Origin of the sequence: Streptomyces sp. NPDC102441 (assembly GCF_044765585.1) — a bacterium.
In the GTDB taxonomy this organism is placed as follows: domain Bacteria; phylum Actinomycetota; class Actinomycetes; order Streptomycetales; family Streptomycetaceae; genus Streptomyces.
Map to the genome: position 1 here is coordinate 1 of NZ_JBIWKH010000004.1, position 57,671 is coordinate 57,671.

2 protein-coding genes are annotated in these 57,671 nt (G+C 67.7%); both read left to right on the plus strand.

The genetic code is table 11. From position 1 onward, the window contains the following. Positions 1–11 precede the first annotated feature (11 nt). A complete protein-coding gene (locus tag ACIREO_RS08935; RefSeq protein ID WP_404106791.1) occupies positions 12–55,202 on the plus strand; it encodes a lonely Cys domain-containing protein in 55,191 nt (18,396 codons plus the stop codon). Next, on the plus strand, positions 55,144–56,358 hold the full coding sequence (locus ACIREO_RS08940) for a hypothetical protein (protein ID WP_404106792.1): 1,215 nt from the start codon (positions 55,144–55,146) through the stop codon (positions 56,356–56,358). Before ACIREO_RS08935 ends, ACIREO_RS08940 begins: the two co-directional genes overlap by 59 nt. Positions 56,359–57,671 lie beyond the last annotated feature (1,313 nt).

The following is a 57,671-nucleotide window of genomic DNA, read 5'->3' on the forward strand; positions in this document are numbered from 1 at the left end:
CCGACCGGGCTTTGGACCGAGAACTGCTGAGCAACACCGTTGTGGACGGCGAAAACCTATCGACGGGTAGGTCCTTCTTCGGTCCTGGTGAGGAGATGTTGGCGGAGCAGGACCGGCATGCGAGGACGGCGAGGGAAACCTGGCACCGGAATCCGGTCACGGGCATCCTGACCGAGGACCCTGACGGTGTTCCGTTCGGTGAATTTGTTTACAGTGTCGGCGCGCACGGCCAAGAGGACGGTATAGCCGTGCCGACAGAGAAGAACCCGAAGCATGTGCTCCGGGACGGTGCGTTTGGTGGTGTGCTCCGGCGGCGCCCGAGCTTGCAAAACCTGGACAAGAAGTACGGGGTGGCGGTTCAGGCCTGCTCTCCGGCTGGCCAGAAAGGGACGACCCGCCGGGCCGGACTTTATGGTCCTGCCCCATTCGTCCCTGACCCTCTGGCGGTCACCAGCGACCTCCAGCACGTGGCCAACGAGACCGGGCGCGTCTCCTTCGGAGTCACCGCCCCGTACCAGCCCATGTATAACGTGGCCGAAGAAAAGTGGGCACATGTCCTGGACAGTGATGTGCGGGGGCGGCGTGGTCGGTGGGTGGAGGTCCGGCCGGAGCCCTCGGGCGACGCCCTCGACGAGCGTGCCCGCATCGGCGGTCTGCACACCGGTGACGGGCCGGTCTCGGTAGAGGACCGTGCGAGGGCGTTGCGTCTGCTCCGCGCGCTGCGACTGGCCTTCGGCGTGGCCGTCGAGGACCGCAGTGAGTATGACGAGCTGTGGCGTGGCATCTGCGCGCTGGAGATCATGCGTGCGGCCCCCGATTCGGCGCTCAGTGGCTTCGGGCCGTTCACGATGGACCTGTTCGATCGTGCCGCCCACAAGCACGTTGCGCTGGACGACGGCCAGATCATTGTGGACGGCGATCCGGGCCCTGACGCCTATCGCAAGCTGCTCAGGGCGGCCGTGCTCACCCGGCCCGGCACCACGCTGACCGAATTCGTCCAACTGCCGCAGATCTTCGGGCTGGCACAGTGGCTGGGGGGCACCGCGGACCTGGATGGCAGGGCTCGCCGCATCCTGCGCCTGGACGCCGACGCGGTGGTCGGGGAACCCGAGCTGTCACGGCTGTTCTGGGCGTGGGTGAAGGCCTGGGAATTGTTGAACCGGGTCTCAGACATGGCCGCGCTCGAAACCAAGGTCCTTCATCTGAAGCCGCAGCAACCGGCCCGGCCTGGCGAACTGCTCGAACTGGCCGCCCAGGCGGCGGCCGCGGGACGCGACCTGGACAACCCGACCGCGCTGGGCGCGTTTCACCTGGTGACGCTGGGAGCCTACGACCCGGAATCCGAGATGGTCGATTCCCAAGGCACGGCGTCGGGCCGCAACTGGGCCTGGGCCAAGGTGAACCCCAAGGTGGTCGACACAACCAAGGCGGCCTGGTCGCAGCAAAGGGGCCAGTATCTCACTAAGGTCCCTCTGACACCGACACCATGGCCTAGTGGTATGTACCTGGTGCGAGGTCTGATACCAGAGAGGCCTCAACTCAGACCCCCACACCTGCTTATGGCCCTGCGTTGGGGCCTCAGGTTTGAGGTGCCTTGGGACGAGGTCGCTGAGCTGTTGTTGCACGACCCGAAGATGAACGGGCTCGGCCTGGAGGTCGATGTCGCTCTTACTGCCGCGATGGAAGCGCCGCCGGCGGGCGGCGAGGCCCGGAAGAAGGACCCGCGAAGTGTCATCAGTGCGGCGATCGGCCGCATCGTGCACGCTGCACGTAACGGCATACTGCTGGAAAGGGCGGATCTTCCGGGACACTTCCGCCCCTTCTTGAAGGGGGCCGGCAGACAGTCAGCCCTGCTGGAGGACTTGGTATCGGCCATCGGACCGCGCGATGACCTTTCACCGGCGGATGCCGCACTGGTGGACGCTGCTGCCTTCTGGTCGGACAGCGCGCCGCGCGGCCCGGTCCCCCCGGACCTCTCCAGGCCTGACCAAGAGGCCGAGGCCCCTGCCGCGCTGTCCGCTCAGCGGCCGGGCCCCGCGACGAAGGCGGCCGTGACGACGGCGGCCACTGAAGGAACCACCTCGGACTCGGTGGCCGAGGCGATTCCGGACTCCGCTGGCCCCGTACAGGATTCCGACGCCACGGTCCCGGCTCCCGGCGTCGCGAAATCGGGGCCGGACGGGGTTCCGGACATTGTGGTGACGTCTCCTGAAGGGGAGTCGTCCGCCCCGGATATCGACCCCGCCCCGGACGTCGCCCCGTGGTATTTCGCTCATGGCGCGATGGGGCAGGCCGTCGTCCCCGAGTCGGTCGAGCAGGTGCAATTCGACAAGGGTGAGGCGGAAGCCTGGGCGGAGCGGATCAGTTCGCGTCTTGACCTGCGGGGGCCTGGTTCGCAAGAGGCTCTGCGTCAAGGAATCCGACGTGAGATATGCGATCTGCTGCTCACCCGCACGGCGCGGACGTGGGACGACATCCTCGCGGTCGGCCGCACTCTGGTCGTAGGCGGCCGACTGGTTTGGCTGCGACCGGTGATGCGCGACCTTACGCTCATTGGTCCGGTCCCGGACGGCGAATACGCCGTGGGCTTCGGGTCCACGGTGACCGGGGGGGAAAGCGGACGGGAGATCACTCGGGGGCTGGAAGCAGCTCCCTTCACCCTCCTGAATGTGGGGACCGGCGCGCTGAGCTCCGTGGTCGGAATCCCGGGCCCCCAACTCCAGGTGAGTTCATCCATAGACAGGTCCATTGACTGGACGCGTAGGGTCCTGTCAGGCCGCAAGCCGTTCATCACCAAGCTGAGCCGTTTCAGCGCCGGCCTTCAGATGGGCGTGTTCGTCGATGGTGTGGATGCCACTCACGCCCCCGTCCACCAGGTCACCGTCCCTGACCGGGTCCACGTCGACATTCCTTCCGTCTACAGCGGCGAGGACGGGCATCGCCCGAATTACATGGCCCCCGAGGCGGGGCCCATGCCCGCGCACGGCGATTCCTCCCCTTCCCAGGCCCGCGATCTGCTTCTGGCGCTCAACGTCACTCCCCTTATCGCCGGGTTGCACCGGAACATGCTCGCCGCTGGGCTGACCGCCCCGGCTGTGCGGAACATTCTGAACCGGGCCAAGATGAACTCGGCGAAGGGTTTCCTGAGCGAGCAGACCGCCCGCAACCGTTTTCTCTGGTGGCGCAGTGGGGATTCGTCCAACGGAATCGAGACAAGCGGGCCGTTCAACAAGTTCCGAGGTCACCTGCGTGTCGTCGGCTACACGATCGAGAGTCTCCAGTATCTCGGGGACAGCAAGGTCGGCACTCGCGACGACATCGGTGCAGGAGGTAACAGTGCCGCCGAAACCGAGGGGGCCTCGGATGTCGCGCTGGGCGTGGGTTACAACAGCGCCGGGCTCGGCGGTGGGGACTCGGGGGCCGGCGGGGGTCACCAATCCGGCGAGGACTCCGCGGTCGAGGTGAAGTCCCTGGTTCCGGCGGGCAGTTTCTCGCTCGAACTGGGCCGGAACGCAGGCCACTCCAGAGGGACTGGGCATCTGAGCCACACGGTGCTCAACGACGATGGCTTGCAGTCCGACTACTGGGCCAAGTTCAAATTCGTAGTGGTCTTCGAATCCACTCACAGGATCGCTCCGGTAGTAGTCATCACCGACGGAGTAACCAGTGTTCCGCGGGGGGATGCGGCGGACTTCGTGAAGAAGACCGTCGGCGAGGAATGGTCCTTTGACCTAAACGGCTACCGGGTGTTCGCCCCTCCGCCCAAGCCCCGCATCCCCCCAGGGCTGTCGATCCCCGCGCCGATGTTCCGGTTCCCTGAGGAGATCAACGAGCTGTCGGCACCTCACCCGCGGGAGCCGCTGGCGTTGGCCTCCCGACGAGGTCTCGGTTTCGCTGTGCCGATCGCTCTGGCAGGTGTCGAGACCCTTCAGCGGGACATTCGTGATGCCATCAGTCAGCTCCACGCCCAGAGCGGCCCCCGGAAGCTCCAGAAGCGTCAGACGCGGAGGATCCAGCAGGTCCGGGAGCTCCAGAGCACCCAGGAGGCTCCGGTACTCCAGGAGTCGCAGGAGCCTCAGGAGGCTCCCGGGGTCCAGGAGCCCCGGAAGCTCAGGAAGACCCGCAGGCCCAGGACGACCCGGAACGTCGTGCGGCCCCGGAAGCTCCAGAAGGCCGAGAAGAACGACTGGGCCTTCGCAGACCGGGACCTGGCAGTCGCCTACGGCCGGCCGGCCTGGGAAGCGGACCTGAACCAGGCGCTTCTAGGGGTCGAGCGCACCATCGAGATCGGTGGACGTCTCTACGATGTGAGCGCGAAGGCGGTGTGGGGCGACCGCATCGACGGGCCCAGTCCACTGGCCGACTCCGTCAGCGAGGACGGCACCACAGCCACGGGCGAGAACTTCCGCATGAAGGTCAACACCAGGACCGTGTCCTCGTCCATCACATCCGGCCAGCGCGGTACGGGATGGAACCTCAGGACGGCCCTCGGCGGTGGCGCCCGCTTGACCTTGCCCGAATTCTGGGTCTTCCCTTACCTGCGTCTCCAGTTCGGGGCGCTTCGCGGGACGTTCAGCGTGGACCGGGACAACAGGAACACGCTGAGCGGTGCTGTCGCGACCTACCGCCGGACGGAGACCGATGGGATTGTTCACGAACATCGCTACCCGATGTCGGTGGAATGGCGGGTCACCTCGGTCAGGGACAGGACCCAATTCCTCACCGGCCGGCTTCCCATCGTGTCCCGTCTGGTCGTACCGGAGGACCACGCCGCTGAAGAACCCGTCACGGTGGAGGAAGCGAGGAAGGCACAGGTAAGCCGCCCCAAGCGTTTCACGCAGGCGGACGCGCAGACGTTGGTGCGGGCGGCTGCCCGTCCTGTTGAGGAAGGGCCTGCCACGCGGGCGCAGGCAGTGGTGGAGGCGCTGTCGGAGGCGTCGGCGCTGGCGGCGACGGTGCGGGCAGCCCGTCCCGTGGAGCCGGGACAGCCCGGCACGCAGGCGCGGGCGCTGGCGGACGAGGTGACGCGAGCACAGGCACTGGCGGAGGCAGAAGTGCGGGCGGCCCGTCCCGCGGAGCCGGAGCGGCCCGTCGCGCAGGCGCTGGCGGTGGCGCGGATGCTGGCGCAGGCGCTGGCGCGGGCGGCGCAGCCCGCGGTGGAGACGGAGCGGCCCCTCACGCGGGCACAGGCGGTGGTGGAGTCGGTGGCGCAGGTGTCGGCGCTGGCTGCGGCGGTGCGGGCAGCCGGCCCCGTGGAGGGGGAGCGGCCCGCCACGGATGCACTGGCGCTGGCAGACGCCGTGACGCGCGCTCAGTCCTGGGTACGGGAAGTGCTTCCGGCGGAGTTGGAACAGCCTGCCTCGCAGACGGCGCGGGGCACCCGCCTCCAGCGCACCACACCGGCGGAGAGGACCCTGGCCGCGCAGGAGAAGGCGGAGCGGAAGGAGCGGAAGCGGGTGCGGGCCGCCGCGCGGAAGTCGGTCTGGGCGCAGGCGCGCGTGCTGGCGAAGGAGTGGCAGGTACTGGCGCGGAAGCAGGCGGTGAGGGGCACCCGCCTCCAGCGCCCCCCGCAGGCAGAGGTGAAGGCACGGGAGAAGGCGGAGCGGCGTGCGCTGACACGGGCGGAGCAGGGAACTCCCGCCGAGCACATCGTGCAGCTGGGAGCGCGGGCGCGGGCGGATCGGCGGGAGAGGGCACAGGCGCGGGTGCAGGCGGAAGCTCTGGCAAAGGCTCGGGCGAAGGCGCTGGAGGAGGTGCGGGCGGTGCACGCGTCTCTCCCTCAGGGACCGGATTCGTCCTCGTCCCCCGGCCAGTGGCTGGATCTCTCCGACGGTGCCCAGGGCGTCTATCCTGCTTTCTATCTCATGCCCGAGCTGGCTCAGCTCGGCGCCCGGATGTACGCCGACCAGAAGTACGCCGGGGAGCGCAACCCGGTGGAGCGGCAGCGCCTGATCGATGCCTGGGTCGCCGACCCCTCGGGCTGGCCCCAGGGGATCAAGGACCTGGCTCATCCCTCGATCCTCAGCTCCCACTTCGGCCCGGCCGTCCTTCCGGGAGGCTACGAGGAGGGACTGCCCAAGGAGGGCGGGTACAACCACGCGCTGCGCCTGAGGATCCACGTGTACAAGCGGGCCGGCATCAGGAGCAGTACGGCTATCGAGGTCGAGCAGTACTCCAAGGCCGCCGCGACCCACAGGTACGCGCGGGCGAAGAGTTACGGCCTGGGCCTGATCGGCTCCGTAGGCCCCCAGGCCCGGTTCGGCTCCGATGCGGCGAACGGTGACCACGCCTCCGGTGCCGGCGCCCGGGTCAACGCGGTGGTCCATGCGAAGGCCATCAAGAACTGGGGACACTCGGAGGGCGACGACACCGGCTCGATCGACATCTCACGGCTCAGCCACTTCGGCCGTCGCGATGGGGTCCGGATCTTGCGCAACGACGTGCTGTTCGAGCTGACCTGCACCCGCTGGCGCGGCGGCAAACTCACTGAGGTAACCGAGTACCTGCTCGCTCCCCATGCCCTCGATGCGCTCGTCTCCAAGCGTCGACTCGAAGACATCCTCACCCTCCCCACTCCAGCCGCTGCCACCGACCAGAACCCGAACGGTCCGATCGAGCCCGACAGTGCGGCTTCGGGCGTGGACCGGACACAGTCATCGGAGAAGACCCGGACCTACCTCGACCCCGGCCTGATACCGGGCATTTCGCATCCCGAGATCATTCGCGGGGATGTCCTTGACACGATCAATGACCGACTGCGGGCACGGGGGGTCGTACGCGTCGAGAACGGGAACAAGGAGCCGCGCTTCGACGATCTCCAGCAGTCCCTGAAACCGGCCTACTCCGCCGACGGGTTGCAGACCCATTGGTATGCCCTGACCAACCAGGGCTACTTTCGCTGGTTCCCGGTCATCAATTCGCTGGGTGTCACCGAATACCTGTGGGTGAACGTCACGGTGGCGGAACTCGGCCGTCCCCAGGGGCAGCGGCCGCGCGACGAGACGAAACTCACGCTGCGCAGCGAGTCGGTGGACACGACGTCCCGCAGCGAGGAATTCGGCTGGATGTTCTCCGGCGGCGTCGATGTTCGTGTGCGGGGTGGAGACGGCGAGGGACACGGCGGGGTCGAGGCCGTGGCCGAGTACTTCAAGTCCTCGAGTACGAGCGACGGTGACACCGAGAAGACGGTCGGAATCCATCGCGCCAACATCAAGGGCGGCTCGGAGGAGTTCGGACACGACGTCAAGTTCCGCATCGAGATGGGGATGACCACCGAACTGCCGGAACTGCTGAGGGTGTTCTCACGTACGGCGAACAGGATCTCGCGCCTGACCCTGGATGCCGGCGTCCCCGCGCATGGCATGCCCACCGCCATCTGGCACGACCCGGGGAACGAGGCCGACCGGCTGGTGAAGGGGAAGGTGCGATTGCTCGTACCCCGCCACCTCACCGACATGGTCGAGCAGTCGCAGCAACAGTGGCCCCTCGACCTCACTGCGGTGCGCGAGACCGAGGTCGCCTGGCAGCCGCCCCTTCCGAAGAAGGGGCCGGGGTCCGGCTCCCCGCGTACCTCGCCGCCCGACGTGTTCCTGCGGAACCTTCATCCGCTGACCTTCCCGGCCGCCGCGTCCATCGGACGCTGGGCCGGCCTGACCGTCATACCTCACCGCACGGCGCCCATCACCGAGGTCGGCCGCCCCCCGAAGATCGTCGGCCTGGAATTCGCCACCGTGGCGGGTCTGGTCTACAAGCACCACACCGGCAGCAGCATGCTGCGGCCCCGTATCGAGGACTTGTTCAAAAGCCTGGCCGAGATTCCGCTCGCCGACGGATCCGCCATCGTGGGCCTGGAACTGGACAGCGCCGACATTCTGGGCGCCCCGGAAGGCTTCGTTCTCAAACAGCGGCGATACAAGCAGTTCGACGATGCACCGGTGCACGAGGAGGCGAAGAGCAGCGGCATGCTGTTCGCGGCCGGCCCTGAAGGCGGCGGCCCGGTGGACGAGCACGCGATGTACGGGAGTGTGCCGGTCGACATCGTGTACCAGGAGGACAGCACAAGCCGGAGCGCCGAGCTGGGCGAGACCGACGAACGGAACAAGGAGAGCACGCGGCCCTACCGGTTCTACCGCTTCGGTGTCACCGTGGACGTCGAAGGGCCGCAGGGCACGGTGCGGATGAAGGTTCCCGGTGGCCTCTTCGGCATGCTGCCGATGAACGCGAAGAGCGGCAAGCTGGAAGACGGCCTGGAAGACGACCCCACCGTGGGCGCTCTTCTTCGCCCGAAACCGGCTCAGCTCGAGACGCCGCCCACGGACACCGAGCCGGGCGCCCAGCCGGAGGCCGTACCCGAGACCGCCCCGCCGCCCGTTCCTGAGGACCAGCCCGCTCCCGAACCGGTGGTCGCTCTGGTGGACGCGGCGGCGGCTCGGCCGGGAATGCTGGAATACGAACTGGGCAAGCACCCGCAGGGGCTGGACTTCCCCGGGCTCGATCACGTGGCGCGGTACGCACCCGCGACGATGCTTGGCGAGACGGCGGCCGAGAAATACCTCGATGGGCGTGGAGGACCGCGCCCCCCGCAGTTGTCTGCGTTCGGGCCGACCGCGGATCACGGTCTGGTCATGAACACGACCCTCCAGACGCAGAACGTACGGAACAACGTCCAACGCCTCTTCGAGCAGAGTCTCGCTCTGACCACACTGGGCGACAAGGGGCCGGTCCTGGGTGCGCGGGCGGGGGTGCTCCGGCGTCAGGGCGGTCCGGCGGTCATGGAGCGGCCGGACGGCGACCACGTGGAGCGCGACCGCCAGGACTCCGACCAACTGACGTACCCCTACGGCGGAAACTTCACGTACGTCGTCGCCGGCCCGCACGGACACGTGATCGAGGTGGACCCGGGTCTGCCCTTCACGGGGCTGCTGTCCGCGGCCCGGGCCGAGGAACTGGCGACGCGGTTCCCTTCCCAGGCTGTCCACCCGGAGGCGGTGGAGCTGGCGGACGACCCGACGGCGAGGGATGCCCGGACGAGGGAACTGACAGACCGGCTCGGAGCCCTGCCCGCGGACGAGCGCTTCACGGCCGACCGGCCACTGCACCTGGTCGCCGACCTGAACGGCTCCTCGCGGCGCGACGACTACATCCGTTCGGCCCGCTCTCTCGCAATGGCCACTCGTCAGCCGGTGGACCTGGCAGTCGTCCATTACAAGGACGGTGTGGCCGACCACCTGGAACACCACATCATCGACCCCGAACGCAGCGAGCACTCGGGGGCTGAGACCGCACACAGTGACAGTCGGGACTTCCTGGCGCAGCGCGCCGCCCGGTTGGCGGTCGCTCGGGAACTGGTCAGGGAGAGCGCCAAGGAAACAGAGTCCGCCAATGACACCCGGAGCGCCGCGGAAGAGGCGCTGAGAGCGGCGCAGATCATCGACCCGCGGTCCTTGGAAGAGATGAAGGAAGTCCGGGAGCAGGCCGAGGAGACGGCTGCGAGGCTTCAGGGAATCAACGACTGGGTGAACCGGAGGGACGGCCAGGCTGCCACGGCGGCTCAGGTCGCCGCGGCGGACCAGGCAGCCGAGGCGGCCAAGAACGCGAACCAAGACGTGATCGACCGCACGGCGCGGATCAACGTCCGGGACAGGGCACGCGAGGACGCGCGGTACGCGACGGAGCTGCAGGGCCGGTACGAGCAGGAGTTGCGGGAGGCTTCGCGCGTCGCCCGCGTCGACGCGGAATCCCGCCGGCTCGCCCGGCGCGAGGGCGAAGCTCGTGCCGCTGTCGCCGAGAACCGGTCGGACCTCTCCGGCAGCACACCGGCCGACGCGGTCCGCATCGCGTGGAAGACCACCCCGGGCGGCTACGCGCTGCCCGGCAACAACGACGAATGGGCCGCGGCCTACAGGGCTCACGGACTCCTCGGGTTCGACTCGGAGACCCGTGTGCTCGCACTGCCCGACCCGGGACCCGACGGCACCTACACGATTCGCGGCAGAGATGTGTCCCAGGACGAGCTGGCCGACGGGATCGCAGCCGTGCTCACCGCCGAGGAGGCGCAGCCACCACACCGCCTGGCCCTTCTCGGCCCGCACACCGCCGGACTCGCGGCGGCCCTGAGCACGCGTCTCGCGCGTCACACCGTGGACGTCATCGGCGCTCAAGCCGGGCTCGATCCTGTGCGGCCGACCACGAAGAAGCTCCACAAGGTCTCCGTTCCCGTCGCGGCTCCGCAGCCGACGGGATGGACGGCCTATCGCTCCGGCGAGGCCGTGCCGATGGGACGGCCCGGCCCTCGCGCCTCCCTCACCGACCTGGTGAAGGAACTGACCGAGCTCAAGCCCCCGGCCGTGCCGGAGTCCCCGGCCGACATGGTGGCCGCAGCCCTGGCCGGACCCACGTCTCCGGCCGCACCCCCGGCCGCACCGGCACCTGCACCAGCGGCCGAGACGGAGGCGGCTGAGGCCCTGCCGACTGAAACGGCCCCGGTGACCGAGCCGGCTGTCCAGCAGCAGGCCGTTCCCGAGACTGACGCGAAGGCCGGGAACACATCGGCAGGACCCGAGGTCACGGCGGACCTCCCGCCGACCGAGCCCGCCTCCACGCCGGTGGACAAGAACGTGCGTGTGGGTCCGTTGCCCCCCGGCGGCCCGTCCTCGTCCAAGGCCGTTCGCGACCGTCTCCGCCGTCTCCGCCGTCGTGTCCTGGCCGCGGTGCGCCCCTCCGTGACCCCTCGTGTGCCCATCGAAGAACTCCTGACCAGTGTCAGGGTGGGACGCGCGCAGGACGAGACAGCGGTGGCAGTGTGGTTGCCGGAGTCCGCGCAGCAGATGTCCCCCGACGATTCCGCGGCCGTCGACGTGCTGGGGGAGCTCGCCCTGAGGGACGAGCTCGTGTTCGTGAACGGTGAGGTCCGCGACAAGGGCTTCGTCTTCGGTGACCGCTGGGTCTCCCCGGCGGCCCTGGCCTCCGTCCTCGCCCTGAGTGCGCCGGGACGTATGCCGGTCCTGATGATGCCGGGCGCTGACCGGGTCGCCCCGCTGCTCGCCGCGGAACTGGGCCGGCCCGTCGAGGGGGGCAGGTACGGCCTCGTCCTCGACCCGATGACCCGCAGCGTGCGGCCGGGCCGGCCGCAGCGCCTGCCGGACGCTTCTGTTGACGCGAGCCCGGACACCGAGAGCTACCGCATGTTCGCTCCCGGGGACCGAAAAGGTAAGGGTGTTCCCACGCCGGGCATCAGAACCGTCTCGGACGACGGACCCCCCGCGCACCTGCCCTCGCCGTTCGTCCTGGCGACGGGTGACCCGGTGGACGCCGATCCGGCGATCCGGAGCATTCTCGTCCCCTTCCGCGGCCTGCCGTACATAGCCGAGCTCATGGCCCTGGTACGCCAGGAGTTGGGGGCGAACGCCGACAAGGTCCCGGCCGTCGTCTGGGACCGGCTGCCGTACCGTCTGCTCGCCCAGTACGCCTACCAGGTGTCCGGTTCGGAGGAAGGCCAGATCACCGGGCTGCCGCTCCAAGTCGGCCCGTTCGAAGTGCTGTTCTCCATGAACCCGGACCAGCCGCACACCGTCGTCAACGCGGCTTCGCCTGCCGTGCGCCCCGCCCTGGAGACGATTCCCGAGCTGCCCGAGACCGAGGAGAGCGAGCCCGCGGCGGCCGGTACCGTCACCTCGGAGCCCGAGGAGCCTCACCACGGCACCGAGACCATTGACGGTACGTTCGCCACGGGCGGCTACACCCGGGCTCAGTCCGGGGCCACGGGCGCCACCCGGCTCGGGATCGCCGCGAAGTGGGGCATCGGCGTGCCGACCGTGCCTGCGCTGCAGGCGGCGCGCGTAGGCGTGAGCGCCGGCTTCACGGCCAACGTCTCCCGGCGGAGCGCGAGCACGACGGAGTACGTCGAGACGGGCATCGTCGAGACCACCCGCAACGACAAGCCCAAACTGACGTCCTGGCGCCCGAACATTTCGATACGAGTCCGCACCGACAACAACACGAAGTGGTCGGACGTCGCTTCGAAGAGCCTGCCGGACCCGGGTACGGAGCGACTCCTCCTGTGGGCGCCGACCCACTATCTGCAGAAGGCGCCCGCCCAGGTGGCAGCGACCGCCACGGGCGGCTTGGAGACGCAGCTCCCGGAGACCTACTACGTCTCCGGGCTGACCAACCTGCCGAACGTGGTCGACGACATGACCGAGGTCATGAATGACGAGGGTCTGTCGCTGCCTCTCGTCGGCACTTCACTCGCTGAACTGAAGCAGAAGCTGTGGGCCGTCCGCCCTCACCTCAACGAGGCCGTCAACGACGTGGCGGAAGGCTACCCGTTCGCGATCCACGATCGGCGCGGCAGGACCATTGCCACGGTCGTGTTGCGCGCCCGCAGGCTCAAGAGGCCGCCCAGGCGTGTGGGCGCGACCAGTAACCAGGCCCACCTCGAGGCCGTGCGCACCGCTGTCGACTCCGTCGGCGGAGGGCACACCCTCAACCAGTCCGAGAAGATCGCGGTGACGGGAGAGGCCGGCTGGATCGAAGGGGTGGGGCTGGGCGGCAGCGTCGGGCTGGAATTCGTCCCGTCGACGGCCAGCACCGTCTCTGCGGGACGTACCGACATCGCGGTGACCGTCCCGAGGAAGCAGTCCAATACCAACGCCTACGAAACGTACTTCGAGATCAGCGCAGAGATCTCGGTGGTCGGCAAGGACCCTGTCTCCACGCCCTGGAGGCCGAGCAGCGGGCTCCTGCGGATGGGGGAGGCCGACGCGTTCAAGCACGGCTTCCCCGTCGACCACAGCGCCGTCCCGAAGGTCTTCCCGCTCGTGCACGTCGACGGATTCGACCGGGTCGAATACCGCCCGGACATCATCAGCAGCAGTTTCAAGCCCGCCGACGAGATCAGGACGCCGCCGCTCTCCCTGATGAATGGCGAGGGCGTCGGCATGGGCTACGTGAGAATCGACCCGCAGACCGTACAGGAAATGCGGAACTACCTCACACAGGTGGCGGCCGAGTACGGCTTCGCGGTGCTTCCCGGCCAAGCGTCGATGCGTAACCGCTCCTGGTACAGCCACGGCAGTGGGCAGGAGATGCGGATTGAGAACAAGGAAAAGCTGAGGAACGCCGTATCGCAGCGCGGGTTGGAGACGCACTTCGACGTAGCGCACCAGGACGGCCTGTCGTTCACCCTGAGCCTGCCGAAGGGCACGCTCGGAATGGACTTCGGTGACTCCAAGATGGAGGTCACCATCAGCGCCGCCAAGGGCAGCCAGGACCCGAAGCATCTGGGCAGCACCGAAGAGGACCAGCTGGCCTACCTCTCGATGGCCGGGGACAGTGCGAACTACGCGGTGTCCGGAGCCCGCAAGCTCAGTCTCTCCGTGCGCTTCAGCGCATTCGTCAACAAGCTCCGCGCAGGCGCCATGGGGTTGGACCTCAGCGTGCAGACCGGCGCCGCCCAGCAGGTCTCACGGTTCATCAACCGGCCTGGCCTGGCGGAGACGAAGTTCTTCGAAGAGTGGGAACAGCACACCAACTGGGTCGTCAAGGTGCGGATCCAGTCCTCCGGCGTGCCGGGCTGGGCGCGTCCCGGCATCCGCGCACTGCCTGAGAAGGTGCTCAACGACCAGGTGAGCCGCGCGCTCGTGCCACCTGTCAGCGACGACGTGTACCGGGACGACACCACGCTCCCGAACACTCCGGCGAGTGCGCTGCTCAACGCACATATCGCCCACGTGAACGCGAAGGGCTTGCTGCCCGCTGCCGCAGGCCCCCTGAAGGACCTGACGGGCAGCCCGCAGAGCCCGTCCGGCCAGCAGGTGGGCAAGTTCACGCGCCTCATCCGGTCGCACTTCAAGGAGAGCCTCAACGACGCGTACACCACCGACGGGCCTTTCGACTCCGGGCTGGTGCGAGACACCCACGGCATGGTGGACGTCAAGACGCTCCTGGGGAAGTCCACCTTCATGGGTCTCAGCGACCGAGCAGTCGTCACGGGCATGATCACGCTTTTCCAGTCCACGGTGACCACCACCGACACCAGAAGTTACGGCTTGAGGTGGGTGCAGTTCGACCTCACCACCGGCGGCGTGGTCCCCGCGGACGAGTCCGCCGTCTATCTGCAGGGAAGTGCGTCCAGCGCCCGCCAGTGGCAGCTCAACACCGCGACCAGCACAGGCCGCGGCGCTGCCCACGAGAGTCTTCCGCTCAACTTCGAACGCGTCGCCGCCTTCCGAGTGCCCGCTGATTTCATCGTCACAAGCCGTCAGGAAAAGCGCGGCAAGTTCTGGTGGTCCGCTTACAGCAGTGGCGAGGAGAGGGTGTCCGGCCGCGCTGCGGAGTTCTGGCTGCCGATTTCCGACGCGCTCAAGGAGTACGCGACAGGAGTGCTTCCTCTTGGGGACGCCTCTCTCCTGTCCATCCTGGAGGGTTGGGAGAACGGCGAGGTCAAACTGTCGGGGAACACCCTGGCCGGTGCGCTTCTCCACCGACTGAACCACCCCCGTAAGGCCAAGGCCGTCACCGTCCGCCTGCTGGAGGTCGCAGAGAAACTGGCCCAGCTCCACCGCGACGGCGGCTCGCCCATCCTGAGCGAACAGGTGCGGGAGGACTTCAACGAGGCGTTCCACGAGAATCTGGCCGACCCCGAGCTCGGAGTCTCGCTGCCGGACTACCTGCAGTTGGGCAACCCCGACGGCAACCTTCTGGGCCACGCCGGCGTTCGCAGCCTGACGTACGACGACGGCCAGACGACACTCAAGATCGTCAGTGACCTGCTGGAGAAGGTCGCACCCGGTCTGCTGACCTCGCATGCAGCGCTGTGGACCGGCAAGGGCCGCCGCCTCGGCCGCACACAGCTCGTCGTCGACTCCCTCCAGGCGATGTTCGCCGTAGGCCGCGACCACGCCATGTGGGACAACCTCCTCGCCCCCGGTGGATACCAGGTCATCTTCACCAATCCGGTCGGCTGGCTGCTCGCGGACTATGTCGTACTCGACCTGCGGGCCTTCTTCACCACTGAGCCGGTCCTGGTCGACTTCAAGGACGACACAGGCCAGGAGTCCTACGAGCATCAGACGCTGAACAACTCGCTCACCAAGTCGATGAGCACCGGCCAGTCCGCCACCGTCGCGAGATTCGGTGGCGGTGCGTCGCCCGGCAGCGGATCGGGTGGCCTCAGCCTCGCCACCGGAAGCGCCCGGAATGTCAATCACCACGAGGTGAAGACATCGGAGAACACCATTGGCAGCTTCGCCGGAAGCGCGATCCTCGAAGCCCGCCAGAAGACGGTGGTCACGGCGCGCCGCGTGAACCTGGCGGGGCGTCCGCTGCACGACGTGATCATCAACTGGTACCGCGGGCGGGACCAGACGAGGTCCGTCACCCAGGACTCCACCCACGAGGGCAGCCTGGTGCTCTCGGTTCCCAGGGGTGTGGGGGACTACAAGCGCGTCAACGGTCCATTGGCGCCGCGTGACCTTCGGCGGCTGCCCCAGCTTGTGGGCGACCTGCACGTGGTGGGCTTTCTGACGGACCAGGCGCTGCCAGCGGTGACGAAGCTGCTCACCAAGGCGTTCGGTCCGTACGCCGACGGTGAGAGGAAGCTCTCCGCGTTCGCGCTGCGGGAGCTGATGACCGTCAGACACCTGGCCCATCACCTGCTGGCGGCCACGGGCGAGGAACAGGAGCTGCTGCCCGACATCTTCATGCCCGGCCACTCCTCGAAGCGCATGAGGGTACTGGCCTACGTCGAGACGTTCGATCTCCAGGTGCTCGGGAAGGTCGACGAAAGCGGCAGCGGCCGCTACAACAAGCACCAGAGCGGCACGACGGTCACCACGAGCAGCGACCCCTGGCGGCCGACGGTCTCCGCGGGCGGCAGCGGAAACGGCGGCATCCACCAGGCCAACCCGCCGGTCTCCATGGACGGCTCACCGGCCGACACCTTCACCCGCACCTCCAGCGCCAACTTCGCCGGCGCCGCCAACCTGAACTCCAGGGACGAGCAGCACGGCAAGGAGAAGGGCCCGATGTATGAGGTCCGGGTCCGCACCAAGGGCTGGGTGAGGGGCGAGCTGTCCTCGCGGCACCTGCTGTTGGGGCCCTTGCGGGACTTGCTGCGCCTGCTGGGGTGGCAGACCCCAGGCGGCGATGTGCCCGGGGAGCAGTTCTCCGGGGACTTCTTCCTACAGATGCACCAGAACCAGATCGACAAGCTGCGGGCGGACCTCGCCGCGCAGAGGGACAAGGCCGTCGCCTCCCGGCGCGAGGACTGGCAGGCACTGCGCCACGCCCCGGAGGAAAACCTGTCCTCCCTGGTCGCCAAGGCGGGGCGTCGCTGGGCCCGCCTCAACCCGGCACGGCTCTACGCGGAGGTCGCCAGGGACATCCGCGCCGCGCACGCGGACACCGGGCTGCGCGGTCTGGTCCTCCGCTATGACCCGCGGGATCTGGCCGCCGAGGCCTTCCGCGACACGGTCGCCTGGGCGGTCACCAGCATCAGCGGCGATCTCGACGCCCTGGCCCAGCAGGATGACGCGCAGGCGTCCGAGGCCGAGTCCCCGGCCCGGCAGAGGGCGCGCGCGTCCCTGGCCCAGTACGAGGGCTGGTCCGGGGCGTTGCCGGACCTGCCCGACCTCACCGTCGGCCTCAACGACATCATCCGCACCGTTCAGCAGACACGGACCGAACTCTTCCCGCCCGTCGAGGTCTCCCCGGAGGCTGCTCTCCCGAAGCCGGCCCGCCCGGAGCTGGAACTGCCGCTGCTGACCCGGTACATCGGCCTGTCGGCCCCCCTCCTCGCCCGCGACCTCGCACACGATCTCCACGTGCCGGTCCTGCTGACGACACGTACGTCCGACGGCAGCACCAGCAAGCACTGGGCGCACCCGTCCGGCCGCGTCCACCCCTTTGACCCGCGCTCCTTCGACGAGGAGACCCTGACCGCCGGCCTTGCCGAGGACGCCGGGATACTCACACCCGGGACACGCGCCGCAGCCGACGCCCATGGGCTGGACGACAGCGACATGGTGTACGTCTACCGGACCTCCTGGAACAGAGGACTCGACTTCGAGCAGGGCGTGTCCGCCGAGGTCGAGCTGCGGGTACAAGCGCTGGCCGCCCTGGGAGCGCCCGCGGGGACGGAGCGGGCGGAGGAGGAGAGCGCGGCCGAGGGCGTTCCGGGCAGTAACGCGGATCCCGACCTCATTTCCTTCGCCCCCGCCCCTGCCTCCGCTTCTCCGGTCGAGGTCGAGGACGGGAGTGGGGTGGACTGGGACGCTCTGCGTGATGAGGTGCTGCTGGCCCTGAGGGCGGAACTGGGGCGTTCCGATGTGGTGCCTGATATATCGGAGGTGAAGCGGGGCTATGCCGCGCTGCTGCCTGTCTGGGAGCAGCGGGAGACACTCCCCGATGAGGATGCCGTGCGGGAGGAGCGTGGTGGGCTGATCGCGCGCAGCATCCTTTTCGACGCCACTGAACATGCCTTCGCTCTTGCGGTCGAGAACGAGGACCGGAGCGGGCCGGACTGGGATCCTGCCGTGTACAGCGATGTATTCCGGGCGTTGGCGAAGGATCTGAAGCGGCCTGATGTTGTGCCCGAGAGCGAGATGCCGGCGGTGGTGGCGCGGTGGCATTCTGTGCTGCGTCCTACCTGGCACGTAAACACCAGCACCAAGGAGCGTGCTGCGCAGATCGCGCGCTGCATCGTGGGGCTCCCCACCAAGGTGCGGGGCCGGGGCGGGGCACCTGGCGCCGGGGCATCTCGGAGGAATGCTGCCAGGCGCGGTGGCTTGCCCAGCCGCGCCCGGCAGGCCGTCGACGAGGCACTCGTCGCGCTGGGCTTGGCGGAGGAGGAGGCCCGGAGCCGCGCTCGCGAGCATGCGGAGGTGGTGCTCAGTCTCAAGGGCGGCGATGTGCCCTGGGGCGAAAACCTGCGTGTCGAGAACTTTGTTTATTTGATGGTCGAAACACGCACGGCGGTAACACCCGACGGGCGGGCACTGCTGCGCCGGTTGTTGGACTTCCCGAAGGTTCTCCAGGCGGCGACCAGATACCGGCCTTTCTTCGAAGCGCTCGAGAAGAGCCCGGTGCTGGTGGAGCTCTTGGCCGAGGCGCCGATGCTGCTCGACTCGATCACCAACCGTGGCCTGCCCATGGCAGGGACAGATCAGGCCATGCTCGCCGTCCTGGCCCGGTCCGAGGTCATCCAGGCGCTGGAGGAGGAGGTGGTGCTGCGGCAAGGGTTCTTCGGGGCCCCGAACGTACTGAAGAACTTGGACGGTGACCTCGATGTGGTGCGGGCCGTGTACGAGGAGGACGGAGGCGACCTGTACCACCTGGTGTCCCGTGTCCCCGCAGTGGGTGCCGCGCTACGGTCCTTCGGGGACGGCAGCGTGGCGGTGGCCAGGCGGTTCGCCTCGGAGGCCGGAGTCATCGGCGCGCTGTTGACCATGTCGTCCCGCCACCCGGAAATTTCGGTGGACTACGAACTGCTGCTGCGGGACGAGGAACTGCTGCGGGTGCTGCGTCCCCATTCGGATCTGCTGGTGGCGCTGCTGGCCGCGCCCGTGCTCTGGGATGCGGCGCGCGATGAGGACATCGGCAGCCGTGTGATCGAGGTGCTCAACGGCGCGCCGGAGCTTGTTGACGCGTTGGAGGACGCGCCGTGGTTGAGCGAGCGGCTGGCCCGCGACATCCGGCTGACCGGCAACGTCGATTTGCTGTCCGCGGCCGCAGGAAACCCGGCCGTGGCCACCGTCGTAGGACTCAATCCACATGCCTTCGACAAGTTCAAGATGATGGACGACAAGGATGTCCTGGCCGAGCTCCGCCAGACCAAGGACCCCTTGGCTTCTGGCAGCGCGTCGCAGACCGAGCCGGTCCAGCCGCTGACCGATGCGGAAATGGACCCGTTCAAGTCTCCCGTGTCCATGGTGGTCCACCTTCGCACGGTCAGTCCGGTATGGAAGGCCTTGATCAAAAATGACCCAGAAGTGCAAAGGACGCTGCTGAAGGAGCCCGACCTGCTGCGTATCCTCACGCAGCACGCCCACCATCCGGGCAACCCGATCACCCTGCGCCGGCTCCTCGCACCACAGAACGGGGACCTGCGGAAGGTCTTCATAGAGGGCGTTGTGTCGAGCACGGTGCTTCCCATCGCACTCCGCCACTACTCGGTCTGGTCAAGCTTCCAGCAGGTGGATGACACCCGATGGAACATGCGCGAACGGAACAGCATCGGTGCCTTTGTCATGCCTCCGGAGAAGGATGGCGCGAGGGAGCCGGCGGTGTACCAGTTCCCGGAGATTGCGGGTCTGTCGGAGAACGGTCGGCGGGCGTGGCGCTTTCCGCACATCGCACGCCTGTCGAGCCTGGTTCCCGAAGCGTTGGAGATGGTGAGCGAGGTACGGGGATTCCACGAGGTCGTACGCGACGACTCCCGGTTTGTCTGCTCGCTGACGAAGTCCCTGAGCCCCTTGGCCGCACTGATCAGAATGCAGCATGATGCGCTGCCGGTGCTGGCTGCCCATGACGGCGCCCTGAGGAAGCTGATCACCAAGCGCTCCCGGTTTGGCAATGAGCTCGTCCGGAACCCGGAGCTGTTCTCGCAGGTCATCAAGAATGTGAAGGACACCGGGGACATGCTGCAGCAGCTGCTGGAGACCGACGCCGGGGCGGATCTGAGGGAGGGGCACTGGCTGAGCCTGCTGGGCGGTGACGGCGCTCTCCTTGGTGCACTGCACGAGCACACCGGCTCTCCGACCGCCCGCGCTCTGCTCCAGTCTTCGCCCCTGCTGGGGGAGGCCCTGAGACGGCAGGGATTCGCTCAGCGGTGGAAGGGCGACCCGGTGTCGTTCGACGCCAAAGCCACCTCCGCCCCAGCAATACCTTCTGCGGCGGAACCGAGCGCGGCGGCCGATGAGCTGCACCCGCAGACCAAGACGGCTCTGCTGGAAATGATCCAGGCGACCGGCGAGGAGCGGCTCAACCTGAACGGGCTACAGCTGGACATGGCGCTGGCCCCGACCGTCCGCGCCCTCCTTTCGAACCCGCCCCGCCCCGAATTGGTGGAGGAGGAGCTGGAGAAGATAGGGCGGGAGAGCCTGGCTCCGGAACTGCACCTTCTGCGTGATGCGCTGGGAGACAGGAACAACTCCGAACTGAAGCGCGTGGTGAGCGAGGACGCGTTCTTCGCGCAGGCTTACTTCTTCACGTCTGATATGGCCGAGGCGCTGAGGGAACGTCCTTCCCTGATCGGGTTCTTCGAGCAGCATCCTTGGGAGCTGCGCCAGGTCGTCGAAGACAAGCACCTGGCCGGGGTGCTGAGAACAAGCCAAGAGACGTTTCTGGCATACACCCGGAACTACGAACAATTGCGGGATTTGTTCGTACCCGACGGTGCAATCAGTAGGGCGCTGCACCACAACCGCGCATTCATCGACGTCTATAAACATTCGCTGTACATCGACCTGTTTACGCCGCCGCCGCTGAAGGACCTGCTGGAACTCAGCCCGGAGGCGGCAGAGGCGTTGGCTGTCCGCCCCGGTCTCAGGCGGTCGTTGCTTGGCGTTGGGGGCAAGGAACTCGTGGACAGGCTGCACGCGCTGCACGAGGGTGGTCGGCCGGATGTGGTGGCCGCACTGTTGGCCACGCCGGGCCGGGTGGAGGCAGCCGTTGGGGATCTTCGTCTGGTCCAGCCTCTGGAGGGGACCATGGGGCTGGCTGAGGAACTGGCGGCGCACCCGGAGACCGCCGCGGACTCCGAGACCTTCCGCGCTCTGCTCTCCCGGTCCGAGCTGCTGCGCGAATTCTCCCGCCCTGAGCACCGGCAGGCCCTCGGCGTGGTGATCGGTTCTCCCCGAGTTCTGAAGGTCGCGCTCGACGCGTCGGAACTGGTGCCGGCCATCGCCGCGGCGCCTGAGGCACTGCTGGGCAGGCTGCTCGACGACACCGTTCTGGGACTGATCGCAGACGATGAGAAGGTGGCGACTCATCTGGCGGACGTCCCCGTTCTGAGGGATGCGTTGCTGATGGTGCCCGGGCTGCCGGAGGCACTGCTCAAGGACAGTGCCCTCATTGGTCCGTTGCTGGACGAACCGATGCTGGCGAGAGGCCTGCTCTCGCAGCGAGCGCTGGTCCACGAGATGGCCGGTGGCACTCCGGTATGGCGGGTGCTGTTGCGCAACCCTGCACTCGCACCGCAGGCCACTGGCTCCGTGAAGAGGCTGCTGAGGAAAAGCCCGAACATTGCCGGAGATCTGGCCGCCCATGATCTTGAGCTAGACGACGTCTCGGCCGCCCTGTTGCGGAGAGCTCTCCTGAGCCCGGGACTCGCGCCGTTCCTGGAAGCCCGCCAAGGCTTGCGCACGCTGTTTTTCACTAGGCCCGCACTGCAGGAACTAGCCGTCAAGACACGGAACTTCGGGCATCTGATCGACAGCCTGACCAAGGACCCGAACCGCTTCGTCGCAACCCTGTCGCCGAAACAGGCCGACGCACTCATCGATGAGCTGGAGCTGGCGGCAGCACCGGCCGGGGCGAGATCTGGTCGGCAGCAGTCGGTCGGAACCACGCCGGGCACCGCGGGCGGGGCGTCGGACCCAGGGCACCTGGACGGTGAGGGCAGTGGCCGTGCCGAATCGGGTGAGGTGGCTGCCGTCGACGACCGCGCCGATGTGGTGCGGACCGGCGGCGCGGGGATCTCACCGGAGGTGACGTATCTGCTGGCGGGCCCGCATGGTGACACGGTGGGCGCCGCTCTGCTGGACAGTCCTGAACTGCTCCCTCTGCTGGAAGCGCTGCCGTCCATCGCCGACGAACTGGCCGAACACCCTGAAAGGCTCAGCGCCTACCGCTTCCGGGAATTCCTGGACAAGATGGAACCGCCGTTCCAGACCGAAGCTGATTTCGGCCGGGCGTTCAACAATTTCCTGGTGACTCTCGGGTCGGCCCATGAGTCCCTCGCCGACGACAGCTACGCGAAACTGAAGGCGGCCGCATCGCACAGCTGGCGGGAACTCCAGAAGGCGTGGGCCACCAAGACAGCCGACGAGGAAAAGGATCGCATCCGGCGGTTCAAAGAATTCGATCCGCTGGCCGACGGTACCTGGGAGCAGAGTGGCCGCATAAAGTTCGCCGGCGGCCTGAAGCCCCGTGATTTCAGCGACGCGCATGACGTAACCCTGAAGCAGCTCTCCGTCTCCGTTGTCGGCGTGCGGCACAAAAAGCCCAAGGTCAACGTGCCACTGCATGCCCACCTGGGCGACGGCGAAGGCGGAGTTGCTTTCTTCTATGCTCTGGCGGAAGACGGCAAGGTCGATGTGGTGTTCTACGCGGTCGCGTACGGCCGCAGTGACGACAACCGTTACAACTGGGGTAACGGGACCTACACCGCACCGCCCAACCTGGATGACGTGGTTGGTAATGAGCACCTCGTGGAATCCGAGCGGCTCGTCGAAGCCCGGCCCCGTGTGGTCAGGCCGGTCCCCGCCCCCGTACCCCCTGCCCTCGACGGATATCTCCCGGCTCTCAACCGGGCGCGGAGTCTCTCCGAAGCGGTCACCGCCCTGCATGCCGCGCTGAAAGCACCTGTCGGTGCCGCTGGTCTGTCCGAGGAGCGGGCGGCGGGACAGGCCCGGAACATCCTGGCGGCAGACGAGAAACTGCGTGACCTGGGCGTGGACATTTTCGTCCAGGCGTCCGAGATCCTGGACACCCCTGCCGGCGGTCAGGCGGGGTCCCTGCTTTCCGGGGTCCTTGCCGATACTGGTAGTTCACTGGAGCGGCACTGGTCTGATCCGGACGACCGACTGCGTGCGCTGGGCGCGGTCGCCCATGTCCTGAACACCGCGGACGTGCAGGCAGTCGCCGCGAAGTCCGCCGCGGAGGCTGCTGCCGCGCAGGTGGCCGCGGAAGCCGCCACTAGGCGGGTGGCGGTGCAGACCGCCGCCGGGCGGTCTGCGGCGCAGGCTGCCGCAAGGCGTGCCGCGCAGGCTGCCGGACGGGTGGCCGCGCAGGTCGAGGCCGCCCGGGTCGCTTCCGCGCAAGCCGTCGCACGGGTTGCCCACCAGGTCGCCGTACAAGCGGCCGGGGCCGTCGTCTCCGGCGGGAACACGCGGGGGCCGGCTGTGGCGCCTGCGGTGGAGGACGGGAGCGGGGAGGACTGGGACGCTCTGCGTGAGGAGGTACTGCTGGTCTTGAGGGCGGAACTGAAGTCCACTGTGGTGCCTGATATGTCGGAGGTGCAGGAGCGGTACAGAACGCTGCTGCCTGTTTGGGAGCAGCGGCAGACACTCCTCGGGGAGCATGGTGAGCAGATCGCGCGACGCATCCTTGGGGAGCAGATCGCGCGCAGCATACTTTTCGACGCCACTGCAGATGCCTTCGCTTTTGCGGTCGAGAACGAGGACGGGAGTGGGCAGGACTGGGATCGTGCTGTGTACAGCGACGTAGTCCTGGCGTTGGCGAACGACCTGAAGCGGCCTGGTGTGAAGCCCGAGAGGTCGGTGGTGGCGCGGTGGCATTCTGTGCTGCGGCCTACCTGGGAGGAAAACACCAGTACCAAGGAGCGTGCTGCGCAGATCGCGCACTGCATCGTGGGGCTTCCCACCAAGGTGCGGGGCCTGGGCGGGGCACCAGGCGCCGGGGCATCCCGGAGGAATCCTGCCCAGCGCGGTGGCCTGGACAGCCGCGCCCGGGAGGCCGTCGACGCTGCCATCGTCGCGCTGGCGCCGAACATATCGGAGGAGGAACGCAGCGTCATTCGAGAGGTTTCGAAGGAGGTGTTCAGTCTCCCGGGCGGCGATGTGCCCTGGGGCGAGGACACGCGTGTCGAGGACCTCCTCTATGTGATGGGCTCCACGGAGACGGACACACCCGAAGCGATGGCACTGCTGCGCCGGTTGTTGGACTTCCCGAAGGTCCTGAACGCGGCGGCCGTGTACCGGCTTTTCTTTGAAGCGCTCGAGAAGAGCCCGGGGATGGTGGAGGTCCTGGACGAGGCGCACCCGAAGGTCTTTGAAGCGCTCGTGAAGAGCCCGGGGATGGTGGAGGTCCTGGACGAGGCGCACCCGGAGGTTCGGGACGCGGCGGTCCAGGACCGGCTTCTCTTCGAAGCGCTCGTGAAGAGCCCGGGGCTGGTGGGGGCCCTGGCCGGGGCGCCGATGCTGCTCGACGCGATCACCGACCAGGGTCTGCCGAAGGACGCGACAGATGAGGCCACGCTCGCCGTCCTGACCCGGCCCGAGGTCATCGACGCTCTGGAGGAGGAGGAGGAGGGGGTGCTGCGGGAACATTTCCTCGCTACCCCGAATGTACTGAAGCATTTGGACGGCAACCTCGATGTGATGCGGGCCGTGTTCGAGGAGGACGGGGGAGATCTGCGCCTCCTGGTGTCCCGTGTCCCCGCAGTGGGTGCCGCGCTGCTGTCCTTCGGGGACAGCAGCGTGGCAGTGGCCAGGCGATTTGCCTCGGAGGCCGGAGTCATCGGCGCGCTGCTGACCATGTCGTTCCGCCACCCGGAAACCCCGGTGGACTACGAACGGCTGATGGGGGACGCGAATCTGCTGCGAACGCTGCGTCCCCACCCGGATCTGCTGGTGGCGCTGCTGGCCGCGCCCGCACTCTTGGAAGCGGCATGCGACAAAGCCACCGGCAGCGATGTGCTCAAGGCGCTCAATCTCGCGCCGGGGCTTGTTGACGCGTTGGAGGACGCGCCGTGGTTGAGCGAGCGGCTGGCCCGCAAAGTCGATCTGCTGTGGGTGGCCGCAGGAAACCCGGCCGTGGCCACCGTCGTAGGACTCAATCCGCATGCATTCGACGCGTTCGACACGATGAACAACAAGGGCGTCCTGAACGCACTCCTCCAGACCAGGGACCCCTTGGATCCTGGCAGCGCGTCGCGGACCGAGTCGGTCCGGACGCTGACCGAAAAGGAAGAAGAGGAAATAGCCGAGGCCATGCCCTTTGCTCTGGTGATGCGCCTGCGTGACGGGGCCAGTCCGGTGTGGCGGGAATTGCTCAAAGACAAAGAAGTGGTAAGGACGCTGCTGGGGGAGCCCGACCTGCTGCGTCTTCTCGCCCGGCACGCCGACAACCCGGGCAACCCGATCACCCTGCGCCGGCTCCTCGCACCGCAGAACGGGAACCTACGGAAGTTCTTTGTAGAGGGTGTGCCTGCGGACCAGCTCGGTGATCCGGCCGTCCCTGTGCCGAACACGGTGCTTCCCATCGCGCTCCGCCACTACTTGGTCTGGTCATCCTTCCAGCAGGTGGAAGAGGACGACGACGACGAGCGGAACAGGAACCAGCGAGACGTCCTCGGCGCCTTTGTCATGAATCCGAAGAAGGACGACGGGGGGGAGCCGCCGGCGTACCCGTTTCCGGAGATTGCGGGTCTGTCGGAGAACGCTCAGCGGGCGTACCGTTTTTCACACATCGCACGCCTGACGAGCCTGGTTTCCGTGACGGCGACGATGATGCGCGAGATACCGGAATTTTACGAAGTTGTACGCGACGACTCCCGGTTTGTCGCCTCGCTGACGAAGTCCCGAACGGACTTGGCCCAGTTGATCAAGGTGCGGCCGGAGGTGGTGCCGTTGCTGGCGGCCTACGACGGCGCCCTGAGGAAGCTGCTTACCCAGCACTCTCGGATTGCGATCGAGCTGGCCCTGTACCCGGAGTTGCTCTCGCAGGTCATTGAGAACGTGGAGGACACCGAGGGCACGCTGCAGCGGCTACTGGACAGCGGGGCGGATCTGCGGGAGGGGCACTGGCTGAGCCTGCTGCGCGGTGACGGTGCTCTCCTTCGCACACTGCACGAGTACACACGGCACGCGCACATCAAATCTCCGACCGCCGACGCTCTGCTGCAGTCTCCGTCGCTGCTGCGGGAGGCCCTGGGGCGGGAGGGATTCGCTGAGCGGTGGGAGGGCGACCCGGAGTCGTTCGACGCCATAGCCACCTCCGCCTCAGCGGCAACTCCCGCGACGGAGCCGAGCGCGGCGGTCGAGGAGCTGTCCGCGCAGACCGAGGCGGCTCTGCTGGCAGAGATCCGGGCCACCGGCAAGGAGCGGCTCAACCCGAATGGGCTGGAGCTGGACATGACGGCGGCCTCGGTTATCCGCGCTCTTCTGGCGAACCCGCCCGGCTCTGCCTCGACGGAGGATAAGGAGGAGCTGGAGTTTCTAAGGGACATAAGGGAGGACGATTTTGGCTCGGAACTGCTTGAGGCGCTGGAAGGCAACTCCGAACTGAATCGTGTGGTGCGCGAGGACGCGCTCTTCGCGCAGGCTTACTTCTTCAAGCCCCATATGGCCGGGGCGATCGAGGCCCATCCTTCCCTGATCGGGTTCTTCGAGCAGCATCCGTGGGCATTGCGCCACGTCGTGGAAGACGAACACCTCGCCGAGGTACTGGAGACAAGCCAAGAGACGTTCCTGGCGTACACCCGGAACACCGAGGGCTTGCGGGACATGTTCATGCCCGGCAGCAAGATCAGTCGGGCGCTGCACGACAACCCCGCGTTCATCGGCGCCTATCAAGAAGCGCTGTACATCCCGGAATTTACGCCGCCGTCGCTGAGGGTCCTGCTGGAACGCAGCCCGGAGGCGGCTCGGGCGGTTACTGTCAGCCCCGCTATCTTGCGATCGTTGAGCTCCGGTCCCGGGTTGAAACTCGTGAAAAGGCTGCGCGCGCTGCACGATGCCAATAACGATGATGACCGGCCGGATGATGACCGGCCGGATGATGACCGGCCGGATGATGGCCGGCCGGATGATGGCCGGCCGGATGATGGCCGGCCGGATGTGGTGGCCGCGCTGATGGCTACAAAGGGCCGGGTGGAGGCAGCCGTCGAGGATCTTGGTCTGATTGAGCCTCTGGTGAGGAACCGGGGGCTGGCTGAGGAACTGGCCGCGCACCCCGAGACCGCCGCGGACCCCGAGACTTTCCGTGATCTGCTCAGCCACACCCTGCTGCTGGACGAACTCTTCCCCTCTGAGCGCCGGCAGGCCCTCGGCATGGTGATCGGTTCTCCCCGGGTCCTGAAGGCCGCCCTCGTCACGCCGGAACTGGTGCCGACCATCGCCGCGGTGCCTGAGGCACTGCTGGGCAGACTGCTCGGCGACACCGTCCTGGGACTGATCGGGGCCGAGGAGAGACTGGGGGCTCAGCTGGCGGTCGTCCCTGCCCTGAGGGATGCGGTGCTGACGGTGCCCGGGCTGGCGGAGGCACTGCTCGAGAACCGGGCCCTCATTGGTCCGCTGCTGGACGAACCGATGCTGGTGGAAGGTCTGCTCGAACATCGAGCGTTGTTCGACGCGATGACGGCCGATGACTCTCTGGTATGGCGCGCGCTGCTGCGTAATCCGGTCCTCGCACCGCTCGCCAACGGGGCCCTGAGGAGGCTGCTTGGTGACTACCCCGGCATTGCCGTTGAGCTGGCCTCCCGTGATCTCGGGCTCGACGGTGACTCGGCCACCCTGTTGCGGGGAGCTCTCCTGAGCCGGGGACTCGCCCGGTGGCTGGAAGCCCGCCAGGGCTTGCGCACCCTGTTTTTCGATAGCCCCGAACTGCAGGAACTGGCCGTCAATACACGGAACTTCGGTCTCCTGATCGAGGGCCTGGCCACGGATAAAAACCGTTTCGTCGCTCCTCTCTCGCCGAAGCAGGCCGCCGATCTCATTGAAGAACTGGAGTCGCTGCTGGCAGCACCGGCCGGGACGCGAGCGGGTCGGCAGCAGCCGGTCGAAACCGCGCCCGGCACGGCCGGCGGGGCCGCGGACCCGGGACACCCGGACGGTAAGGACAGCGGCCGTACCGGAACGGGCGAGGTGGCCGCCGTCGAAGCCCGCGCCGATGCGGTGTGGACCGGCGCGTGGTTCTCGCCGGAGGTGACGGACCTGCTGGCAGGCCCGAACGGCCGCACCGTGGGCGCCGCTCTGCTCGACAATCCCGAACTGCTCCCCCTGCTGGAAGCGATGCCGTCCATCGCCGACGAGCTGGCCGAACACCCTGAAAGGCTCGACGCCTACCTCTTCCGGGAATTCCTGGAGAGGACGAAGCCGTCGGTCCAGACCGAAGCTGATTTCGGCCGGGAATTCCAGAACTTCCTGGACGTGACTCACGTGTCCTTCGCCGGCGGCGGCTACGCCACAATGAAGGCGGCAGCATCGCACAGCTGGCGGGAACACCAGACAAAATGGGCCGTCGAGGTAGCCGAGGACGAAAAAGCACGCACCGACCGTTTCGCACATTTTAATCCGATCAAGTGGGAATTTTGGGAATACAGCGGCCGGATGTGGTTCGCCGGAGGTGTGACACGCGAAGCCTTCACCGCCAAGGATCAGAAGACCCTGGACACGCTCGCCGGGTCCGCCGCCGGCGTGGCGGAGACGACGCGCACGGTCAACGTGCCACTGCACGCCCATCTGGACGGCGGTACCGGGGGAGTCGCTCTCTTCTACGCCCTGGCAGAAGACGGCCAGGTCGACCTTGTGGTGTACGAGGTAGCCCGCGCACGAAGCAGAGACCGCTACCGCTGGGGTACCAGCGGGTTCTACTCCTCCGCCGCGCCCCCTCTGGTGGGAGTGCTCGCAGACAACGAGCGCCTCAAGGAATCCCAGGCTCTCGTCAAAAACCCCCCCCTTGACGTCAGGCCGACCCCGGCCCCCACAGCCCCTGCCCTCGACGGGTATCGCCCGGCCCTCAACCGTGCGCAAACCCTCTCCGCAGCGGTCACCGCCCTGCATGGCGCACTGGAAGCACCCGCCGGCACCACCGGCCAGTCCGAAGACCAGTCGGCAGAGCGACAGGCCCGAAACCTTCTGGCGGCAGGCGAGAGACTGCGTGACCTGGGCGTGGACGTGTTCGCCCGGGCCTCCGGGACCCTGGACACCACTGCCCGCCAGGCGCAGTCCCTGCTCTCCAAAATCCTCGGCACCGGCAGGTCACTCGACCAGCACTGGCCCGACCCGGACGACCAACTCCGCGCACTGGGAGCGGTCGCCCACGTCCTGAACACCGCCACCGCACAACCCGCCACCGCGGACACCACCGCGCAACCCGCCACCGCGAAGGTGGCCGCGCAACCCGCCACCGCGCGACCCGCCACCGCGCAGCCCGCCGCCGCAGGGGTCACCACGCAACCCGCCCCCGGACGGTCTGCCAAACGGGCTGCCGCAAAACGTGCCGCGACGGCTGCCGGAAAGGTCGCCGCGCAGGTTGAGGCCGCGCAAGCCGCCGCCGCACGGGCCGCTGCCGCGCAAGCCGCCGCCGAACGGGTCGCCGAGCAGGTTGCCGTACAGCTCGCCGCACAAGTCGCCGGCACCGTTGTCTCCGGCGGGAACACGCGGGGGCCGGCTGTGGCGCCTGCGGTTGAGGACGGGAGCGGGAGCCGGGAGGACTGGGACGCCGCTGCTTCTGCGGCCCTGCGGGTCGCGGATGCCCTCCACCTTGACGACGTGCGTCGTGAACACGCCGACGCACTGCGCGCTGCCGCCGACGCGCACCAGGCCGTCAAGATCCTCAGCGAGCGTCCGGAGGATGAGGGGATCGGCTCCGCCGCAATTCAGCGGGCCACAGACCGGGCAGAGGAGGCGTCCACGCAACTGGCGGAGGCCGAGGCGAGGCTGATCGGCCTTGGCGTCAACCCGTACGATCTGGGCCCGCGGCGTGGTTTCGGCAATGCGGGGGAAGTGCCCGTGGTGCAGCGTGGTGATGCCGAGCGGCAGTGGGTCGCACGACATGTGACGGAGGTGGACCTGCCTGACAACCTTCCGAAGCTTGGCGACGGCGTTGCCGCCAACGAGGAGGAGTTGACGTTCATAGGTGCTGAGCTGACGCTCGACCAGCGCGTCGAGGCCCAGTTGAGCGGCCTTCCTGTGAGCGACCTGAAGCAGCCGCTGGACCAGGTACGGCTGCTGATGCAGAAGCTCGATTCCTGGCCCCATGAGCTCGACACCATCGCGGCTGCGGCGTCGCGGCGGCTCTGGCGGTTGGCCTCCGATGAATTCGAGGCCGCGTTCGCGGACAACGACACCGAAATGGCCACGTACGTGGCCTGGGCGTGGGACACGGCCGTCGGCCTGGTGCTGCCGCTGGAGCTGCCCCCCGTGCTCGCGGACTCCCGGTACGCCGGCGAGGAGTACCGCAACGCCGTGAGGCAGGTCGCCGAACGCCTGGCGACGGACGGGGCAGATCCCCGCAGGGTCACAGGCCTCGCTCATCGGCTCCGGCTGGGCCTCGGACTACCGCCCCGAGGGCTGCGCGGCGGCATGGGCGGGGTCCCCGGCGACCCCCGCGCTACCCACCCACAACCCACCACACCAACCCCCAACCCTCAGCCAGTGCACCACCAGCTGATGGTGGACGTATTCGGCAAGGACGTCACGAGCAAGCCCGAGTACGCCAACTGGCACAGGGGCCTGGCCCGCCTTGACCGGCTACGGCAGACCGACCCCGCCCTGCGGGACGGCCCACTCGATCTGGCCGCCCTGGACGCTCTGGCCCGCCGCGTATTCAACCTCGACGCCACCTTCGTTGTGCCCGGTAGACAGCGCGTCGAAATGGTCGTGACCGCCCAGAGCAGCAAGGTGGACTCCAAGAGCCTGGCCGCCTTCGCCGCGTACCATCTCGCCCACCACCATGGGGTGCTGTCCGACGCCTTTGGCTTCCCCGACGGTCGTCCGGGCCGCGGCCGCAACTGGTCGGGGGCTCCGGTCCCGAACCTGGACCTGACGGTCGCCGGGCTGGCACCCCGCGACAGGAACCGCAAGCTGACGTTCGGCCCGGTGAGCAAGGCCTCCTGGCACCAGCCCGGGGATCCGGAGCCTTATGTGGTGGTAGCGGAGGGCGCTCACGACCATGTCATGGTGCTCGGCCGCCGGATTCCCATTGATGTATTCGCCGAGCTGATGGCCCTCGATCCGGCGCTGAACGCGCTCCCCCCGGAAGTAAAATTGCTGCTGGTCATTTCCGGTGCGGGCGCCGGGGACCCGAAGCTGCCGCGCAATGTGGCGGACCGGATCAACCGGGAGACCTGGTCGGCCATCGGGCCCCTACACCTGCACCAGCAGGGGGACCCGTCCCTGCCGCACGCCATCTACCTGGCAACCCGTGCGTCCATACGCCAGGGCTGGCTCCGTTCTCGCCCCGGCCAGACAGTGCCCCCCGCGGCGCACGAGAACGCCCCGGCCGAGTTGCTGAGCAGCACCCTCCTCGACGACGAAAACAACTCGAGCGGTAGAGAGTATCTCCCCCTCATGCAGGACAGGTTGATGGCCAAAAACCTTCGGAACGCGGCAAAGTCGAGGACACTCTGGCATGTCAACCCCGTCACCGGAGAACATTTCAGGGACCCCACGCCCGTTTCGTGGCCCGAGCTGATGCTGTACGTCTTCGGCGCCCATGGCCGGCCGATGAGGACGCTTCTGCCGACGAAGGACAACCCGGAGAATTTCGTCGTCGGGGAAGAAATACGCCCAATACTCCGGCAGCGCCCGAGCCTTGAGAACCTCCACGAGAGCGGCGAGGAGCTGCTTGCGTCGTGCTACAGCGGCGCCCGTGAGGGCATCACTCTCATTCTTGGTCCAAACCACGTCCCCTCAGCTTTCGTCCCGGACCCGCTGGCGACGAGGAGTCAATTGCAGCATGCGGCCAACGCGACCGGCCGCCGGGCTCATGGGTTCACCAGATCTATCGGGGTCTTCTGGTCGCCGGACGGCGAATGGGCATTCCGGATGTTTACCGATGCGCGCGGGCAGCGTGGCAGGACAGTGGTGAACCGGCCTGAGCCCATCGGTGACACGCTCGACCAGCGCGCCAGAGAAGCCGGCCTGCACACAGGCCCCGGTAAAGCCTCGGCCGCAACCCACGTCCGTGTGTTGCGGCTGATCGAAGCCCTAGGCCTCACCTTCGGGCCGGACATTGAGGACGACAGTCAGTACAAAAAAACGCTGTTGCCCGGTATCGGTGCGCTCGAAATGATGCGGGCCGTTGATCCACTGCTGAACCGCTTCGGGCCTTTCACTCTGGACCTGTTCGAGCGCGCGGCCCGCGCACACCACAAGTTGCAGGACGGGGAGCTGAGCCCCGACGCCTACCGTGGCCTGCTGGTCAGCGCAGCCGCAGCCGCCAAGAACCAGCCAGATATCGCCCTGACGGACTTCCTCTCCCTGCCTCAGATCGTCAAAGCGGCCAAGTCACTGCCTAACACCGCCTCCGGCCTGAAGGCCGAAACTGCCCAGATTCTGCGCCTTACCAAGACGGCAGTGATCGGGGAGCCCGAACATTCGCGGATGTTCTGGGCGACGGTGAAGGCATGTGAATGGGAGGACAGGGTCCCTGACCGGCACACCCGCATCGGCAAGGTCCTCCACTTGGACCAGTCACTCCTGAGCGAATATGACAAGAATGAGCGTTACGACGACCTGCTCGAACTTGTTACCCAGGCCGCCGCAGCCGGACGCGACGTGTACAACCCGACAGCACTGGGCGCTTTCCACCTGGAGACGCGGGGAGCCTTCTCTCCGGAAACCGAGCTGATTCATTTCGGCGATCAGCCGACGGGCCGCAACTGGGCTTGGGAAAATGCCGTGGGGAGCCCAAATCTGATCATTTACGAAAGGGTGGCCACCTCGGTACCCGGCGCCGCCTTCATGACCACGGAGACCCCGCCGTGGAGCCTGCTCCAGCAGTACCTCGTGCAATTCGGCGACGAGGATGGAACTGGCCGCCGCCTCATCACCCTGCCCGGAGGCTTCCAGGCTTGGGTGCCGACCGACGAGATCGCTGAGCTGTTGTGGCACGACCCAGTGCGGCAGCTATTTGGCCTGCGCGCCGATATCATCCTGACCGCCAGGAATACGGCGCCGCTGCCACCGGTGGCAGCGCCGAGCGGTGGCACCGTGCACACCGACCCGCGAGCTGACATCAGCGCGGGGACCGGTCACACGGTGTGGGGCTCACAAGACGGCGCATCCCTGCAGTACTACGCGCCGATGGGAGGGCACATTCTGCACCTGCCCCCCACCGCCGGTGGAGGGCCTGCGATCGCTGGCTGGGCGGCCGTAAGCCCGCCTAATGCAGGCCCAGTCGTCATTGACCTGGGGCCCGACCCTGACTCCACCCTTGCCCCCCAGACCAACTCCACCTCGAATACGGCTCCGGTTCTGAGCTTGGACGCCACGAGCGTCACGCGGGACGGAGTTGCCGAGCCCCTGACCGTGCGGGAGTCGGAGGAGGGGGAGAGCGCGGCCGACCTCGGCCAGGACCTGGGTGGCGCTGCCGCCATCCAGGCCGCATCGGCATTCACGACCGGCACGGTGGCCGGGCCGGAGTCCGCGCCCGGGGGCCGGGCCGCAGCCGCTTCGACATCGGAGCCGGACCCGGACCTTATTTCCTTCGTCTCGGCTCCTGACTCCGTTTCTGAGCCCGCTTCTGAGGTTGAGGTGGATGAGGACCGGAGTGGGGAGGGCTGGGATCCCGCTCTGCGTGACGAGGTACGCCGGGCCTTGAAGTGGGAACTGGGGCAGCTCGACAAGTGGCCGGAGCCGTCCGAGGTGGCGAAGTTCCATGCTGAGCTGCGCCCCTCGTGGGGCCAGCACGTCATTCTTCGGGAGCGTGGCGCACAGATCGCGCGCCGCATCATGGGCCTTCCTGCCAAGGTGCGGGGCCGGGGCGGGGCACCAGGCGCCGGGGCACCCCGGAGGGATGCTGCCGGGGGCGGTGGCCTGGACAGTCGCGCCGGGCAGGCCCTCGAGGATGCGGTCGCGATCGTCGCTCAGCACCGGTCGGAGGAGCAGCGCGAGGCCATTCGATGGCATTTGCAGGCGGTGCTCAGTCTCCCGGGCGGCAAGGTGCCCTGGGGCGAGGACCAGCGTGTCGTTGACCTCTTCAATCTCATGCGCGTCATACCCGCGAGAACAGCCGAGGGGCGGGCACTGCTGCGCCGGATGTTGGACTTCCCGCGGGTTTTGCAGGTGGCGGCCATGCACCTGCCTTTCTTTGCAGCGCTCGAGAAGAGCCCGGGGCTGGTGGAGCTCATGGCCGAGGCGCCGATGCTGCTTGACTCGATCACGGCAAGGGGTCTGCCCAGGGAAGCGACAGATGAGGCCACGCTCGCCGTCCTGGCCCGGCCCGAGGTCATCAAGGCGCTGGAGAACAAGGAGGAGGTGCTGCGGAACGGGTTCCTCCGTACCCCGAACGTGCTGCGGAATTTGGACGGCCACCCCGATGTGATGCGGGCCGTGTTCGAGGAGAACGGGGGGGATCTGCACTACCTGGTGTCCCGTGTCCCCGCAGTGGGCGCCGCGCTGCTGTCCTTCAAGGACCAGGGCCCGGAGGCGGCGGCGGTCAGGCGAATCGCCTCGGAAGCCGGACTCATCGGCGCGCTGCTGACCATGTCGTTCCGCCACCCGGAAATTTCGGTGGACTACGAACCGCTGCTGCGGGACGAGGAACTGCTGCGGGTGCTGCGTCCCCATTCGGATCTGCTGGTGGCGCTGCTGGCCGCGCCCGTGCTCTGGGATGCGGCGCGCGATGAGGTCATCGGCAGCCGTGTGATCGAGGTGCTCAATGAGGCGCCGGAGCTTGTTGACGCGTTGGAGGACGCGCCGTGGTTGAGCGAGCGGCTGGCCCGCGACATCCGGCTGACCGGGAACGTCGACTTGCTGTCCGCGGCCGCAGGAAACCGGGCCGTGGCCACCGTCGTCGGACTCAATCCGCATGCCTTTGACAAGTTCAACGCGATGGTCGACGACACGGAGTTCCTGGCGGAGCTCCGCCGGACCGAGGATCCCTTGGCCTCCGAGAGAGCGCCGCGGCCTGAGACGGTCCTGCCGCTTACCGAAGAGAGAATGCGCGAATTTTACGTCAAGCCGGATAGGGCCGCACCCTCACGCATGGTGAAGTACCTTCGCGAGGCCAGTCCGGTGTGGCAGATCTTGACCCAAGACCGAGAATTGGTCACGACGCTGATGAGCGAGCCCGACCTGCTGCGTCTCCTCACCCAGCACGCCCACCATCCGGGCAACCCGATCACCCTGCGCCGGCTCCTCGCACCGCAGAACGGGAACCTACGGAAGGTCTTTGTAGAGGGGGTGCCTGCGGACCAGCCCGGTGATGCGGCCGTCCCTGTGCCGAGCACGGTGCTTCCCATCGCGCTCCGCCACTACTTGATCTGGTCGAGCTTCCAGCAGGTGGACGACGCCGGGAACCTGGGCGAGCGAAAAAGCCTCGGCGCCTTTGTCATGACTCCGAAGAAGGACGATGCGAGAGAGCCGGAGGCGTACCAGTTTCCGGCGATTGCGGGCCTGTCGGAGAACGCTCGGCGGGCGTACCGCTTTTCGCACATCGCACGCCTGTCGACCCTGGTTTCCCAGACGTCGGCGATGATGCGCGAGGCGCCGGAGATCTACGAGTTCGTACGCGACGACCCCCGGTTTGTCTGCTCGATGACGAAGTCCGGCAGCACCCTCCTCAAACTGGTCCGAACGCAGCGTGCTGTGATGCCGGTGCTGGCGGGCTACGACGGCGCCCTGAGGAAGCTGCTCACCAAGCACCCTCGGCTTGAAAAAGAGCTCATCCTCCATCGGGAGCTGCGCTCGCAGGTCATCAAGAACGTGAAGGACACCAAGGACACGCTGCAGCGGCTACTGGACAGCGGGGCGGATCTGCGGGAGGGACACTGGCTGAGCCTGCTGCGCGGTGACGGCACTCTCCTTCGCACACTGCACGAGCACACACGGCACGCGCACATCAAATCTCCGACCGCCGACGCTCTGCTGCAGTCTCCGTCGCTGCTGCGGGAGGCCCTGGGGCGGCAGGGATTCGCTGAGCGGTGGGAGGGCGACCCGGAGTCGTTCGACGCCATAGCCACCTCCGCCTCAGCGGCAACTCCCGCGACGGAACCGAGCGCGGCGGTCGAGGAGCTGTCCGCGCAGACCGAGGCGGCTCTGCTGGCAGAGATCCGGGCCACCGGCAAGGAGCGGCTCAACCCGAATGGGCTGGAGCTGGACATGACGGCGGCCTCGGTTGTCCGCGCTCTTCTGGCGAACCCGCCCGGCTCTGCCTCGACGGAGGATAAGGAGGAGCTGAAGTTTCTAAGGGACATAAGGGAGGACGATTTTGGCTCGGAACTGCTTGAGGCGCTGAAAGGCAACTCCGAACTGAATCGTGTGGTGCGCGAGGACGCGCTCTTCGCGCAGGCTTACTTCTTCACGCGCAATATGGCCGGGGCGCTCAAGGAACATCCCTCCCTGATCGGGTTCTTCGAGCAGCATCCGTGGGCGCTGCGCCAGGTCGTCGACGACAAGTACCTCGCCGGGGTACTGATGACAAGCCAACAGACATTGCTGGCGTACACGCAGAACACCGAAAACTTGCGGGGCATGTTCATTCCCAACGGCGAGCTCAGTCGGGCGCTGCACGACAACCCCGCGTTTATCGGCGCCTATCGGCAGGAGCTGTTCGACGAGGCACGAGTACCGAAGCTGCTGAGACTTCTACTGCTGCACGGCTCGGAGGCGGCTCGGGCGGTTACTGTCAGCCCCGCCATCGCGTCGTTGTTGATCTCCGATCCGGGTCGGGCACTCGTGAGCAGGCTGCACGAGCTGTACAGGGCTCGCCGGCCGGAAGTGGTGGCCGCGCTGATGGCCACGCCGGGCCGGGTGGAGGCAGCCATCGCGGAACTTGGTCTGATTGAGCCTCTGGTGAGGAACCGGGGGCTGGCGGAGGAACTGGCCGCGCACCCCGAGACCGCCGCGGACCCCGTGACCTTCCGTGCTCTGCTCACCAACACCAAGCTGCTGGGCGAACTCTCCCCCCCTGAGCGCCGACAGGCCCTCGGCGTGGTGATCGGTTCTCCCCGGGTCCTGAAGGCCGCCCTCGCCACGCCGGAACTGGTGCCGGTCATCGCCGCGGTGTCTGAGGCACTGCTGGGCAGACTGCTCGACGACACCGTCCTTGGACTGATCGGAGCCAATGAGAAACTGGCGGCCAAGCTGGCGGGCGACCCCGCTCTGAGGGATGCGGTGCTGACGGTGCCCGGGCTGGCGGAGGCACTGCTCAAGGACTTGAGCCGCATTGGTCCGCTGTTGGCCGAACCGTTGCTGGTGCAGGGCCTGCTCGCACAGCGAGTGCTGGTCGACGAGATGGCCGGTGGCACTCTGGTATGGCAGGCGCTGCTGCGCAATCCTGCACTCGCACCGCACGCCACCGGCTTCCTGCAGAGGCTGCTGGGCAATAGCGAAAACATTGCCGGAGAACTGGCGAACCGTGATCTCAAGCTCAACGATGTCTCGGCTGCCCGGCTGCGGGGAGCTCTCCTGAGCCCGGGACTCTCCCAGTTCCTGGAAACCCGCCAAGGCTTGCGCACGCTCTTCCTGTACGACTCAGCACTGCAGGAACTGGCCACCGAGACACGGAACTTCAGTCGTCTGATCGACGACCTGACCAAGGACGAGAACCGTTTCGTCGCTCCCCTCTCGCCGGAACAGGCCGCCGTACCCGCCGCCGCACTCATCAAGGAACTGGAGTCGCTGCTGGCAGCACCGGCCGGGACGCGATCCGGTCGGCGGCAGCCGGTCGAAACCACGCCCGCCGCCGTCGGTGGGGCCGCGGATCCGGGACATCCGGACGGTAAGGGCAGTGGCCGTACCGAAACGGGCGAGGTGGCCGCCGTCGAAGCCCGCGCCGATGCGGTGTGGGCCAGCGGCGCGTGGTTCTCGCCGGAGGTGACGTACCTGCTGGCGGGCCCGAACGGTGACACGGTGGGCGCCGCTATGTTCGACAATCCCGAGCTGCTTCCCCTGCTGGAAGCGATGCCGTCCATCGCCGACGAGCTGGCCGAACACCCCGGAAGGCTTCGCGACTACCTCTTCCGGGAATTCCTGGAGAAGACGAAGCCGTCGGTCCTCACCGAAGCTGATTTCAGCCGGGAATTCCAGAACTTCCTGGACGTGACTCACGTGGCCTTCGCCGGCGACGGCTACGCCACAATGAAGGCGGCAGCATCGCACAGTTGGCGGGAACACCAGACGGAATGGGCCGTCAAGAAAGCCGACGCGGAAAAGGCACGCGCCGAGCGTTTCAGACTCTTCAAGCTGAACGAGCCGGAATATTGGAAACACAGCGGCCGGATGTGGTTCGCCGGAGGCGTGACGCGCGAGAGTTTCACCGCCAAGGATCAGGAGACCCTGGACACGCTCGCCTGGTCCGTCGTTGGCGTGCGCGAGAAGCCGGCCACGGCCAACTGGCCACTGCACGCCCATCTGGGCGGCGGCACCGGGGGAGTCGCTCTCTTCTACACCCTGGCGGAAGACGGCCAGGTCGACGCTGTGGTGTACGAGGTATCCCGCGCACGAAACAGTAAGAACGAATACCGCTGGGGTACCAGCGGGTCCTACACCGCCGGCGCGCCCCCGCTGGTGGGAGTGGTTGCAGACAGCAAGCACCTCAAGGAATCCCTGCTGCTCGTCAAGAACCCCCCCCTTCACGTGAGGCCGACTCCCGCCCCCACACCCCCTGCCCTGAGCGGATACCACCCGGCCCTCAACCGCGCGCAAAGCCTTTCCACAGCGGTCACCGCCCTGCATGGCGCACTGGAAGCACCCGCCGGTACCACCGACCAGTCAGAAGACCAGTCGGCACAACTACAGGCCACAAACCTCCTGGCGGCAGGCGAGAAACTGCGTGACCTGGGCGTGGACGTGTTCGCCCGGGCCTCCGAGATCCTGGACACCACTGCCCGCCGGGCACAGTCCCTGCTCTCCAAGGCCCTTACCGATACCGGCAGCTCACTCGACCAGCACTGGCCCGACCCGGACGACCAACTCCGCGCACTGGGAGCGGTCGCCCACGTCCTGAACACCGCCGAAGCACAAGCCGCCACCGCAAAGGCCACCGCGCAGGCCGCCGCCGCACAGGTTGCCGCGGAAGCCGCCACCAAGCAGGTGGACGTACGAGCCGCCGCCGGACGGCCTGCCCAACTGGCTGCCGCAAAACGTGCCGTGACGGCTGCCAAAACGGTCGCCGAGGAGGTTGCGGCCGCACGGGTCGCTGCCGCGCTAGCCGCCGAGCAGGTCGCCGAGCAGGTTGCCGTTCAGCTTGCCTCACAAGTCGCCGGCACTGTTGTCTCCGGCGGGCACACGCGGGGGCCGGCTGTGGCGCCTGCGGTTGAGGACGGGAGCGGGAGCGGGCAGGACTGGGACGCTCTGCGTGAAGAGGTGCTGCGGGTTTTGAGTGCGGAACTGAAGCGGCCCGATGTGGAGCCTGACATGTCGGAGGTACGGGGGTGCCATGATGCGCTGCGTCTTGTCTGGGAGCTGCGGGATACACCCCTCTCGGAGCGGGGTGAGCAGATCGCGCGCCGCATCCTTTTCGACGCCACTGCAACTGCCTTCGACGAGGACAGGGACTGGAGTAAGAAGGAACGCGGTGTGTACAGCGGGGTACACCGGGTCTTGAAGAAGCTGAGCCCGTCCGAAGCGGAGCCCGAGAGGTCGGTGGTGGCGCGGTGGCATGCCGTGCTGCTACCTGCCTGGCAGGCAAGCAGAAGCCCCGTTATCAGCAAGACGCGTCATGAACAGATCGCGCACTGCATCCTGGGGCTTCCCACCAAGGTGCGAGGCCGGGGCGGGGCACCAGGTACGGGGACAGCTCCGCGGGACACCTTGACCAGAGCGTTCGACGCGCTGGATGTGCCGGAGGAGGAGCGCAGCACGCTCCGAAGCACGGCGGAGATAGTGCTCAGCGTGGTGCCCCCCCACAAGGAGGTGTCCGTACGGGACCTCGTCGGATTCATGCAGCGCGTGAACCTGAGTGATGGTCCGACCTGGCTGCACCTGCTGGTCAAGTTGCTGGACTTCCCGGGGGTGCTGCACGCGATCGGCTCAGGGTCCACGGGTGTTCAGAGCTTTGTCGTGGCCCTTGACGAGAGTGATGGGCTGATGGAGCTCATGGCCGATGCGCCGAGGCTGCTCGACGTGATCTCGGACGAGGACCTGCCGTGGTCCGCGGTGGCGCTCGCGGGAGCGCCGGAGGACGACGAGCTGGACCTGGCCCCGCTCCAGGATTTCGCCCGGCCCGAGGTCATCAAGGCGCTGGAGAACGAGGACGGGCTGCGAGCGGGGTTCTTCGACGCGCCGCGCGTACTGCACAATCTGGGCGGCGACCTCGAGGTCATGCGGGCCGTATTCGAGGCCGAGGGGACGGCACTGGACAATTTGGTGGACCGGATCCCCGCGGTGGGCGCAGCGATGATGTCCTTCAAGGCCCCGGACCGGGTCTCGGTGGTCAGGCGTTTCGCCCAGGAAGCCGGAGTCATCAGTGCGCTGCTGACCATGTCGTTCCGTTCCCCGGACAGTGTGGTGGACTACGAACTGCTGCTGAGGGACACGAAACTGCTGCGTACGCTGCGTCCGTACGCGCACTTGCTGGTGGCGCTGCTGTCCGCACCCGCGCTCTTGGCTGCGGCGTTGAAAGCAGACAGCGGTGTGTTCGAGACGCTTGACTCCGCGCCGGATCTCGTTGACGCGCTGGAGGACGCGCCGAGGTTGAGCGAACGACTGGCCGGCAACATCGCGTTGCTGTCCGCGGCAGCGGAGAACCCACACGTGGCCACCGTCGTCTCGATCAATCCGCATGCCTTCGACGCGTTCGTCACGTTGGACGGCGACGAGGATCTCCTGTTCGAGCTCCGCGGGACGAAGGACCCTCTGGCCTCCGAGAGCGCGTCGCGGGTCAAGAGGGTCCAGCCGGCCGAGGAGGACGCCGAGGAGAATCTGGCCTACCTCATCGATGCCAGTCCGGTGTGGAAGGCAATGATCGACACAGAAGAAGCGCGCGAAACGCTGTTGCGAGAGCCGGATCTGCTGCGCGCCTTCGTCCGGCACGCGCACGACCCGGGCAACCCGATCACCCTGCGCCGCCTCCTCGCACCGCACAACGCGCAGCTGCGGGGGGCCTTCCTGTCCGGTGCCCTGTCGAGCACGGTGCTTCCCGTCGCGCTGCGCCATTTCGCTGTGGGGGCGCACTTCTTGGATGACGAGATCCAGGGTGTGCAAGCGGAATTCCGTGAAGCCATAGAAACCTTTCTCTCGGCGACAGCGGAGGAAGCCCGGCCGACGCACCAGTTTCCGGCCATCACACACCTGCCCAGGATCGCTCGGACGGCGTACCGGTATCCCGAGATCGCACGTCTGGCGCCCTTGCCCTCCTTGAAGCAGCGGTTGTTCGGCGCGGACCCGGAACGCTACGACGTCATTCGGGGCGACTCCCGTTTCGTCAGCTCGCTGCTGAAGTCCAGCAGCCGGTTGGCCGACCTGATCGGCAAGCGGCCGGATGTGATGCCGGTGCTGTTGGCCGGGGACGGCGTCTTGCGGAAGCTGCTCACCGCACACCCCATGCTCGAACGTACGCTCCTCGACAAACCGGACACTCTCGCGATGGTCATCAGCCACGTGCAGGAGATGGCGGGCACGCTGCGACGCGTTGTGGACACCGGGGTGGATTTGCAGGCGGGCCACTGGTTGAGTCTGTTGCACGGTGAAGGCCAGCTGCTGCACACGCTGCACGAGCGGGTCGACTCCCCAACGGCTAAGGCTCTGCTGGCAAGTCCCGATCTGCTGCGGGAGGCCGTGAGCCGGCCGGGCCTCGTGGAGCGGTGGAAGGCCGACCCGGAGTCGTTCGACGCCAGGTTCCCTTCCGCCACGACCGGTTCGGGGGCGGGGCCGAGTACACAGGCCGATGAGTCGGGCCGGCAGAAGAAGAACAATGCGGCCAAGAAGGCCCGTGCAGCCCGGACGCGAGTCATTGACGCGCTCCTGGAGGAGACCCGTAGCACTGACGAGGAGGTGCTCAGCTCCGATGGGCTGGCGTTGGACATGCAACGGGTCTCGACCGTCCGCCATCTCTTGTCGGACGTGCCCGACGAACGACTGGCGTCGGTGCTTGAGGCGGAGCACCCCGGAGACGAGAAGGCGGACCTGCGCAGTCGTCTGCTGAACCTGCGCGCGGCGCTGGAGCTGGAACAGAATTCCGAACTTAAGCGTGTGGTAGCCAAGGACGCCTTCTTCGCGCAGGGTTACTTCTTCACCCCCGAGATGGCCGAGGCGCTCGCCCACCGTTCTTCCCTGATCGGGTTCCTCGAGCAGAACCCGTCAGCCTTGTGGCAAGTCGTCAACGATGAGCACCTCGCCGCGGTGCTGAAGAAAAGCGACCAGACGTTCCTGGCGTTTACCCGTAACCAAGGCGGACTGCGGGACGTGTTCACTCCCGGCAGCGGGTTCAGCCGGGCACTGCATGACAACCCCGAATTCATCGGCGCCTATCGCCTGCTCGGCAGGTTCCTGTATCAGGAGGTTGACAGGCCGGAGCTGAGCGAACTGCTGGAACTCAGCCCGGAGTTGGCTCGGATGGCAAGTCGCGACTCCGAAACCTTCATTGACATGATCTGGCTTAGCCCCATAGCCGTGAGCTTGCTGCACGAATTGCTCACAGCCGGGCCGGACCTGCTGGCTGCGCTGACGGCCGCACCGGGACGGTTGGAGGCGGTCATGGCGAATTCCGGCCTGATCATGCCCTTGGGACTCACCGAGGGGCTGGCGGAAGAACTGGCCACGCATCCCCGGACCGCTGCGGACGCGAAGACCTTCGCGGAGCTGCTCAACCATTCGGGCCTGCAGGAACTACTCTCCGAGCACCGGGGGGCCCTCGGCACCGTGATCGGTTCCCCCGACGTCCTGAAGACCGCCCTCCTCGTGCCGGAACTGGTGCGGGTCATCGCCGCAGTGTCCACGGTGTCGGACACAGTGTCGGAGGCGGCGTCGGAGGCAATGCTCAGCCGACTGCACGACCGGGACGTCCTGAAACTGCTCGGAACCGGTGAGCGACTGACCGGTGAGCGACTGACGTCCAGGGTCGCGGTCGACCCCGCCCTGCGGGAGGCGGTACTGATGGTGCCTGGGCTGCCGGAGGCACTGCTCGGAGACCCGGACCTCGTCGATCAGGTGCTGGACCAACCGTTGCTGGTGCAGGGCCTGCTTTCGCACGGTGTGCTGGTCGCCGAGCTGGCCGGCAGAACTCCGGTGTGGAGCGCACTGGTGGGCAATCCGGCACTCGCGCCGCTCACCAGCGGCCGTCTGGTGAGGCTGCTGCGTAATGGCCCGCACATCGCTGAAGAGCTGGCCACCCGTGATCTCAAGCTCGATGACGTCTCGGCGGCCCGGCTGCGGGGCACCCTCTTGAGCCGGGGACTCTCCCGGGTCATGGAGGACCGCCCGGACTTGTGCACACTGTTGCTGACGAGCCCTGAACTACAGCGACTCGCCGTCGACAGCCGGGACTTCGGTTTCACGATCGCAGGTCTGGCCAAGGACAGGCGTTTCGCCGCTCCCCTCTCGCCGGAACAGATCGCCGAGTTCACCCGCGAACTACAGGGGCTCGTGGCACCGAAGCCCCTGACGCGCCCCGCCGGACGGCAGTCGTCCGGCGCCATCGACAAGGCTACGGATCCAGGCCACGAAGAGAGGACGGACAGCGGCCGTCCCGGTGCCGAAGAGGTAGCCGCTGCGGATGCGGTGCAGATGGTTGGCGCGTGGATGTCGCCGGAGGTGACGGACCTGCTGGCGGGCCCGCACGGTGACGCGGTGGGTTCCGCGATGCTCAACAATCCCGAACTGCTCCCCCTGCTGGAAGCGATGCCGTCCATCGCTGACCTGCTGGCCGAAGACCTGGCCGAACACCCTGAAAAGCTCAAGAACTACCTCTTCCGGGAATACTTGATCAAGAAGGACCCGCGGGTCCAGAACCAGGAGGATTTCGACCGGGCATTCCATAACTTCCTGGAGCTGAACCATGTGGCCGCAGGTGACGGCTACGCCAAACTCAAGGCAGCCGCATCGCACAGTTGGCTGGAACGTCAGCAGGCGTGGGCCCAAAAGGCGGCCGAGGAGGAGGGGGCGCGCATCGAGCTGTTCACGCGGTTCGGCGCGCAAAAGCCCAGCACCTGGCAGCAAAGCGGCCGAATACAGTACGCCGGGGGTCTGGCACCCAAGGACGTCAGCGACACGCAGGACGAGGCCCTGCAGAAGCTCTCCAAGTCCTTCGACGGGCTGCGCGGAGGCCCCCCCAGGATCAACGTGCCGCGGCACGCCCACGCGGGGGGTGGCGACGGAGGAGTCGCCGTCTTCTACGCCCTGATGGAAGACGGCCAGGTCGATGTGGTGGTGTACGCGGTCGCCGAAAGGCGCGCCGGCAACCTCTACAACTGGGACGGCAAGAAGTACACCGCCCCGCCCAACCTGGAGGGTGTGGCCAGCGACGAGCGACTCGAGGAATCCCGGCGGCTTGTTGCCGATCGCCCCGTCGCGGGCCCCGCCCCCAGGCCCACACTCCCTGACGACCCCGGCAAGGACCGCTTCCATGCCCGCGACCGCGCAGTCGCCCTCTCCACAGCGGTCACCGCCCTGCATGCCGCGCTGGACGCACCCGCCGGCACCATCGACCAGTTGGCACAACAGGCCCGAAACATCCTGGTGGCAGGCGAGAACCTGCGTGACCTGGGCGTGGACGTGTTCGCCCGGGCCTCCGAGATCCTGGACACCGCTGCCGACCAGGCGCGGTCCCTGCTCTCCGGTGTCCTTGCCAGTACCGGTAGCTCACTCGATCAGCACTGGCCCGACCCGGACGACCAACTGCGCGCACTGGGAGCGGTCGCCTACGTCCTGAACGCGGCCGAAGCGCAGCACGCCGCCGGCGAGACACCCGCCGTGCGGCGCCCTCCGGCCGCCGCGTCGGCAGTGACCGCCGCGCTGGTCGGGTCGGTGGTGAACCCTCAGGCGCTGCAGCGGGTCGTGGAGGGGCCGGAGGAGGGGAAGAGCGCGGCCGAGGATGCTCAGGACCTTATTTCCTTCGCCTCGGCACCTGACCCCGCTTCTGAGGCCGAGGTGGATGAGGACCAAAGTGGGGAGGGCTGGGATTCCGGTCTGTATGACGCGGTACGCCGGGCCTTGAAGGAGGAACTGGGGCGGCCCGACAAGCGGCCGGAGCGGTCAGAGGTGGCGCGGTTCCATGCTGAGCTGCGCCCATCCTGGGAACAGAACGCCGTCGTCAGTCCTCGGGAGCGTGGTGCACAGATCGCGCGCCGCATCATGGGGCTTCCTGCCTGGGCGGGGCTAGCGGGCGGGGCACCAGGCGCCGGGGCGCTGCTCGGCGCGGGTAACGAGACGGGTGCGGACAGCCCACCGGCCGATACGGACCCAGGCGCGGACGCCCTCGCCATCGCGTGGGCAAGCCACGCCGAGGCGCTGCGCGCCGCCGCCGACGCACGGCATGCCGCGGAGATGGGTTCCGACGCCGCGCTCCGGGAGACTTCGGCCCTGGCCGAACAGACACGCCGGGACACCGAGACGCGGCTGATCAGCCTTGGCGTCAGCCCGTACGACCTCGGTCGGCATGGTGGTTTCGGCGGCGCGGAGCAGGTGCCCGTCGTGCGGCGTGGCGATGCCGAACGGCGTTGGATCGCACAGCATGTGACAGCGGAGGACCTGCCTGAGGACCTGTCGTGGATTGACGGCGGTGGCACTGTCAGCGAGGCCGATCTGAGCGATGCGGGCGTCAAATCCGTCGAGCTGAAAGCCGCGGCGGGGCTGAGTGGTCTGGCCATGAGGGAGCTGCAGCCGCTCGTCCAGGTGCGGGTGCTGATGGTGCGGCCCGGCCTCTGGCCCGAGGCGCTTGATTTCATCGCGGCGGCGGCGTCGCGGCGGATCTGGGAGTCGGCCATCGAGTTCAAGGCGATCGTGGCTGAGAGCACAACAAAGAAGGACGCGGACCGCGCGTGGTACACGGCCATCGGCCTGGTCCTGCCGCTGGAGCCGCATCCCGTGCTCGCGGACTCCCGTTACGCCGAAGACAAGTACCGCGCCGCGGTGCGGGAGGTCGCGCTTCACCTGGTGGGGGACGGGGCAGAGCCCCGTACGGCCGTGGAGGCAGCCGACCGGCTCCGGCGCGAGCTCGGACTGCCGCCCCGGGGGCCGGACGGCCGGAGCGACCTCGTCGGCCGCCAAGTGGCGCTCGTGTTCGGCTCGGAGGTGGCTCCTTCCGACTACAGGGCCTCGTACCGAGCCGCCTTGCGGCTGGATGAACTCCGTCGGGCGGATCCGAAGTCACGTCAGGACGCCTTCGACCTGGCGGCCGTGGCGCGCCGGGTGCTGGGCTTGGCTCCGGGCGTGGCGGTGGACACTGACTCGTATGCCAAGGTCTTCGCCGCGGTGATGGACCCGGCTGCCGCGCAGGCGATCAGCCTGGACACGGTGGCGGCGATCCATCTCAGGAACCTGGGGGTCTTCGACGAACAGTTCGGCCTCACCGCTCCGGATGGCACGCCGGACGGGTGGAACTGGGGTCCGGAGAAGATCCTGGAACTGAACCTGGCCGAGGTCGGCATCCAGCACATGGACGAGGAGGGGCTGCGCCCCATGGGCCCCGCGCCCTGGAAGCCGTCCCGGCCGTACAGCTTCGTCGCCCCCGGCGGCCAGGACCGCGCCGTGGTGCGGGACCGCACGGGCATGTCCCACACCGTGCCCACCTCGGCCTTCATCGAATTGATGGGGCTGGCCCCGATCCCGGCCGGTAAGCAGGACGCCCCTTTCCTGCTGCTCATCGACGAGGCCGGCGACGGCTACGTGGATCTGCCGCGCCGCGCGGCCCACCGTCATCTCCGGGACGTCTACTCGACCAGCGGCGTCCTGAATCTGGCTGCCCCGGACGACTCCTCCCCGCACACCATCGCCCTGTCCGACCTCCCGGGCGCGAAGGTCGGGTCCTGGTTCCTCAGCCGCCCCCGACCAGTGCTACGGCGCGTCGACAGCGTGTCGGACCAGGACCGTCAGATCGTGAGCCATCCCATCGCCAGGGAGACGGGCGAGCCGGGCGGCCGCACGACGGTGCCCGCCGGTGAGCTCGCGCGGGGGAAGGAGGGCGGCCTGAGTCATGTCCGTGAGATCACGACCTACAGGGAGTACAACCCGGCGACGGGCCAGTACGGGCCCGAGCGTCCCCTCCCTCCCAGGGGGCCTGCGGACGCGGCCTACCACCTCGGCGGGCACGGCTGGCCGGGCTATGCGCAGGTCAGCCTGACGACCGGTGCCGATGAGGAACTGCGGGGCGAGGAGCATGCCGAATGGCTTGTGCGCCGGCCGAGCATGCAGGACCTGCTTGAGCGCCGCGACGACGCCTGGCTCGATGACATCGTCTGCTGGAGCGCTTCGCCCGGAGCGACCTTCGCAGTGAACGACGGGGCCCCGCTCCCGTTCGTCGCGGATGTGCTGTTGCCCAGGATGCGCCCGTTGGGCCAGGAGCACGCCAACCGGCTCCCGGCCAGGGTTCTCGCCCGTACGCGGAGTGTGGCGATCGAGCCCGTAACCCGCGACGGCGTGACGCGGTACGTCTATACCGCCTACACCGACATCTACGGCCGGGGTGGCGGGCCCGAGTTCTGGGTGAACCTGGAGCCGGAGCCGCTCGGGGAGGAACTGGACGAACCGGCACGCAAAGCTGGTCTGCACACCGGGGACGGCCCGGCCACCGAGGAGGTGCGTGCGACCACCCGGCGGCTGCTCTACGCGCTGCGGCAGGTCTTCGGCCATGACATCGACCACGCGGACGACCACAGCAAGCTGCTGGAGGGCATCGGCGCATTGGAGCGGATGCGGCGGGACGATCCGCTGCTGGCCCCCTTCGGCCCTTTCCATCTGAACCTGTTCACACGCGTGGCCGACGCGGAGAAGTCCCGGATGGATGCCGAGTACACCGCCCACAATCCACCGTCGGAAGGGTCCGAGGCCGACGGGATGGTCTTCGTGGGCCCGGCGTCGCAGGAGTATCGCCGGGAGGCGCTCGCTTGGGCGGCCGAGAAGGCGACCCACCCGGACGGTCTGCCCCCGCTCACCGACCATCCCGGGCTGAGCGACCTGAAGAAAGTGGCGCAAGAACTGCACGTCGCACACGAACAGGACGATTTCACCGCTTACACGGCCGAGGTCCTGCGCCTGTGGTCCACCGACTCAGTGGTGGATGAGGACGAGCGCTCCGAGATGTTCTGGGCGTCCGTCAAGGTCGCCGAGTGGCTGGCCGACGGTGTCGACCTCGACTCCGCTGCCGGGGCTCTGCACCTGCCTGTCGGTCATCAGGTCACCCAGGGCGACCGGGACCGACTGATCCGGCTGGCCACCCAGGCCGCCGCCGTCGGGCGCGACTTCCGCGACTCCGCCGAGTTGGGCGCCTTCCACCTGGAGACGCTGGGCGCCTACGGTGAGACGACGCTCATCTCCAAGCGCGGCTCCGGAGGGGCGGGCGGGAGCTACGTAGGGGCGGGCCGGAGCTATGTAGGTGGCGCGCAGCCCCTGTACCTGAACACCGGCCTCGTCCAGAGCTACGCCGACACGCCCGATGGCCGCACCCTCAGCCCGTACGTCGAACCGTGGAAGGGCTCCGGCACCCTGGCACCACTCGTCCTGCACCTGTCCGGCTCGCCGCGGCCCGGTCATGTCGAGGGGGACTTCGGCGACGGCGTCACGCGGACGGTGCCCGCCAAGGAGGTCGCCGCACTGGCGTCGCACGATCCCCTGTTCCTCCAGGAGGAGTTGGCAGCGAACGTCGTATTCACCGGCCCCGGCCTGCCGACGGACGAGCTCCGGACCGCTGTTACCTGGGCGACGGGCCGGAAGAGCTGGTCCTACGACGGATTCTCGACGCTCCTGCCGGTGGGCGGCAGCACCGTGATCAGCACGGCGCTGCCTGACTCACAGGCGCAGCAACCGGCTGCGCTGTGGCGGTCCACCCTCCCCTCGGACGTGCTGCCGAAGTTCGACGACGGCTCCACCCCGCTCGCACCGGGCCCGGCGACGTCGTACTCCCAGCAAGCCCTGGCTCCGGGCACGGCCGTTGACGACACGGACGACGTAGTCCTTTTGACGCCCACCCGGGAGGAAGCCGAGCAGGCGCTCGAGGCGATGCGCCGGGCCGTTGCCGCAGCCGGGCAGCATCCCTTGACGGGTCCGGAGGAGCGTGCCGAGGCGCCGGCGGAGATTGATGCCGGGGAATCCGCTGCCGGCGAGACGGCCTTGGACGTCAGCCCCGCCACACCCCACTCCAATACCACCAGCAGCACGCAACCAGCCACGGACAGCGGCACGGAGGCGCTGCAGCCGAACCCGGAGTCGGCCTCTGCCCTCGACCCTGACCCCGACCCCGACTCTGACCCCGACCCCGACTCTGACCCCGACCCCGACTCTGACCCCGACCCCGACTCTGACCCCGACTCCGGCCCCGACTCCGGCCCCGACTCCGGCCCCGGCCCCGGCCCCGGCCCCGGCCCTGACTCCGGCCCCGGCCCGGCGCTCTCCCGACACGTCACCGAGTTCGGCAGCGATCGCAAGGGCCTGCTGGATTCCATCCACGTCACGTCACTCCCGACAGGGACGGCGGCTTCGCTGCACAAGCAGCTGAGCGCGGCTGTCCGGAGTGCGGCACGACCGCCTGGCCGGCTCGAGGCCGTGTGGGGAAGTGAAGAGACGGCCGCGGCAGAACTCGACGAAACGATCGGCAAGCTCTTCGCCGAAGATGATCTGATCGAGGGGCCCGCGCTCTCGAATCTGTTCAGTTTCAAGGGCCTGACCCACGAGGTGACGTACCGGGGCGCGTCGTACGAGATATCGCTGCGCCTCGGGCTCTCGGACGCCCGGCCGTCTCCCTCGCGGGACCCCGACTCGCCGGACGGCCAACCGGACCAGACGGAGGGCAGGAACAGGGCCATCGTGGAGACCCACGACGTAGGCACCTCCGGCAACTACCGTTCCATCAAGTTGCCTTACGTTCATGTGCACACCAATCCGGATGCGCCCATGCTGGAATCCGCCACCACCGAACTTGCGGCGGAGGTGACGCACAATCAGACCAAGACGTCGGTATCGGTCACCGAGAGCTACACCGCGATGACGGCGATGTTGTTCGCCAACGAACCGACGCGCCCCTACGACTACGGGATGCAGTGGCAGTTCAAGTTGGAGCCCGTCGGTGGCACCGGCCGGGCGCCGGCGCTGGACGCTCCCGCGACGCCCCCCTTGCTGCCAGGGCCTTCGGGCAGCCCCGCCGACCAGGCGATGGAGCTGGTGGAACGCGGGCAGGCCGCTGACGGCTGGAAGGAGATGACCGACGTACCGGGTCGGCTCGCCGCGCATTTCCCGCGCTATCTCGCCGACGATGCGCCCATAATCGGGTACGGCACCTCCAGCGAGCCGGCCCGGGTCGAGGGGCCGCTCGCGCCCTTCGACATGCTTCCGGACCTGGAAACCTTTACGAAACTCATGCCTGTCTACCGGGTCAGCCGGGTGCAGGAGCCGAGCAGGCTGTTCGAAGAGGTGCTGGGGGCCGAGGAACTGGCTCCCTATCTCGGCAATCTGGATAAGAGTTCCACCGCGGCTGTGCGCACGTTCCTCGACGACGCCGCCCAGCGGAACAGTTTGCCGCTCATGGTTGCGGACGGCTACCCCTCTCCGTTGCTCTGGGACAGGAACGGGAATCTCATCGGCTATCTGAAGGTCTCGGCCACGTTCGTTTTGGACAAGGTCCCTGACGCGCGGAGCGCGAACGTGTGTCTGGAGAGCAGCCTTGTGCATACCGTCGGGGTCAAGACCTCGTTCTCCAACACCAACGCTTTCGGGATGAGCGTCAAGGAGACGTTGAACTACGCCGACCCCGTAAAGGGGACGGGGGCTCCCGTCTTCGAGGGCGGCGGCAAGGTGGCCGACACCTACAGTTACGACTCGGGTGGCTCGGCATACAGGTGGCAGAGTCTGATCTGTGCGGATCCCCATCTCATGGCGGGCACATCCGTGCGGCACACGGTGACGCTCGTCCGTGCGGAGCCCGGGCAGAAAGATCCGTCCAGCCTTTTGAACGCTCATCGCCTGGACCTGCGGGTGCCCAGCCAGGGAAGCCTGGACGGATTGCCGGTGGAGGCCGGCAAGAAGCGTTACGTTCCGCCCGAGGTGGCGCAGTTGAAGGCGCTTGGCAAATCGACGACGGTGCTAGGTGTCGAGGGCATGGACGGCCTGTTCGATAAATTGGAGAAGTCGCTGCGCGAGATGGGCTACCTGGCGCCCAAGGGGACAATTCTTGGGGACCAGACCGAGGACCTGTCGCACCCGGCCGGCGTGGGCGAGCAGGTTCCGCTGTTGCAGAAGGTGCTGGCGTGGTTCCGCACGGATGTGAACAAACGAAAGGCGTGGCTGGAGAACGAGAACAAGCTCACTGTCGCGCGCGCCCAGTACGCGCAGTCTGCCGGCATGGAGAAGATGGTGAGCACCGGACACCCGCTGTGGTTCGGCGTGCCGGGGGCAAGCGGTCTCACCCGCCGGGTCGTCGTGAAATTCCCCGTTTCGACCGTGCCGGGAACGCGTGCCGAGCACACGAGGAATTTGCCTAAGTGGGCAGTCATGAATGCCAGTGGTATGTCCGCACCAGGCAGTGAGAGTCACGAGTCGTCCCTCGAGCTCAGCTTGGGATCGTCCGGGACGGCGGGCGACCCCTCCGTGACGGGCGGGTTGCCCGGCTACAAACGGACCGAGGCGCGGCAGAGGAGCGACGGGCAGGCCGCCGGTGTGGCCCACGACAGCCTTCATTACTCCGTACCGGACATGGGTAGATTCGAGATGCCGGTCGTTTTCGGCATGACGATGGCCGGGGACACCGGTAAGGACGCGGCGCCGGAGTTCGACCCGCAAGACGGGCACCTTTCCTTCGTCATGCCCCTGACCCGGACGCTCGAGGCGCCTGCGCCGGTTCTGGAGGATCCCACAGAGTTCCGGGAGGCCACCGAGGAGGACTTCGCCAAGGCGCTGCTGCACCGGGACGCGGAGGGCGCCCTGCCCAAGGGTGTGCTGCGTTTTCCGGGGCATCTCCAGCCGGACGCATCGATAGGCAGCAGCGCTATGATCCCCGGGCTCGAGAAGATCCTTGCCGGTACCGCACCGGGGCAGTCCCCGCCCGGGCTGATCAGCCGGTGGGGTTCCGCGCTGACGGCCCTCGCTGCGGAGAAGCTTCCTGTCGGCCTCACCGCCACCGGGCAGTGGTTTCGGGATGTGACGGTCGGCAACCCACTGTCGGACCCCGCAAGCCTGGGCCAGCAGGCGGCGAAGGTTTCCCTGGGGATGATGGATGGCCTCGCCCCCGAGGTCTTCAGCGGTGGCTACAGCTTCCCGTTCAGCGCGGGCGAGGGCACCGTGGACTCCATCGACTACCAAGCCACAGTCTCTGGCTACCTCCACGCCGACGAGCAGTACCCGCTCCAATACATGGGCCCGATTTCTCCGGAGGACACATACTCCGACTCGGAGCTCACCACCACCGACTCCGGCTCGCTCGGCACCGGCTCCAGCACCACGCATTCCTCTGGCGGCTCTCTGTCCGGCGGGGGCGTCACCGCAAGCGGCGGCAAGAGCTCGACGCGGGCAAAGAGCTCCACGGACACCGACAGCGCTTACGTCACTGGGATCACCAGCGACTGGCACAACCAGTACCACGCCTTCCGGGCCACCGCGACCTATCTGCTCAAGGTCGAGAGCGCTCACCGCAACGCGACGGAAAATCTGATCCCACTGGGCCGGGGACAGCGGACGGCGATCGCCCGGACCGTTCCCGGCGCCCAGGTCCTGTGGTTCACGACCAAGCAGATCCTGGCAGACCCGGTCCTGTGCGCGGCGGCGGGCTGGATTCAGCCGGAGCCGGTCCTCGACTATCGGCTGCCGCGCTACTTCGTCCAGTCGGAAGGGCGAACACTGGGGTTCGCCACCGTCCCCGACGCCGTCCCCCTGGACGGCCTCGACGCCTACACCACCCTGATCGAGAAGGAGGTGGAGAAGAAAGCCCCGGGCGTCTTCGCCCCGCACAGCAACACCTACGTGCCCACGCTGGCGTCGCGCGTCGCACGCTACGGCAGCGTGACCGGCCTGCGCGCACTGGCGGCGAACGGCGCCGGCCGCTGGGTCCGTGAACACTTCATCTACCGAGGCCACACGGGCCCCCACCTCGTGGAAATCCGCCGCAGGGCGGTCCCGGTAGCCGCCGGGCTGAAGGACGCCGGCGGAGAGCCGCACGACCGTTCGGGCATCGAAAACATGCGTTTCGCCTCGCATTCCGTAACAGCCGCGTCCACGAAGATCTCTGCGGCGCAGCTCGGTTTCTCCGGGGCAGGGGGCCCGGGCAAAAAGCCCGCCCACAAGGCCGGAGTGGGCTTGGGGCTCGCCCGCGAGCACGCCTTCGGCCAGAGCAGCACCTTCGCCCAGGCGTATGCGACCTGGCAGCGGACCTTCCGGCCGACGGTCCAGTTCCCCGAGGTGCTTTACCGCTACGAGGTAGAGGTCCGCACCGTACGACTGGACGGCTCGGTACTGGGCTTCGTGATGAACGCACCGAAACACGTGCGCTCATTGACGACCAGCATGCTGGAGGCGAGTGCTGCGGGGCTCTCCACCTACATGGACCTGGCCTTGGACGCCGTGTCACGCCTGATTCCGCAGGAAGTGGGACCGGGCCGGGAGGACGGGCAGCCAACGCCCCCGGAGCCGGTGTCGGAGCAGGGCCCGGAGCCGGAGCAGGAGTCGGAGCTGGAGCAGGGGCCGGAGCCGGCGGACGGGGCGACGGTGCTTCCCACAAGGCCCGCCGGCCGCTCCGCCGACCCGGCCGAGCGCGACGTGGCGTCCACCCTGGTCGCTGTCACCCTGCGTTTCCCGAGCAGCGAGACGCCGCACATGGACGAGGTTGCGCCCCAGCCGGTACTGATCACCCCCGCGCTCCATCAGGTGGACCCCCGGGTGCCCATGACACCGGCGGCCGGCCCGTACCCCGGCACCGCAGATCCCGGTGACACCCCGCACCCGGATCCCAGCGAGTACGAGGTGAAGCTCACCGAGAAGGCCCGCTGGGCGCCGGGCGAGCCGTTCGTCGTCTACGACTCCGATGCGCTGGACCTCATCAGCAGGGCGTTGATCGAGGTGGACCCCGGTCTGCGTGAGGTGGAGCCCTCGCAAACACTCTCCGCACAGGCCGCCGTGGTCCGCCTCAGTACGCTTCTCCGTCACGAGAAGACCACCCTCACCCCGCTCCAGGTGGCGAGATTCACGGGGCAGCCGGCGACGAGCGAAGCGACCGTCGAACTGGCGCTGTTCGTACCGCAGTTGGAGAACCAAAGTCTGGAAGTTGTCTCCTCGGAAATCCGGCAGACCACCCAGAGCGCCGCTACATCGAGGAGCCAGACCCTCACGCCCACCGTGTCCCTCACGGGGACGTTCGGGCTGACGAAGGGCAGCACGCTGGCTCCCTCGGTCTCACTTCTCGGAGCGAGCAGCGGCGCCGGCCAGGACTCCGTAGTCACCAGCTTCCGGCGGGAGGTCTTCAAACACGGAGTGGGTGCCACCACGGACGGCAAGGGAGTCCTGGGCGTTACCGTGACCGCACATGTGCTGGTGAAGGTCAGTGGTCCCAAGGAGACCCGCTGGGTGAGCGGCAACCTGTTCCTGCGGGCCCGGGTCGAGGACGTACTCGGACTCGGCATCCTCACCTCCCGGCCCACACCCCGTGTCTACGACCTCCCCTCCCTCCTCATGGAGCAGAAGCAGGAAGTCTCCGACTGGCGCGCGCTGCCGCACGGGGAACTGAGCCAGCGGCTCTCAACGGGACTGGACCCCCAGGACGACCGCGTCCAGGTCTGGCTGGACCTCGGCGAACTTTCCGAGGGCCACCGGCGGACGCTGGAGAAGATAGCCGAATTGCTGAGGGCCGGGGACCAGGACAGCGCCCACGCAACCCTGTTGGGGTCTCTCCCCACTGTCGTCCAGTCCGCACTGTTGGCGGCGTACATCGCCGCGTCCCGCCTCCCCGTCGAACTGGTCCTTCGCACCACCCACAGTCTGACCTTCCTTCCCTACGCCCCGCCCCCTCCCTGGCAACCGCAGCGGGGGATCCCGGAAGGGCCGCACGAGCAGTCGCCCGTGCCGACATCGACCGGGCCGTTGCCGACCGCACTCGCGCCGATCGCGGAAGAGGAGGAAACTCCTCCTGCGGCCGGTGACCTCACGCTCCCCACTCGGGACCATGACGAAGCGGCCAGCAGTGGGGAGACGGAGCAGCCACGTCCGGACCCGGCCTCCTGACGGTTGCCGGATCAGCTTCCCGCTGCCGGGCCCCAGGCAGGTCTCCGGCATCGGGACGTTCCACTTCGCGCCCGGCGCTCCTCCCACCGTCGGCCAGGACGACGCCGTTTCCGAGGAGCGGGACGCCCGGACCGGAATCGCCTATCCGGCGCCCGCCCAGATCAACATGACCCCCGTCTCCGCCGCCGACCAGTCGGACGTCACCCACGCCACAAGCGATCCGGGTTGGTCGGTGTCGTCCTGGCGCCAGGCCGGGTCGCCGGGCAGGGCGCGGTTCGAGAGCCTGTACCGGGACCGTGAGTGGCGCCGACGCAGCGTGGCCCTGGAGTTCACGTTCGCCGGATTGATGAGCCAGGTCCCCGCGTTCACCGAGGCGGCCCGCGACGGCGTGTTCCGCATGTACCAAGGGCTCGCCGCGCGTCATGGCGAGGTCGCGGCGCAGCGTGCCTTCTTCCCCCCGGACGCCGTTCCGGCGGATGGGGCGGGGCTGCACAACTGGGTGGCGGAGAGGGCGACGCGCATAGCCGGCTTCCAGAGGTTCGACCCGTACGGTCATCTGAACCCGCCGCATCGCCAGCTGTACGGCGAGCGGATGACGTACAGCGAGGACATCACCCCCAGCAGGCTGGATCTCCCGGGCGGCCTCATGAGACTGACCGGGGCCGCGCTCGCCGGGAATCTCCCGTCCGGCACCCGCAGGGAGCGGGCGCTCCACGCGTGGCTTCGCAAGTACGGCGACGCGGGCATGCGGGCGCTGGCGCGCCTGGCACCGGCTCACCTGACGGCCATCCATCTCTACGGTGGGCCCGACTACGAGCCGATGAAGACGTTCCTCAACGGTGAGCGGCTCGGCGCGGGGATGGACCGTCGACTGCTGCGCTTCAGCGTCTGGGCGTTGATCCGAGATGCGGTGAAGCTCGACGCGCCCGCTTTCGTGCCGACGACGCTCCGCGGACATCCCGACCTCGAGGAGCTCTTCGACGACATGCGGGCCGAGGGGGACCTGGAGACGCCGAGCGCCGAGGTGGAGGAACTGCGGGGGTGCTTGGACGTGATTTCGGACAGGCAAGGCTCGGGGATCATTCTCGCGCACCGTCAGGCTGCTTCTGCCGACTCCACGTCGCGTCGCCGGGAATGCGAACGGCCCGCCGGATGAACCGACGGGCCTCACGCAATTTCGAGGGTCAGCCGACGGGCTGAACCCACAGCGAGACCTGGCCGTCGGGCAGCTGCTTGCACACGAAGCTCAACCAGCGACCCTGTACGATACCGTCGCTGCCGGTCGCCGAACAGGCAGCGTGTGATGGGAAGACACCGCCGGGGACATCATCCAGGTAAGCCGCACTGGCGGATGCGGTGCCGGCGGTGGCTCCCATGCCTACGACCGCAGTCGCAGCGAGAGCTGCTGAGACGAGAAACTTCTTGAGCACAGATACCTCTTTGTGTTCGTGTCGTGAATCCGCCGGGCCGAAATCCGAAAGGGCGAGCCCTCCAGGTGACCCTGCTGTCTTCGGGCTCTCGTGCACGGCCCCGGCGTCGGCCGTGAACCCCGCGCGTGCGCCCTTCACTAGCGGTGACGCAGGTTCCGCCACGATGGTTGCGTGTGCGATGCAGTTTTCTTTACGGGCCGGACCCTCTTCGTGAGCCGCTTTCCTCGCGACGCGGGGGCGGACCGACACCGGTTGCTCGCACGGTATTTGACTGCGACACCCAGGTAGGAGGAGGTCCGCACCAGGAGGTATTCACTGATCAACCACCCTCCGGTCGCGTGCTGTTCACGCGTGGCCCATGCCGATCTCGCGCCCACAGCCATTTGCACAACTGAGGGTTTCAGAGTGGCCACCGATGGGGTGACGGCGGCGAGGGCCCCTGGGTAACCATCGGGCGTAGACGGCCGCCCGGCGGGGCTCCGCCGGTCAGATCCGTGGCCGCCGCCGTGCGGCCGGCCGCCACCGGCCTTGCCGCGAAGGAGCTGTTCACCCTGATGCTCGCAGGCCGAGGTGGCCGAACGCGTTGACGTGGATGGCGGCCTGGTGATGACAGACGCGTCGGTCGGTACAGCTGTCATGCCGTCGTCTTGACATCGCCGGACCCTGCCTGCTCCCGACCGGTCCCGCAGCACGGCAGGCCGGAAGGCCGACATAGAGCTGACAGCCGCGCGTAACATTTCGTAGCTACCGTGGATGAGAGCCGCACCGAAACTGCCTGTCCAGGGAGAAATCCCATGCGCTAAATCGCGCTACCTCACCATTTGCCCGCATTTTCTCCGTTTGTCTCAGCTCGTCGCCCGGATGCCTCGTCCGGTCGCGATCGTGAGGCATCGACGTAGCGGTGACCTCGGTGTGCGGATACTGGTGCACAGGGTCGAAAAAAGGGCATAGGGCAACTAAATGGAAGTCCAGTGAATCTCCCCCCTGATGTATGGGAGTTCTTCGATGTCTGGGTGGGATCGAGCGCGCCTCGTGCTGA

Bases quoted from the DNA above. Each gene is read 5' to 3' on its own strand.
- ACIREO_RS08940 (WP_404106792.1), top strand. From the start codon at position 55,144: ATGACGAAGCGGCCAGCAGTGGGGAGACGGAGCAGCCACGTCCGGACC.